The 57671-nt window shown below is 32.8% G+C and carries 55 protein-coding genes (2 of these 55 cut by a window edge); 11 read left to right on the top strand and 44 right to left on the bottom strand.

Features of this window, described 5'->3' with window-relative positions; genetic code table 11:
• The 4 genes from HNP99_RS07500 to idi form a co-directional block, all read right to left on the bottom strand.
• On the bottom strand, positions 1-742 hold the 5' portion of the coding sequence (locus HNP99_RS07500; protein WP_173852760.1) for a type I phosphomannose isomerase catalytic subunit. 227 nt of this gene lie to the left of the window's left edge; only the first 742 of its 969 coding nucleotides appear in the window; the start codon lies at positions 740-742; its stop codon lies off the left edge, out of view.
• A gap of 40 nt (positions 743-782) precedes the next feature.
• Entirely contained in the window at positions 783-1241 is a 459-nt protein-coding gene (locus tag HNP99_RS07495) for a peroxiredoxin (protein ID WP_173852759.1), read from the bottom strand.
• Positions 1241-1651, bottom strand: a complete 411-nt coding sequence (locus HNP99_RS07490) for a 6-pyruvoyl trahydropterin synthase family protein (RefSeq protein WP_173852758.1) — start codon at positions 1649-1651, stop codon at positions 1241-1243. Before HNP99_RS07490 ends, HNP99_RS07495 begins: the two co-directional genes overlap by 1 nt.
• A gap of 82 nt (positions 1652-1733) precedes the next feature.
• Positions 1734-2261, bottom strand: coding sequence for an isopentenyl-diphosphate Delta-isomerase (gene idi, locus HNP99_RS07485; protein ID WP_173852757.1), 528 nt, complete (start codon positions 2259-2261; stop codon positions 1734-1736).
• 167 nt (positions 2262-2428) lie between these two features.
• Here idi and HNP99_RS07480 point away from each other — a divergent pair, with 167 nt between their 5' ends.
• Positions 2429-2890: a GNAT family N-acetyltransferase gene (locus HNP99_RS07480; protein WP_173852756.1), complete on the top strand. Its 462-nt coding sequence runs from the start codon at positions 2429-2431 to the stop codon at positions 2888-2890.
• Positions 2891-2992: 102 nt separating this feature from the next.
• Complete coding sequence (locus HNP99_RS07475) at positions 2993-3949, top strand: quinone oxidoreductase family protein (protein ID WP_173852755.1); 957 nt, start codon at positions 2993-2995, stop codon at positions 3947-3949.
• 33 nt (positions 3950-3982) lie between these two features.
• Here the strand turns inward: HNP99_RS07475 and HNP99_RS07470 are convergent, their stop codons facing one another.
• On the bottom strand, positions 3983-5560 hold the full coding sequence (locus HNP99_RS07470) for an NAD(P)/FAD-dependent oxidoreductase (RefSeq protein WP_173852754.1): 1578 nt from the start codon (positions 5558-5560) through the stop codon (positions 3983-3985).
• 177 nt (positions 5561-5737) lie between these two features.
• Here HNP99_RS07470 and HNP99_RS07465 point away from each other — a divergent pair, with 177 nt between their 5' ends.
• Positions 5738-5986, top strand: coding sequence for a hypothetical protein (locus tag HNP99_RS07465; RefSeq protein WP_173852753.1), 249 nt, complete (start codon positions 5738-5740; stop codon positions 5984-5986).
• A gap of 583 nt (positions 5987-6569) precedes the next feature.
• Here HNP99_RS07465 and HNP99_RS07460 read toward each other — a convergent pair.
• Positions 6570-8765, bottom strand: a complete 2196-nt coding sequence (locus tag HNP99_RS07460; RefSeq protein ID WP_173852752.1) for an ATP-dependent DNA helicase RecQ — start codon at positions 8763-8765, stop codon at positions 6570-6572.
• Between the two features lie 83 nt (positions 8766-8848).
• On the opposite strand from HNP99_RS07460, the gene HNP99_RS07455 reads away from it, so the two are divergent.
• From HNP99_RS07455 to HNP99_RS07435, 5 genes are all read left to right on the top strand, one after another.
• Positions 8849-9814 carry a KpsF/GutQ family sugar-phosphate isomerase gene (locus tag HNP99_RS07455; RefSeq protein ID WP_173852751.1) on the top strand — a complete coding sequence of 322 codons (966 nt, stop codon included), beginning with the start codon at positions 8849-8851 and terminating at the stop codon, positions 9812-9814.
• Positions 9814-10620 (top strand): twin-arginine translocase subunit TatC, encoded by an 807-nt coding sequence (tatC, locus tag HNP99_RS07450; RefSeq protein WP_173852750.1) that lies wholly within the window; start codon positions 9814-9816, stop codon positions 10618-10620. Before HNP99_RS07455 ends, tatC begins: the two co-directional genes overlap by 1 nt.
• Before the next feature lie 2 nt (positions 10621-10622).
• The gene (locus HNP99_RS07445) at positions 10623-10976 is read left to right on the top strand and encodes a carboxymuconolactone decarboxylase family protein (RefSeq protein ID WP_173852749.1); all 354 of its coding nucleotides are present in this window, start codon (positions 10623-10625) and stop codon (positions 10974-10976) included.
• 175 nt (positions 10977-11151) lie between these two features.
• Positions 11152-11892, top strand: coding sequence for an LPS export ABC transporter ATP-binding protein (gene lptB, locus HNP99_RS07440; RefSeq protein WP_173852748.1), 741 nt, complete (start codon positions 11152-11154; stop codon positions 11890-11892).
• A gap of 10 nt (positions 11893-11902) precedes the next feature.
• Positions 11903-12127, top strand: coding sequence for a DUF5808 domain-containing protein (locus HNP99_RS07435; protein ID WP_173852747.1), 225 nt, complete (start codon positions 11903-11905; stop codon positions 12125-12127).
• 6 nt (positions 12128-12133) lie between these two features.
• Here HNP99_RS07435 and HNP99_RS07430 read toward each other — a convergent pair whose 3' ends face one another.
• Together HNP99_RS07430 and HNP99_RS07425 are read right to left on the bottom strand one after the other, a co-directional pair.
• On the bottom strand, positions 12134-12991 hold the full coding sequence (locus HNP99_RS07430; RefSeq protein ID WP_173852746.1) for a glycoside hydrolase family 25 protein: 858 nt from the start codon (positions 12989-12991) through the stop codon (positions 12134-12136).
• The gene (locus HNP99_RS07425; protein WP_173852745.1) at positions 12992-13711 is read right to left on the bottom strand and encodes a CDP-alcohol phosphatidyltransferase family protein; all 720 of its coding nucleotides are present in this window, start codon (positions 13709-13711) and stop codon (positions 12992-12994) included. It lies immediately after the preceding gene.
• A gap of 190 nt (positions 13712-13901) precedes the next feature.
• Between HNP99_RS07425 and HNP99_RS07420 the strand changes: the two genes are divergently transcribed.
• Positions 13902-14972, top strand: a complete 1071-nt coding sequence (locus tag HNP99_RS07420; protein ID WP_458008618.1) for a putative type IX sorting system protein PorV2 — start codon at positions 13902-13904, stop codon at positions 14970-14972.
• A gap of 24 nt (positions 14973-14996) precedes the next feature.
• Positions 14997-16136 (top strand): lipoprotein N-acyltransferase Lnb domain-containing protein, encoded by a 1140-nt coding sequence (locus HNP99_RS07415; RefSeq protein WP_173852744.1) that lies wholly within the window; start codon positions 14997-14999, stop codon positions 16134-16136.
• A gap of 6 nt (positions 16137-16142) precedes the next feature.
• Here the strand turns inward: HNP99_RS07415 and HNP99_RS07410 are convergent, their stop codons facing one another.
• From HNP99_RS07410 to HNP99_RS07270, 29 genes are all read right to left on the bottom strand, one after another.
• A complete protein-coding gene (locus tag HNP99_RS07410; protein WP_173852743.1) occupies positions 16143-17534 on the bottom strand; it encodes an exopolysaccharide biosynthesis polyprenyl glycosylphosphotransferase in 1392 nt (463 codons plus the stop codon).
• Positions 17535-17671: 137 nt separating this feature from the next.
• Positions 17672-19012 carry an O-antigen ligase family protein gene (locus HNP99_RS07405; protein ID WP_173852742.1) on the bottom strand — a complete coding sequence of 447 codons (1341 nt, stop codon included), beginning with the start codon at positions 19010-19012 and terminating at the stop codon, positions 17672-17674.
• Positions 19005-20081: a glycosyltransferase gene (locus HNP99_RS07400; protein ID WP_173852741.1), complete on the bottom strand. Its 1077-nt coding sequence runs from the start codon at positions 20079-20081 to the stop codon at positions 19005-19007. The genes HNP99_RS07405 and HNP99_RS07400 overlap by 8 nt, the downstream gene beginning before the upstream one ends.
• Entirely contained in the window at positions 20081-21196 is a 1116-nt protein-coding gene (locus HNP99_RS07395) for a glycosyltransferase family 4 protein (protein ID WP_173852740.1), read from the bottom strand. The genes HNP99_RS07400 and HNP99_RS07395 overlap by 1 nt, the downstream gene beginning before the upstream one ends.
• 2 nt (positions 21197-21198) lie before the next feature.
• Complete coding sequence (locus tag HNP99_RS07390; RefSeq protein ID WP_173852739.1) at positions 21199-22194, bottom strand: glycosyltransferase family 2 protein; 996 nt, start codon at positions 22192-22194, stop codon at positions 21199-21201.
• A complete protein-coding gene (locus HNP99_RS07385) occupies positions 22191-23732 on the bottom strand; it encodes a glycosyltransferase family 2 protein (protein ID WP_217424401.1) in 1542 nt (513 codons plus the stop codon). Before HNP99_RS07385 ends, HNP99_RS07390 begins: the two co-directional genes overlap by 4 nt.
• A gap of 3 nt (positions 23733-23735) precedes the next feature.
• Positions 23736-24881 carry a glycosyltransferase family 4 protein gene (locus HNP99_RS07380; RefSeq protein WP_173852738.1) on the bottom strand — a complete coding sequence of 382 codons (1146 nt, stop codon included), beginning with the start codon at positions 24879-24881 and terminating at the stop codon, positions 23736-23738.
• Positions 24878-25765, bottom strand: a complete 888-nt coding sequence (locus tag HNP99_RS07375) for a hypothetical protein (RefSeq protein ID WP_173852737.1) — start codon at positions 25763-25765, stop codon at positions 24878-24880. The genes HNP99_RS07380 and HNP99_RS07375 overlap by 4 nt, the downstream gene beginning before the upstream one ends.
• A gap of 18 nt (positions 25766-25783) precedes the next feature.
• A complete protein-coding gene (locus HNP99_RS07370; RefSeq protein ID WP_173852736.1) occupies positions 25784-27217 on the bottom strand; it encodes an MBOAT family O-acyltransferase in 1434 nt (477 codons plus the stop codon).
• A 41-nt stretch (positions 27218-27258) separates the two neighbouring features.
• Positions 27259-27822 (bottom strand): serine O-acetyltransferase, encoded by a 564-nt coding sequence (locus HNP99_RS07365; RefSeq protein WP_173852735.1) that lies wholly within the window; start codon positions 27820-27822, stop codon positions 27259-27261.
• Between the two features lie 2 nt (positions 27823-27824).
• Positions 27825-29225 (bottom strand): UDP-glycosyltransferase, encoded by a 1401-nt coding sequence (locus tag HNP99_RS07360; protein ID WP_173852734.1) that lies wholly within the window; start codon positions 29223-29225, stop codon positions 27825-27827.
• Positions 29215-30348, bottom strand: a complete 1134-nt coding sequence (gene neuC, locus HNP99_RS07355) for a UDP-N-acetylglucosamine 2-epimerase (RefSeq protein WP_173852733.1) — start codon at positions 30346-30348, stop codon at positions 29215-29217. Before neuC ends, HNP99_RS07360 begins: the two co-directional genes overlap by 11 nt.
• Before the next feature lie 417 nt (positions 30349-30765).
• The gene (locus HNP99_RS07350; protein WP_173852732.1) at positions 30766-31107 is read right to left on the bottom strand and encodes a GIY-YIG nuclease family protein; all 342 of its coding nucleotides are present in this window, start codon (positions 31105-31107) and stop codon (positions 30766-30768) included.
• A gap of 402 nt (positions 31108-31509) precedes the next feature.
• Positions 31510-32550, bottom strand: coding sequence for an N-acetylneuraminate synthase family protein (locus HNP99_RS07345; RefSeq protein ID WP_173852731.1), 1041 nt, complete (start codon positions 32548-32550; stop codon positions 31510-31512).
• A 59-nt stretch (positions 32551-32609) separates the two neighbouring features.
• A complete protein-coding gene (locus HNP99_RS07340) occupies positions 32610-33287 on the bottom strand; it encodes an acylneuraminate cytidylyltransferase family protein (RefSeq protein WP_173852730.1) in 678 nt (225 codons plus the stop codon).
• Positions 33288-33299: 12 nt separating this feature from the next.
• Positions 33300-34217 (bottom strand): glycosyltransferase family 2 protein, encoded by a 918-nt coding sequence (locus HNP99_RS07335; protein ID WP_173852729.1) that lies wholly within the window; start codon positions 34215-34217, stop codon positions 33300-33302.
• Positions 34218-34235: 18 nt separating this feature from the next.
• A complete protein-coding gene (locus HNP99_RS07330; protein ID WP_173852728.1) occupies positions 34236-35465 on the bottom strand; it encodes a UDP-glycosyltransferase in 1230 nt (409 codons plus the stop codon).
• A gap of 197 nt (positions 35466-35662) precedes the next feature.
• Positions 35663-36769, bottom strand: coding sequence for a non-hydrolyzing UDP-N-acetylglucosamine 2-epimerase (gene wecB / locus HNP99_RS07325; RefSeq protein WP_173852727.1), 1107 nt, complete (start codon positions 36767-36769; stop codon positions 35663-35665).
• Between the two features lie 2 nt (positions 36770-36771).
• Complete coding sequence (locus tag HNP99_RS07320) at positions 36772-37758, bottom strand: glycosyltransferase family A protein (protein ID WP_173852726.1); 987 nt, start codon at positions 37756-37758, stop codon at positions 36772-36774.
• Entirely contained in the window at positions 37755-38702 is a 948-nt protein-coding gene (locus HNP99_RS07315) for a glycosyltransferase family 2 protein (RefSeq protein WP_173852725.1), read from the bottom strand. The genes HNP99_RS07320 and HNP99_RS07315 overlap by 4 nt, the downstream gene beginning before the upstream one ends.
• On the bottom strand, positions 38702-39538 hold the full coding sequence (locus tag HNP99_RS07310) for a glycosyltransferase (protein WP_217424400.1): 837 nt from the start codon (positions 39536-39538) through the stop codon (positions 38702-38704). Before HNP99_RS07310 ends, HNP99_RS07315 begins: the two co-directional genes overlap by 1 nt.
• Before the next feature lie 10 nt (positions 39539-39548).
• On the bottom strand, positions 39549-40676 hold the full coding sequence (locus HNP99_RS07305) for a glycosyltransferase WbsX family protein (RefSeq protein ID WP_173852724.1): 1128 nt from the start codon (positions 40674-40676) through the stop codon (positions 39549-39551).
• 26 nt (positions 40677-40702) lie between these two features.
• Complete coding sequence (locus HNP99_RS07300; RefSeq protein WP_173852723.1) at positions 40703-41551, bottom strand: glycosyltransferase family 2 protein; 849 nt, start codon at positions 41549-41551, stop codon at positions 40703-40705.
• The gene (locus HNP99_RS07295) at positions 41541-42452 is read right to left on the bottom strand and encodes a glycosyltransferase family A protein (protein WP_173852722.1); all 912 of its coding nucleotides are present in this window, start codon (positions 42450-42452) and stop codon (positions 41541-41543) included. The genes HNP99_RS07300 and HNP99_RS07295 overlap by 11 nt, the downstream gene beginning before the upstream one ends.
• Positions 42453-43400, bottom strand: a complete 948-nt coding sequence (locus HNP99_RS07290) for a glycosyltransferase family 2 protein (RefSeq protein WP_173852721.1) — start codon at positions 43398-43400, stop codon at positions 42453-42455.
• Positions 43376-44233, bottom strand: a complete 858-nt coding sequence (locus HNP99_RS07285; RefSeq protein ID WP_173852720.1) for a class I SAM-dependent methyltransferase — start codon at positions 44231-44233, stop codon at positions 43376-43378. Before HNP99_RS07285 ends, HNP99_RS07290 begins: the two co-directional genes overlap by 25 nt.
• A 47-nt stretch (positions 44234-44280) precedes the next feature.
• Positions 44281-44841 carry a CmcI family methyltransferase gene (locus HNP99_RS07280; RefSeq protein WP_173852719.1) on the bottom strand — a complete coding sequence of 187 codons (561 nt, stop codon included), beginning with the start codon at positions 44839-44841 and terminating at the stop codon, positions 44281-44283.
• An 81-nt stretch (positions 44842-44922) separates the two neighbouring features.
• The gene (locus HNP99_RS07275; RefSeq protein ID WP_173852718.1) at positions 44923-46221 is read right to left on the bottom strand and encodes an ABC transporter ATP-binding protein; all 1299 of its coding nucleotides are present in this window, start codon (positions 46219-46221) and stop codon (positions 44923-44925) included.
• A 249-nt stretch (positions 46222-46470) separates the two neighbouring features.
• A complete protein-coding gene (locus HNP99_RS07270; protein WP_173852717.1) occupies positions 46471-47340 on the bottom strand; it encodes an ABC transporter permease in 870 nt (289 codons plus the stop codon).
• Positions 47341-47768: 428 nt separating this feature from the next.
• On the opposite strand from HNP99_RS07270, the gene HNP99_RS07265 reads away from it, so the two are divergent.
• Entirely contained in the window at positions 47769-48509 is a 741-nt protein-coding gene (locus tag HNP99_RS07265; protein ID WP_173852716.1) for a tyrosine-protein phosphatase, read from the top strand.
• Positions 48510-49047: 538 nt separating this feature from the next.
• On the opposite strand, the gene HNP99_RS07260 is transcribed toward HNP99_RS07265, so the two are convergent.
• The 7 genes from HNP99_RS07260 to HNP99_RS07230 all read right to left on the bottom strand — a co-directional run.
• On the bottom strand, positions 49048-51018 hold the full coding sequence (locus HNP99_RS07260) for a polysaccharide biosynthesis protein (RefSeq protein WP_371810458.1): 1971 nt from the start codon (positions 51016-51018) through the stop codon (positions 49048-49050).
• A 230-nt stretch (positions 51019-51248) separates the two neighbouring features.
• Positions 51249-52118 (bottom strand): glucose-1-phosphate thymidylyltransferase RfbA, encoded by an 870-nt coding sequence (gene rfbA, locus HNP99_RS07255; protein WP_173852715.1) that lies wholly within the window; start codon positions 52116-52118, stop codon positions 51249-51251.
• A 35-nt stretch (positions 52119-52153) separates the two neighbouring features.
• Positions 52154-52537, bottom strand: a complete 384-nt coding sequence (locus HNP99_RS07250; protein ID WP_173852714.1) for a GxxExxY protein — start codon at positions 52535-52537, stop codon at positions 52154-52156.
• A 35-nt stretch (positions 52538-52572) separates the two neighbouring features.
• The gene (gene rfbB / locus HNP99_RS07245) at positions 52573-53622 is read right to left on the bottom strand and encodes a dTDP-glucose 4,6-dehydratase (protein WP_173852713.1); all 1050 of its coding nucleotides are present in this window, start codon (positions 53620-53622) and stop codon (positions 52573-52575) included.
• A gap of 177 nt (positions 53623-53799) precedes the next feature.
• Positions 53800-54657 carry a dTDP-4-dehydrorhamnose reductase gene (gene rfbD / locus HNP99_RS07240; protein WP_173852712.1) on the bottom strand — a complete coding sequence of 286 codons (858 nt, stop codon included), beginning with the start codon at positions 54655-54657 and terminating at the stop codon, positions 53800-53802.
• Between the two features lie 92 nt (positions 54658-54749).
• Positions 54750-55298 carry a dTDP-4-dehydrorhamnose 3,5-epimerase gene (gene rfbC, locus HNP99_RS07235; protein WP_173852711.1) on the bottom strand — a complete coding sequence of 183 codons (549 nt, stop codon included), beginning with the start codon at positions 55296-55298 and terminating at the stop codon, positions 54750-54752.
• A 223-nt stretch (positions 55299-55521) separates the two neighbouring features.
• Positions 55522-57671: the 3' portion of a GumC family protein gene (locus tag HNP99_RS07230; protein WP_173852710.1), read on the bottom strand. 199 nt of this gene lie beyond the right edge of the window; 2150 of the gene's 2349 nt are visible here — the last part of the coding sequence; its start codon lies off the right edge, out of view; it ends in the stop codon at positions 55522-55524.

The raw sequence follows: 57671 nt of genomic DNA, 5'->3' as shown, positions 1-57671 counted from the left end.
TAACAATAGGGTTCGCCTGATTCTCTTCTTCTAAATATTCTTTTCTAGTATCTACTTTATTATAATTTATTGCTTCTAGAGCTAAGTCAACATGCAATTCTCTAGTGTTTCCCTGAGCATCTACACGGTCAAAATCATAAATACGGTAGGTAATGTCAGATGTTTGCTGAATCTCTGCAATTAACAAACCAGCACCTATAGCGTGAACCGTACCTGTTTCAAGAAAAAACACATCTCCTTCACTTACTGTTATAGCATCTAAAATAGACAATAAGCTTTTATCTTTTAAATGGCTCAAATACTCCGCAGGATTTGAATCATCTTTAAAACCTACAATTATTTTAGCATCTGGATCTGCTTGCATTACATACCACATTTCTGTTTTTCCAAAAGAATTGTGACGTTTTCTAGCTAATTCATCGTTAGGATGTACCTGTATAGACAAGTCTTGACGAGCATCTAAATATTTAAATAATAAAGGAAATTGATCTCCAAAACGGGCATGAACTTCGGTACCTAAAACTTCTTTAGGCATTTCAGCAATAACAGCCATTAATGATTTCCCTTTCAAAGAGCCATTAGCAACTACACTTACATCTCCTTTAACAGTTGATAACTCCCAACTTTCCCCAGTAATACTAGAAATAATTGGTTTCCCTAGCATTGTTTTTAATTTCTCACCTCCCCAGATTCTTTCTTTTAGAATAGGGTCAAATTGCAAAGGATATATTTTATCATTCATGTTTATATTTTTTAGTCTGCTTTAGCTATTATTCCGTAAACTAAGATACTATTTTTTTTAATGCTATTAACGCTTCAGAGATATGCTTACCTCCTAACATACTGTTAAAAATCAGCACTATAATTCCGTTTTTATCAACTACATAAGTCACTCTTCCTGGCAATAAACCAAATAAAGCTGGCGGAATACCAAAAAGCGTTTTGATTTTTTTATCCTCATCAGATAAAAGAATAAAAGGCAGCGCATGCTCTTTAGCAAATTCTTGATGAGAAGCTACGCTATCACTACTAACTCCAATTACCTCAGCACCCAAATCTTTAAAATCTTGGTATTGATCTCTAAAACTACAAGCTTGTGCCGTACATATAGAGGTATTGTCTTTTGGATAAAAATAAATAACTGCAGGTTTTTTACCTATAATCTCTTGGCTATCAAAATGCGCTCCTTTAGTATCTTTGGATTCAAAAACCGGAACCTTATCTCCTACTTTTAATGCCATTATATTCCTTTATAAGTTACAAAATTGCGTGCTGTTTCATAAAGAACAACTTCCAATTCAAACTCATCCTTTATTCTTTTTCTGATTTTATTCCAGATCACTACTACAATATTTTCAGCGGTAGGATTCAAATCTTTGAATTCAGGAACATCAAGATTTAAATTTTTATGATCAAATTGGTTTTCTACTTCTTCCTTAATAATAGCAGCTAAGAACTTAACATCCATTACAAAACCAGTCTCAGGATCTATAGAGCCAGTAACACTAACGGTTAAATCATAATTATGACCATGAAAATTAGGGTTATTACATTTCCCGAACACCGAATCATTTTTTTCTACAGACCAATCTTTACGATACAATCTATGTGCAGCATTAAAATGTGCTTTTCTGCTTATGGTAACTTTCATAAATATTAGCTTTTCAAATTTTAGATTTTTGCTTTTACAAAATCCTTTTTAGATATCGCTTTATTAACTAGCAATAACCTGATTATAACTTATGATCTTCTAAATAATGATAGAATTCATCAAATATAATTTTAAACCAAACCGTATAAAGTGCTGGATTGTTGCGCATATCCTCTTGAACTGCCTCAATACTCATCCATTTCCAAGCTTCGACCTCATCAGGATTAATTACTGGACTATCATTATAATACCCTATCATTACATGATCTAATTCATGCTCAGTCAACCCGTTATCAAATGGTGCTTTGTAAATAAAATGAAAAAGCTCTTTAAGTTCCGCTTTAAATCCCATTTCTTCGTACAACCTTCTTGTTCCAGCTGCTATATTGGTTTCTCCTTCTCGTTGATGACTACAACAAGTATTTGTCCACAATAATGGAGAATGGTATTTGTGATGCGCGCGTTGTTGCAACATCATTTCATTTTTACTATTTAAAATAAAAACAGAAAATGCACGGTGCAAAACTGCTTTTTCATGAGCTTCTAATTTAGGCATTAACCCTATTTGCTCGTCTTTTTCGTTTACTAGTATTACGTTTTCTTCTGTCATAATTATTTTTAGCCAAACAAAAATACAAAAAGATATAGAATAAAAGGAGGCTTTAACGTTCTGTTTCGAATTGTTAAACACAATTTATTCGTATTAATTCTGTTAATTAAAAAACAACGCTCTTTACAATCACCCACTCCCTTTTAAGCTAACGGTTAACAATTAGTATGGACAGTATAAAAATAAGAAAAGCAATTCTAGCCGACTTGAACACATTACTAGCGTTTGAGCAAGGAGTTATTGCTGCCGAAAGACCTTTTGATCCTACTTTAAAAGAGGAGAAAATAAGTTATTATGATATTCGAAAAATGATTCCTGCAACTGATGTTGAAATCATTGTTGCAGTAGTTGACAACCAAATAATCGCTTCAGGATACGCCCGATTAGAAGTTGCAAAACCCTATTTAAAACATAAGAACTATGGCCATTTAGGATTTATGTACACCATTCCTGAATACCGAGGTCAAGGTGTGAATGCTAAAATAATTGCCGCTTTAAAAGAGTGGTGCAATTCCCAAGACGCAACCGAAATACGCTTGGATGTATATAGCGACAATGAAAATGCAATTAAGGCTTATACCAAATTTGGATTCAAAAAACACCTTACAAACATGCGTTTAAACCCATAGCAAAACCAGTTTTATTTTTACAATAAATTGGCAACAGCAAGCAAACACTTAACATTTTTATTCCCTTACTTTACATCCAAAAATTAATACCCTTCACAAAAAATGAAAGCACTTACCTTTTCTGAATTTGGCACTTCAGATGTGTTACAATACATCAAAATAAAAGATCCTATTTTAAAGGAAAATGAAGTTTTAGTTGAAATGAAAGCCATCGGATTGAACTTTGCAGATGTTTATAGACGAAAAGGTGATTACCATTTAGTAGGTACACCGCCATTTATAGCAGGTTACGAAGGAGCTGGAGTAGTCATCAATAGCAATAATACTAGTTTTAATGTGGGTGACCGAATCGCTTTCGCAGATGTTCCACTTGCTAACGCACAACTCGTTGCCGTTAACATTGAAAATGCGATTCCGTTACCTGACGCCATCAGTTTTGAAACTGCAGCCACCATATTATTACAAGGATTAACAGCACATTATTTAGCCACAGACAGCCACAAAACACAACAAGGAGACACCATACTTATTCATGCTGCAGCAGGTGGTGTGGGACAGTTTTTAACTAAAATAAGTAAATTATTAGGAGCTACTGTTATTGGACTTACCTCATCAAACGATAAAGTAAAAGCAGCGCTGTTAAACGGTGCTGATAAAGTATTTTTATATTCTAATGATTGGAAAAATCAAGTTTTAAACTTCGTCCCCAACGGAGTAGATGTTACTTACGATAGCGTAGGTAATACATTAAGCGATAGTTTTGAAGTAACAAAAAACCGCGGCCAAGTTGTCTTTTTTGGAATGGCTGGTGGAGATCCTGATTTTATAAATCCAAGAATGTTAATGGATAGCTCTAAAACATTAACGGGTGGAGATTTATGGAATTACCTAGTTTCAAAAGAAGAACGTCTTAAACGAGCAAATCAATTATTTGACTGGATAATTTCTGGAGAAATAACAATCCCTGAGCCTACAATTTTTAAACTTTCGAAAGGTAAAAAAGCACACGATTTTTTAGAAAGTAGAGAAAGTACTGGTAAAATAATTTTGATCCCGTAAAACAAAATGCCGTCTAACACAACCCTCTTTCCGTTATAGATTTGAGGATTTTTTACGCAAGCTTTCGCCAATCATCAATGCACATTTTTCACCATCAATAGCTGCAGATATAATTCCACCTGCATAACCCGCACCTTCACCACAAGGATACAATCCTTTTATTTGGAGGTGTTCATAAGTAATCCCATCTCTAGGAATGCGCACGGGTGATGACGTTCTAGATTCTGGTGCATGTAAAACTGCTTCGTTTGTAAGATACCCTTTCATTGATTTTCCGAATTCAGAAAATCCTTCTCTTAAGATTTGAGTTAAAAACCCTGGAAAAACCTGCCCTAATTCTACTGAAGTAGTTCCTGGAACATAGGATGTTTTCGGAATCTCTGATGATAGTCTACTTTGTGTAAAGTCAATCATTTTTTGCGCAGGCACTTTTTGGCTTTCATCTGCAAGATGCCACGCTTTTTGTTCGATACTTTTTTGAAATTCCATTCCAGCCAAAGCACCAAACTTAGCAAACGGTTTAAAATCCTCTAACTTCAATTCAATTACAATTCCTGAATTTGCTGTTGCTTGATCACGTTTAGACGGAGACCAACCATTAGTAACTACTTCGCCTGGACTAGTTGCACAGGGAGCAATCACACCACCAGGACACATACAAAAAGAGTACATTCCTCTACCTCCTACTTGCTTAACAATACTATAAGGAGCCGGTGGCAACAACTCACCACGGTAATCACAACTGTATTGAATACTGTCAATTAAAGATTGTGGATGTTCTGCTCGTACACCAAGTGCAAAAGGTTTTGCCTCGATAAATATCTTTTTCTTATCTAATAACTCATAAATATCTCGAGCCGAATGTCCTGTAGCAAGAATCAATTTATTCGCTAAAATAGTCTCCCCTTTATGCGTAACAATTCCTTGCACTTCATTTTGTTTTACTAAAATATCAGTAACTCGAGTTTCAAACAAAACTTGTCCTCCACATTCAATTATTTTTTCACGAATGTCCTGAATAATTTGCGGCAATTTATTTGTACCTATATGTGGGTGTGCTTCTACTAAAATATCTGGAGTGGCACCATAAGCAACTAATAATTCTAAAATTCGGGTTACGTCACCACGCTTTTTAGAACGCGTGTACAGCTTTCCATCAGAATAAGTTCCCGCTCCTCCTTCACCAAAACAGTAATTTGAATTTTCATTAACTACATGATCCACATTAATTGCTTTCAAATCACGACGGCGTCCGCGTACATCTTTACCACGTTCTACAACTATTGGCTTTAAGCCTAACTCAATTAATTGTAAAGCTGCAAAAAGTCCTGCTGGACCAGCGCCTACAACGATTACCTCCTGCGCATGAGTCACATTAGGATAATCCGGTAATTCAAATTTTGTTTCAGGAACGACATCTCCTTGCAAGTAAACAGCAACTTTTAAATTGATTTTAATTGCCTTTTGACGCGCATCAATAGAACGCTTTAAAATGGTGACTTGCTTAATTACTTTAGGACCTACTTTTAATAGTTTCCCTAAGTATTCTTTAAGCAACAATTCATTTGCAGCAATTTCTGGCGATACTTGTAATAGATGTTCTTGAGGCATTTTTTTTAGCTATAATATTTATTCCAACAAATAAAATCAATGTCAGATTGCAAAAGTAGCATTTTGAAGTGAATTCTGCTTACGCAAAAGAGAAACCGTTTGAAATAATGAAAAATACTTTAATTTCTAAATTCAGTCTTTGTAACTTTGAAACCTACAATTATTGAAAACAATACAATGTCTAGACAAATAAAATTACTATGGGATTTTAAAGGTCCCGCTGCGGCTAAAACTGCTGAACACCACGAAATCCATCTAAAAGAATACATCGTGATTGAAAAACTACCCTTAAACATTACTGGTTTCGAAATTCGCTCAGAGATGCACGCCGTTGCTTTTATGGTGGTTACTGACGAAAACATGATTCAAGTACGCGATAGTTTAAAACCACATCGTGGCGAAGTTTATATTGAGAAAGAGCCTTAATTTAAACCAATGCTGCTTAAAAAAGCAACAAATAAGGTTTTAAAATAAAAACAGAAATACCATTACATTTATAACTTATCTTACCAATACGTCTTTGAGAAAAAGAACCAGTTGAATATAAGAATCATAACGCTTTTTTCAAGTCGGAACAATTTATTCTCGCTAAAAATAAGCTTAACTTAGTCGTCATTAAGCATGATTTTTTAAGAAGATCAAGTAGTAAACTAAGTTTAATAAAATTGCATAAATTGTTCCCATCTAAATAGGAACGTAAATTTCGTGTTGCCAATTTATACTAGTTCATTCACTTTGCCCTAAACTGTGGCGCAAAAAGCTGCCTTTCTATTTAATTTGAAGCTTAAATTCCAGTGATGAAATTAATAGAAAAAATGCAATTAGTATTTATAAAGAAAAACCCTTTCTACTCCAATTACACACTAACTGTAAACCTAATGCAGTAACTGAATAAAATAATTATACGAACCTACAAATAAAAAAACACCTGCAAGAATGTTCTTGCAAGTGTTTTTTTAATTACTTTTATCTAATAAGCGCTATCGATTATTCTGGCCAGCACATACTACTAATTTGCTACTTCACTAATAAATTTTATTCGCATTAAGCGCAGCTCATCCATATCATAATCGCCTTCAAATTCCTTGAGAGCACCTTCAATTTTATCTGATTCTGATTCCATGAAATAATCATAGATTTCCTCTTGCTGCTCTTCGTCGAGCATATCGTCAACCCAGTATTTTATATTTAGTTTGGTTCCAGAGTAAACAATTTGTTCCATTTCTTTAATTAGCAAATCCATCGTTAACCCTTTTGCTTTAGCGATATCGTCAAGAGATAATTTTCTATCAATATTTTGAATAATATACAACTTATTAGCCGAATTAGTCCCCGTTGATTTAACCACTAAATCTTCTGATCGAATAATATCGTTCTCATTAACATAACGATTAATTAATTCAACAAAATCAGCGCCGTATTTCTTAGCTTTTCCTTCTCCCACACCATGAATATTAATTAATTCATGCAATGAAATAGGATATTTTAAAGCCATATCTTCTAGTGAAGGGTCTTGAAAAACCACAAACGGTGGCACTCCAATTTTTTTAGCTACTTTTTTACGAAGGTCTTTTAACATATTCATTAAAACAGCATCTATTGCTACCGTCACTTTTGAGGCACTTACAATGGCTTCATCTACGATTCCGTTGTATTCATGATCCTCAGACATCAAGAAGGAGGAAGGTTTTTTTATAAAGTCTAACCCTTTGTCGGTTATTTTTACAATACCATAAGTTTCAATATCTTTTGTAAGGTAACCCGCAACAAGAACTTGGCGCAATAATGCCATCCAATATTTTTCGTCGAAAGAAATACCAGAACCAAAAAAGGGCTGAACATCTGTACGGTGTGCTTTTATAACTGCATTAACTCTTCCTATTAAGGTAAAGACAATTTCTTTAGATTTATATAAATGCTTTGTATCCCTAACTACTTCAAGAAGTTTCACTACTTGCTCTAAGGCTTCTACCTTCGTTTTTGGATTTCTTATGTTGTCATCCATATCAGCACCATCACCTGTTACATCATCAAATTCTTCACCAAAATAATGGAGTAAAAATTTCCTTCTTGACATTGACGTTTCTGCGTAAGCAACAACCTCTTGCAATAAGGCAAAACCTATTTCTTGTTCAGCCACAGGTTTACCTGACATGAACTTCTCTAGTTTTTCTACATCTTTATACGAGTAATACGCAAGGCAATGCCCTTCACCACCATCCCGACCAGCACGACCGGTTTCTTGATAATAACTTTCTAGCGATTTTGGAATATCGTGATGAATTACAAAACGCACATCCGGCTTATCAATCCCCATCCCAAATGCAATAGTTGCTACAACAACATCTACATCTTCCATCAGGAACATGTCTTGGTGTTTGGCTCTAGTTTTAGCATCTAATCCTGCATGGTAAGGAACAGCACTAATTCCGTTCACTTGTAAAACTTCGGCAACAGCCTCCACCTTTTTACGACTTAGACAATATATAATCCCCGACTTTCCTTTATGCTGTCTTATAAAACGAATAATATCCGACTCGATATTTTTAGTCTTAGTCCGTACCTCATAGTATAAATTAGGTCTATTAAATGACGCCTTAAAAGTAGTTGCACCAGACATATCTAAGTTTTTTAGAATATCCTCTTGCACTTTTGGCGTAGCAGTAGCAGTAAGTCCTATAATAGGTACATCCCCTAATTGCTTAATAATATTTTTTAGATTTCGATATTCAGGCCTAAAGTCATGCCCCCACTCTGAGATACAGTGAGCCTCATCAATAGCGACAAAAGAAATAGTGACACCTTTTAAAAAATTAACATTCTCCTCCTTAGTCAAGGATTCTGGCGCCACATAAAGTAACTTAGTTAAACCAGAGGTAATGTCTTTTTTTACTTGCGTAATTTCCGTCTTAGTTAGTGAAGAATTTAAAACATGAGCAATACCATTTTCTGAAGACAAACTTCGAATAGCATCTACTTGGTTTTTCATTAAAGCAATCAAAGGAGAAACAACAATCGCCGTTCCTTCTTGCATTAAAGCGGGCAGTTGATAACAAAGAGATTTACCTCCTCCAGTAGGCATAATAACAAAGGTATTTTGTTTATTAAGCAAACTTTTTATCACAGCTTCTTGCAGCCCTTTAAATTGGCTAAAGCCAAAATATTTCTTTAATTCCCTATGGATATCAATTTCGTTTGAATTCATTCTTTATTATATGGTATTTTGTATAAATTTGCATTATAAAGATACTAATTTCTTTTACACTTACAAATTTTAAACATTCTGTTTTGATATCAAAAGAAAATATATTGGCTACAGCCAAAAAAACCATCTTAGCTGAAAGTGAGGCGATTATAAACCTCAGCGCGTTTTTAGATGAAAATTTTTCAAATGCAGCCCAAGCAATTTACAATTCTAAAGGAAGATTAGTGATTACTGGGATAGGAAAAAGCGCAATAATTGCGCAGAAAATGGTCGCTACTTTTAACTCCACTGGTACTCCATCACTGTTTTTACATGCTGCCGAAGCCATTCATGGAGATTTAGGAATGGTTCAAAATGACGACATTATTATTTGTATTTCAAAAAGCGGAAATAGCCCTGAAATAAAAGTATTGGTTCCGTTATTAAAACGTTTCGGAAACACCCTTATTGCGATAACAGGAAACATGACTTCCTTTTTAGCAAAAGGATCAGACTACATCCTAAACACTACCGTAGAAAAAGAAGCTTGCCCAATTAATCTTGCACCTACAAGCAGCACAACAGCTCAATTAGTAATGGGAGATGCACTAGCAGTTTGCCTTATGGAAATGAGAGATTTTAAACCCGAAGATTTTGCGGTATACCACCCAGGAGGTGCTTTAGGCAAAAAATTATTATTGCGTGTAAAAGACATGCTAGAGCACACGCTAAAACCAATGGTTGCTCCTGATGCTTCGATAAAACAAGTGATTTTTGAAATATCAGAAAAAAGACTTGGGGTTACTGCAGTGGTAGAAAACGAAAAAGTGATTGGTATTATTACCGATGGAGATATTCGTAGAATGCTTAACGAAAGAGATAGTTTTGCTGATTTATCTGCTAAAGACATCATGACTAAAAATCCAAAGCTAATCCAGTCAAATGACATGGTCACGGATGCTTTAAATATTTTAGAAGATTTTTCTATAACACAATTGATTGTTGTAGAAAACGATGCATACCAAGGTGTTTTACACTTACACGATATTTTAAAAGAAGGAATAGTATAATGGCAAAGAAAAACCAAAACGAGATGTCGTTTTTAGATCATCTTGAAGACTTGAGATGGTTATTAGTAAGAAGTACAATTGCAATAATTATTATGGCATGTGTTACTTATTTCATTAGTGATTATTTATTTGACACTATTATATTTGGCCCTACAAGACCAACTTTTTTTACTTATGTGTATTTTTGTGAGCTATCCCATTCACTAGGTTTTGCAGATAGTATTTGCATCACCGAAATGCCTTTTATTATACAGAATACTGAGATGGAGGGACAAGTAAATGTCTTTATCTGGATTTGTATTCTCGCTGGATTTATCTTGAGTTTTCCTTATATTCTCTGGGAAGTTTGGAAATTCATTAGTCCTGCCTTATATAAAAACGAAAAGAAGAACGCAAAAGTCTTTATCTTTTTCTCTTCTTTACTTTTCTTTATAGGAGTATTATTTGGCTATTTTGTAGTAATCCCTATGTCGGTTAATTTCGTGGCTACTTTTACGGTCAGTCCTGTTGTTTTAAACCAGTTCACCTTAGATTCCTATATCGGAATGGTAAAAACATCGGTTTTAGCTAGTGGATTGTTTTTTGAATTACCAATAATCATTTTTTTTCTAACTAAACTAGGGCTTGTAACGCCCTCTTTTTTAAGAAAATATAGAAAATATGCAATTGTATTAGTCCTTATTATTGCCGCTATCGTAACACCTCCAGATGTGGTAAGCCAGACTATTGTTGCAATACCAATGTTATTAATCTATGAAGCAAGTATTTTTATATCAGTATTTGTTCATAAAAAAGAAAAAGAATAAAGATGGCAGCTATTATTGAAGAATTTAATGAGTACCGTTCTAAAATGAACGAAAAGTTGTTAGCCGATAACAACAAAATTGTAAAACGAATATTCAATCTTGACACTAATGCTTATGCAGCAGGTGCGCTTGATGTAAAAACTAAAGAGCTATTAGGATTAGTAGCTTCGGCAGTTTTACGCTGTGATGATTGCGTAAAATACCACTTAGAAACAAGCCACAAAGAAGGGGTAACTAAAGAAGAAATGATGGAAGCTATGGGAATCGCTACGTTAGTAGGAGGAACAATTGTAGTCCCTCATTTAAGAAGAGCGTACGAATTTTGGGAAGCGTTAGAAGAAGAGGCAACAAAATAATAATTCCCTTTTTGTCAAAAAGCACTTTGTGTTCTATCAAGAACAATAAAGATACTTTGGTAAAAATAAAATAGTGTTAACACTTTAAATTGTTGATTTGTTTATTCGTTAATTTGTAGCGATTAAACAAATCAATGTTTAAATAATTAAACGCAGAACGTTTAAAACAAAGAAAATGATTTTAAGAGCTGATAATTTAGTTAAAACGTACAAAGGAAGAAGTGTCGTAAAAGGGATTTCTGTAGAAGTAAATCAAGGAGAAATTGTTGGATTACTAGGGCCAAATGGTGCTGGAAAAACCACTTCTTTCTACATGATTGTAGGATTGGTAAAACCCAATTCAGGAAACATTTATCTTGATGATTTAAACATCACTGATTACCCAATGTACAAAAGAGCACAACAAGGTATTGGGTATTTAGCACAGGAAGCTTCGGTTTTCAGAAAGCTAAGTATCGAAGACAACATCTTGAGTGTACTGCAACTAACAAAGCTTTCAAAAGAGGAACAAGTTGCTAAAATGGAAAGTTTGATAGCCGAATTCAGTTTGGAACACATTAGAACCAACCGCGGTGATTTACTTTCGGGTGGAGAACGTCGTCGTACTGAAATTGCGCGTTGTTTAGCTACTGATCCTAAATTTATTTTATTAGACGAACCTTTTGCAGGGGTTGACCCCGTTGCTGTTGAAGACATTCAACGCATTGTAGCACAGTTAAAAAATAAAAACATCGGTATTTTAATTACCGATCACAATGTACAAGAAACATTAGCAATCACAGATAAAACCTACCTGATGTTTGAAGGAGGAATCTTAAAAGCTGGAGTTCCTGAGGAATTAGTAGAAGACGAAATGGTACGTAGAGTGTACTTAGGTCAAAACTTTGAACTACGTAAAAAGAAAATTGAATTTTAATTTATTGGGCATGAACCAAGAAAAACCTTCAAAAGAAACCTTAGAAAAATGGCACCAAGATCCTAATAATTGGGTTTTGGGGATTTTTTATTTCAATAAAGAAGATACTCGAATTTTCCCTCCAAAAAGGTTGGCATGGGCAGGATGGACTGTCAACTTTGCAAATCCATACTCAGTATCTATTTTTCTTGCGTTAGTGACTATATTCATACTTGTAGCATTCTTTAAAAAATAAAATTCGCTATTCTATAGTAATGAACTGCAGCTGCTGTAAATCACCGTTAAAAATATTAACATCTACATTCCCTTCAATACCTGGCACGCTGGCTTTTTCCGTAAACTGCCAAAAGAGCCAATCGTCTTGAATTTTTTCTCTATAAAAATTATAATTAGCAATCCAAAAAAGGTAATCGCTAAATTCTTCTTTTAAAAAATCATCATAATAACTTTCACCGGTATAAATAATAGGCTTGACTTTATAATGTGCCTCTACTTTTTCTAACCAGCGTCTCAAACCTACTTTAAGTCGAGCGATAGATTGATTTTTAGGTAACCGTTCTATATCTAATATTGGAGGTAAATCCCCTTTTTGCAAGCTTACTGTATTGATAAACAGCTCAGCTTGGTCTATAGAATTCTCATTAGGACGGTAATAATGGTACGCCCCTCGAATCATTTTATTTTCTTTGGCACCAAGCCAGTTTTTCTTAAATTTTCTATCCAAGCGATCATTACCCACCGTAGCGCGAATAATAACAAAATTTATAGGATATATTTCTTCTAAAGTATCCACCTCAAGCCATTCAATAGCGTCTTGATATTCACTAACATCAATCCCAATAGCTTTTCCTTTATGTTTAACAAGAACCTGAAAATTACGCACATCAGAGAGGCGTTTTTCTTCTTCTTGTTCTTTAGAAAGTACCGTTGATTTGAAACCGAGATAATACAAAATACCTTGTCTATAGTGGTAGCAACCAGCTACAAATACAGCAATTAGCGCAAAACCAACAAGAAATTTAACAACAGCTCCCGATAAAAAGCCACTTTTCTTTTTAACTCTTCTGGTAGTTGTTCTTCTAACTGTTTTTTTTCTCATTTAAGCAGTTACTTTTTTGCCCACTTTATTGTTAATTACAGACAACAATACATACATAATAATAACAAGCGCCACTCCTAAATACTGAAACAGCCCTAAAAGAACTAAGGAAACAGTTAAAAAACCTATTTGAAGTGCATTATCTTTAAGATTAAACTTTTTTATTTTTAACGAAAATAACGGAATCTCAGCATTCAAAATATAAGCGCTACACAAAGTAATCACTAATAAAACCCATTGATTGGTTAGCACTTCTAACACTATTAAAGAATCAGAATATTGTAAAATTAACGGCAAACTCAATATAAACAAAGTATTTGCTGGCGTTGGCAACCCAATAAACGATTCGGTTTGACGCGTATCGATATTAAAATTAGCCAATCTATAGCAAGATCCCATAGTGACAATAAATCCTAAATAATTCCAAATTTCGTGTGTTCCAATTTCATGTTGACTATTTTTCATCATAAAAAACATAACAAAACCGGGTACTACACCACTAGTCACCATATCAGCAAGAGAATCTAATTGCAGCCCTAACGGACTAGCAACTTTGAATAAACGAGCAAAAAATCCATCAAAAAAGTCAAGAAAAATTCCTAAGCAAACAAAATAAAAAGCAGCAAAATAATCCCCGTGAGAAGCAAAAACTAACGCGATACACCCACATAATAGATTTAGGAGTGTAATTAGATTCGGAATGTGTTTCTTAATATTCATAACAATGTTTTAATGGTATAAGAGCGCAAATTTAATATAATAACTCATTTAGAACGGTATTTTTTAAAAGAGATTGTCAATACAATTTGTCTTGACACTATTTATTTCTAAAAGGAAGAGTTAAGCTCATTAAAAAATTATATTTTTGATAAATATTAAACAGCCATCAAGGCTTATAAAAACAGTTCGATTGAAAAAGATGCATTTTTTTATATTCCTTTTGGTTTTCAGCACAAATTACAGCCAAACTGTTCGTAAATATTCTAATGAATTTATGAACATTGGTGTAGATGCTGCGGCGCTAGGAATGTCGAATACTGCAGTTGCAGCAACAGCTGATGTGAATTCAGGCTATTGGAACCCTGCAGGATTGACCCAGTTAGAAGATTCGCAAATAGCATTGATGCACGCCAGTTATTTTGCTAATATTGCGCAATACGACTACATCGCCTACGCCAGCCCTATTGATGATAGGAGTGCATACGGAATCTCATTGATCCGTTTTGGAGTAGATGATATTTTAAACACCACTGAACTAATCGACAGTCAAGGGAATATTGATTACAACAGAATCAGTCTTTTTTCGACTGCTGACTATGCTTTTACCTTTTCTTATGCTCGAAAACTACCTGTTCCCGGTTTTCAATACGGCATAAATGCAAAAGTAATTCGAAGAATCATTGGAAAATTTGCCGATTCCTGGGGATTTGGTTTTGATGCTGGAATACAATTCCAAAGAAACAATTGGAATTTTGGTTTGATGGTTCGCGACATTACTACTACGTATAACGTATGGAATATTAATGAAAAAGAATACCAGAAAATTGCCGATGCAGCACCAGGTCAAAATCAAGAACTTCCTGAAAATTCTGAAATCACAATCCCGAAACTTCAAATCGGAATGGCTAAAAAATTTCTATTTCATTATGATTATAGTCTTTTGGCTGCAGCCAATGCCAATATGCGATTTACAAGAACTAACGATATTATTTCATCAAAAGCAGTAAGTATTGATCCTGCATTGGGTTTAGAATTTGGATATACTAACTTGGTTTTTCTTAGAGCAGGAGTTGGTAACTTTCAAAATGTGGTGCAACTAGACAGTTCTGAAAAAACTACTTTTCAACCCAATATAGGCTTAGGATTCAAATACAAAGGAATCCAAGTAGACTACGCCCTAACAGATTTAGGAAACCAAAGCACCGCTTTATACTCTAATATTTTTTCTTTAAAAGTAGATTTATCCCTTTTTAGAAACTGATTTTACGCTTAAAAAAACAGACTAATGAAAACTTCATTCTTACAAATAGCTTCTCTTTATATCTTTCTTATCTGTTCGATAAGTAATTTATCTGCACAAAAATTAACTTTATCAAACGAAACAAAGGTTAGCGTATTAACCTGCGGAACCGGTAATGAATCCTATTCCCTTTTTGGACACACCGCAATTAGAATCGCAGATCCAAAAAACTTCATTGACATTGTTTACAACTATGGTGCTTTTGACTTTAATACGCCCAACTTTGTTTTGAAATTCGTAAAAGGCGACTTACAATATTTTGCTGTAGCACATCCCTATACTGACTTTATTAATGAGTACACCTATGAAAAAAGAGCGGTTTACGAACAAGAGTTAAACGTATCGCAACAATTAAAGCAAGATTTATTTGACAACTTAAAAACCTCATTATCGTCAGGAGAAAGCTACTACACCTATAAATTTATAGACAAGAATTGCACCTCAATGGTAGTAGACATCCTCAACAAAACCTTAAAAACAAAGGCAATTGTAAAAAATGCAGATACGAACCTAACCTACAGAACAATCTTATTTCCTTATTTTGACCATCATTTTTACGAGAAATTAGGAACGAGTATTATTTTTGGAGAGAAAGTAGACCGTATGGGAACACAAATTTTCCTTCCGTTTGAATTAATGAAAAGCTTAGAAAAAACATCTTTTGAGAATCATTTACTAGCTAATAAAACACATACAATACTATCCTACGAAACCGAAAGTCCGTTTTCATGGTGGAATAATGCCTACACTTATTTGTTGCTACTTGCTATAGTAGTATTGATAAACAGTAAAAGCGTAAATCAATTTTACCTTTTAATAATGGCATTACTGGGAGCGTTTTTTGTTTTTGCGGGATTTTATTCTTTCCATCAAGAGTTAGCATGGAATTATAATATTTTATTATTCAACCCGCTATTATTTATACTGCTGTATTTTATAATAACTAAAAACAGTGGCTTAATTTATAAGTTGACTGTTGCCAACCTACTTTGTTTAGCAATCTATGTAGTGCTTTTAATCAACAAAGCGCATGTGTTAATTGTACTACCTATGGTGTTTACTAGTGCTACAATTCTGGTACGATTAGCGATTAAGAATAAAAAGAAGATTCCTATAATTATCTAGTAATAACTATTGACCGCGATACAAAACTATTGTCGTAATCGTTTTAATTGCAATATTCAAATCCAAATAAAAGCTTCTGTGCTTAATGTAATATAAGTCATATTGCAGCTTAATCAAACTGTCTTCAATAGTTTCACCATAAGTATAATTCACCTGTGCCCAACCTGTAAGCCCTGGCTTAATAATATGCCTTGTGGTGTAAAATGGCATTCTATCAGCAATTTCTTTAACAAAATAAGGTCTTTCAGGACGCGGACCAATAATTGCCATCTCTCCTTTTAGTACATTTACAAACTGTGGAAATTCGTCTATACGTGTTTTTCTTAGAAATTTCCCAAATTTCGTTACCCTTTCATCATTATAAGTTGCAAAAACAGCTTTATCAGTTTCTGCATTTTTAATCATAGTACGAAACTTAAGGATCTTAAAAAGAACACCATCCCTACCTACACGTTCTTGCGTGTAAAATAACTTACCGTTATTCCCTAAGAAATTACCCAACAAGATAAACGGAACTAGTACAGCGCCGATGGCTATGCCTACAATGGAAAAACCAACTTCTAACAACCTAATTACCGAAAGATATAACTTGTTTTGATTGCTTCTGCTAAAAGGGAAGAAACGATAAAAATCCCTATCAAGAAATTGTACTGGAATGCGTTGTGTTTTACTTTCATAAACCTGTACATATTCTCTAATCATATTACCAGACTCCAATAAATGCAATAACTGCAAATAAAGATCACTAGTAATTCCTTCGGTTTTTTGGGAAGCGATTACTATTTCAGAAACCTTATTTTCTTTTACATACGAATACAAATCTTCTTTTTTAATATGCGGAACATAATGTGTTCTAGCAATTGCGTCTTCAATACTATCAGCACTTACATAACCTACAATTTTATAATGGGGATCAATATTCTCCAAACCTAAAATTAATTCTTCGACTTGATCGTTATCACATATTAAAATAGCATTTTGATAGAAACGATGTGATGCCAATAACCGTACATAAAAAATCCTCCATAAAAAAAGAGCAATTAATACAACAAGGTAAAAAGTGATTATTTGCAAACGATTTTTTGGTAATAGTGGAGAAAAAATTGGTGTTAAGAGGTACACCAAAACAGTAGTGGAAACGGTTAGCAACGTACTTTTCAAAACCTGAAATTCATTACTAGCTACCTGTAAATTGTACATTTCGAAGATAGCTCCAAAAACATTGATGTAAACAGCCAATACAATAGCCCAATGATAATTAGTTACCGAAACACGTAAGTAGTCCAGTTCAAAAAGAGTCCCTACAAAATACAATACAAATAAAACTACGAATACATCGATAGAATGAAGCAGCATTTTCCTTTCAGAAATTTCGAAGTGAATTTTATTTTTAAACATTATTGTATCGTGGTTTGGGCTGCAATTTAGCATTTTCGAATTAGAAAACACCTCCAAATAGAATTTCAATTACTAATTAATCCTTTTAAATTACAGCCAAAATGAGTAATGCAACTTACAATTACAAACGGACTAAGTCACTCTTTATTCTTCTGATTTTGAAAAATTTGCACATTAAGCAAAGACAACGAATATACAAAAGCGGGTACAGCAGTTCTCATTGCAGCGTGGTTAATGGTTAAAAACCAGAATGCAACAAAACACAACAAATACATATTGAATTTATTTTCAAAATATAAAAACAAAGGAGTTAAAAAAAGTATTGCTAGCGCTAGTATCCCTAGCATACCATGCTCAGCAAGCATCCTAGTAATTTCATCGTGTGACAACACTTTCATCCCTGTCTCTCTTTCTCGCAATTCGGCTGCAACACCAGTCCCTACTCCCAATAGCGGGTTTTTATAAAACGTATTGATTTCGTTTTGAGCAATATCCTCTCGACCAGTAAACTGACTTTCCTTTGCCCTACCCGCTGCATCTTGATTAGCATAGCGTTTATTAATTAAACCATCTGTTTGAAAAGAAGTATAACTCCAAGCCGAAAGTAATGCAACTGTAATTAAAACCATTATAGAGCCTAATTTCACCTTACCTCCACCATTTGTTTTAAAGTACAGAAAAACAAGCAACAACAGTATCATCAAAAAACCAGTAATCATTCCACCACGAGAAAAGGTAACCATTCCTCTATAAGTGATATTAAGTGCAAGAATTAGATTGATCGCTACCATAATTTTGGTTTTAGACTCTAGTATAATCCTCGAAAAAAAGATAAACATCCCTAATCCTAAAAAGGTCGCCACTTGGTTGGGGCCAAAACCTCCAGAGGTTTCAAAATTAGACTGTGTACTGGTAATTACATCTCTAACATTAGGCGTATAAAACGTTAAATACACCATACAAGAAACAATAGGTAATCCCATACTTAATAGGATATCATTCATTTTCTCCAATGCTATTTTTCTTCTAAAGGTATAGAGTGAAGCAATTCCGAGACAAACAGGACCCGAAATATTAAAAGCAATTGTTTTTCTAATATCTGAATCATAGTTTAAGGAATAAGTCGCCATAATCACCCCCGGAATGAGTAGCAATAAAAAAATCCAATACGGAAAAGCCCCTTTTGAAAAACCACTGTAATACATCCCTATTAAAATATAAAAAACCACGCCATACTTAGTAATCTCATACAAAGGATTTCCTCCTGTCATCCGCAGAAATACCTCACTACCCACGAGGTAAGCCGCAACAATAAGCACTTCATTATTGCTGTTTTGACTTTTTATAACGTAATAAGTCCCAAAAATAAAAATGGAATACCCATATATTTTAGACGTAAACGGAAATAGATAAATAAGAAATCCAATTCCTACGTGAAAAAGTATTAATTTGAGATAGTTAATTTCTTCTTTAGTCATTTTTAATTTCTTCGTATTTAGCAATTAATTGCTTTAAAATAATACTTTTTGAATATTTTCTAAGTACTGATTGCTGCAAATATAGCCCAAAACGATCTCTGAGTGGCTTATCTGAAATGATTTTATACAGTTGGTTTTTTAATTCGTCTTCGTTATTAGGGTCGAAAAGTAAACCACTTAAATTGTCTGCAACAACCTCTGAACAAGAGCCTACATTTGTAGATAGGGTAGGAAGTCCAGCCAATCCATATTCTAACAAACAAACAGGAAAACCTTCAGCAGTAGAGGATAAAACACCTATAGTAGCTTGTGACAAAATATTTTCAATATCCCTTTTTGCGCCATATAGAAACACAAATTCTTCTAAGTTTTCTAATTTGATATAATCCCGAATCGCTTTGGAGTAATCATCATCATACTCTTCACCTATTAAATGCAATGTCCAGTTAGGTACATTTAAGTCTTTAAAAGCACGTAGTAAAGCCAAGTGATTTTTAGGATGTTTTAAATTAGCTACACAAACAATTCGTTGTCCATCATTCCCTTGTAAAATGGTCGTTCCCTTTTTTTGTATATCAAAGGCAGTGAAGTTGGGAATATAATACGCATTTTTACAAAATGTTTTTTGTTTTACCCAAGTCAACAACTGCTTATTGACAACAAAAATAGCATTAAAAAACAAAGAACATAAAATCAAAACCGCATTAGCACTTGCGGTTTGATTCACCCTGGCACCATAGTGTTCATGCCAAATGACTTTAATTTTAGGGTAACTAATTTTTAACAAAACAGCTATAAAAAAGGAGGTTCCGTGAGCATGAACAATAGCTACCTTATGTGTCACGATATACTGTCTTAATTCAAAAACAGCCTGAACATCAATAGTTTGTTTTTTATTCAAAAACAGATAAGAACATTTAGAATTTATTTCATTCAACAATGCTCCTTCATTTCTAGTAACTACTAATCCCGAAAACGAAATTTCTTGCGCCAAAGCATTGGCATAATTTACCGCCATGCGCTCTGCACCACCCGCTTCAAGAGAATCTATGATTTGAACAATACGCATTAGACTAATAATTTTTTAATTTCAGTTTCAAAAACATCAAGTGTGTAGTTTTGTGACCAAGTAAAAGCGGCTTTTTGTTGAATTAAGTATTCCTCTTTATTATTTAAAAGCGATGCAATTTTAGTCACATCTTCTTTAATTTTTATATCTAATAAAACCCCTCTTTTTCCGTAGTCCAGCATATAAGGAACACAGGAAACAGCGGTAGCAATAGGAACACAACCCCAAAACATTCCTTCGGCAAGGGCTTTCGGCCAGCCTTCACTAGCGGATGGAAGCAAAACAAAATGACTTTCTTGGTATGCCGCTTTCAAGGCTTCCCGATCTTGATTTCCTTTTAGAGTTACAACCTCAGCTAAATTATTTTTTAAAATATAATTTTCTAAAACGATACGTTCAACTCCTTCCCCATATAAATCTAAAGAAACGTCAAAACCTTTTAGATACAATTGCTCGATTAAATGAATAGCATACAACGGATTTTTGCCAATAACTAAAGCTCCTACGAAAACAAAAACAATTTTCTTGTCTAGATTTTTAGTGATCAAAGGTTTTTTCTCATTTTCAAAATAGCTTGCTGTAAAAAAAGATTTGCAGTTCTTAGTTTGCTCTTCCCATTCTCCATAAATTAAAACCTGCATGTTTCTGGTCAAGAAAGTGTTGCTCAGTATTTTTTGTTGCAATTTATAAGTCCAAGGTTTTCTTGATTTTGGGTCCCAATTTCCGGCATACTTTGCTGTCTTTATTTTATTAGGAAATAAAATTTGCACAAAACAGCCCAATAAACCAACATTACCTGGACAACGCAAATGAATATGATCTGCATTTTGCATGGCTCTGTACATTTTCCAACAGATTTTTGGGAATTTAGAAATAGCAAGCAGACTATTTTTTGGACTTAAAACATCAAAATCTTTGACACTTACAAATTCAATATTATTATGTTCATAAGCCGAATCAATGGCCGTTTTAAATTGGGTTGATTCTGGAGCTACAATAGCTAAATCATCAACATGCTTTGTCCAAATATTCATTTCATTTACATAAGGAGCATAAGCAAAAATATGTTTTTTTTCTATGATATGTGGAACGTTTGTGATAATGAGGAATTTCATTTTTAATTTTTTGGCTCATTGAATAATAAACTCCACCAACCCACAGTTCTACCAATTGCTTCAGTAAAAGCCTCTTTTTTTGCCCTTGTAGTTACCACATTACTATACCTAATTAATGTCAATACGATGGTAATGGCATGCCATTTGAATTGGTCTTTCCTCTTAGGATTTGGATTTTTAACACGCCAAACGTACCAGCCATTCCTAACGACCATTTTACCATAATGATATTGATTAGGCCTTCCAGAGGCATCGTGATAATGATTTAACTGGGCCGCTGTGTTCAGGTACATCTTCCCCAATTTAGAAACACGAAGTGTAAAATCAGCATCCTCATAGAGTCCGTATCCTTCAAAATAAGTAGAGAACTTAATCGTGTCAAACACTATTTTTTTAAACGAAGAAACCCCACCCATCAGCATTTCTACTTCGTATGTTTTACCAGTTGGAGGTAAAAACCCTACACTGCGTCCATGTGAATATAACGAGGAATATCCTGGAGGACAATCACTATCCAATCCTAACTTTTTTCTAAGAACAAATCTACTTCCTTCATGCTGTTTCCAGCCATCATAATAAAATTCATTTATCGTGGGGGTATAATTGTCACCTACATATTCCCATTCATTCCCCTCTTTGATAAAACCACCTACCGCTAAGGCTTCTGGAAAAACCTGATATGTTTTGAGCAATTGCTCAAAGTAATCTTTTTCTAAAACAATATCATCATCTAAAAAACAAACAATTTCAATCTCACTTCCTAGTTTAGCTATACCAAAATTTCTTTGTTTGGTCAATCCGCGATCGGCATCACTAACTTTAAAATAGTTTAAATTTTGAAATGGATTCCCGTTTAACACTATTGCAGTTGCCTCGTTATTGGATCCATCTATAATTAAAATTTCATCGGGATATAGAGTTTGACTTTGAACTGATTGCAATAATTTCAGCAAAGGTTCAGGTCGCATATACGTACAGACAATTAGAGAAAACTTCATTCTTTACAATTTAATTCATTAGCCCAAAAAACACTACTATTCCACTGTTTCTTAAAATTGATATAATAGGAAAAAGGACTTTTAAGCGCTTGATTTTGATAATATTTGAAAAACAATATTGTCTTATAGCCTAAAAATTGCGCTCTAGTAGCATTACTTAATAAATACAACATCACCGTTGGGGAAGGTTTGGGTTGGATCTTATCATTACCCCATTTCAAAATGGGCTTTATCCTAAAACCGCCTATGGGTGCTTTTAAATGGAGAATAGAGGGTTCAGGAAAATACAAAATATCATGACCCTGATTCCGTAATTGCATTCCAAAATCACTATCTTCTCCGTAACCAAATTCATAGCCCATACCAAAACTACATGTATTTAAATTTCGAGAAGCTACTATACTGCAACCTGAACCAAAACTAATCCATTGTACTACGGTATTTAAACTTGTTTTCTCTCCTTTTCGTAAACAACGAAACGATACCGCCCCGGCACCAAATTGTTCGATAAAATAAAAAGCCTCTTTAAAAAAATTTGATTCAAAAACAATATCATCATCCGCAAGAAAAACCCATTCACTCTTCACTTCTTTTAAAGCTACATTACGAGCATTGCAAGCTCCAGCCTGATGGGTGAAAATATGTTTTATTTCAAAGGGCCAACGCTCATTTACTAAATAATCCAATTCAGATATACTATTTGCAATTGGGTTTTGCTCCACAATAATTACTTTTTCAGGAAGGAGCGTTTGCTTCGCTAAATCGTGCAAAACAGCATACAAATAGGCCTTCCTTCCTATTGTTGGAATAATAACATCAATACTTTTATCGCGAACTACTTTTCGGGAAGATGCTACGGGTATTTTATCCAGATTAATGTTGGTATTGTTTCTTTTTTTATAGAAAAAGGAAGCTAGAAAAGGAAATACTAGTAATTTCTTTTCGAAAAAAAACAGATTAAATAACAATATAAAAATCCAACGTGTTTTATAATGTTGCTTAACAAAACGGAAAAGAATGAAGTTTGAGTGTCCTGTAATTTCTTTGCTATCGCAATTTTTAAAAAGTTGCGGTTCTGAATAGCAGAGCAATCCTTTAGGCATCAATAATTTTGCTAAAGAATTCAGATAATAATCAAAATCCGAGTTAAATGGAATTTCTTTACCAACTGCTAATACTACCGATGCATGAATCATTCCTACTGCACTACTCATTTGCCACGTAGGGAAACATACTTTTTTATTTACTTTTACAAACAACGACTCATCAACATAACCAATCATATTTCCTAAATAATTAGCAGTATTGGGGTCATACGAGAGCAGTAATTTATCATGATGGAACAGTTTGCTTAACTCCCCAACGTTTAAATTATCTTGGCAGGCAACCGCACACCAAACAATACAACTATTAGGATATCGAACTGCAAGCTGAAACAATCCTTCTGCAATTGAAAGCCCAAAATCTAAAGCTATTGGTTGTCCTAAATGATCTTCAATTGTAGCAATTTTTTTAAGGGAGTGATAAATAAAAATCAATGGCTATTTTATTAACGATTTATAATAAGACAAACTCTCTTTTGCCACGACATCAATACTAAATTGCTGCATCACTTTTTGTCTTGCTGCCAAACCAAATTCCTGTTGCATTGAGTTATTCTTAAGCAAGCTATTTATTTTGTTCGCATATAGCGCGTGTTTTTTTGGATTAACCAAAAAACCACTCAAGCCATCTTCTACAACAGCTGTAGCCCAACCAATGTTAGACGTTACTACCGCTTTTTCCATTGCCATCGCTTCAATCCAAGAAACTGGTAATGCTTCTGCAAAAGAAGGAAAAACACAAACACTGGCTTGATTAATATGCGTTTGTATCGCATCATAAGGTACAGCTCCAATATAGCTTACATTAAGCAAGGCGTCTTGAGTAAATAAACCGCGCATCATTTCCCATGTAGAAGTGGATCCTGAAATAATATCAGGCACATCCTTACCTACTAAAAGTAATTGAGCAGTAGGATTGTTTATAAGGACTTCATTGAAGATGAATGGTAGTTCAAGCAATCCCTTTTTACGGATCAAACTTCCAAAATACAAAATGGTATTGGGTACTACTTCTATTTCCTGATTTCTCTTAAAAGTAGCTGTATCAATAGCATTGGGGATAATATAAAATTGTTCCTTTAAACCAAAAACTTTATTTGTGGTATCAGCAGTAAACTGACTTACAGCAAGCAATCCAGTTGCTTTTTGCAAGGCTCTTTTTTCATGAAATTTATTTTTCCATTTTACGGGACGCTGATCAAGATGACAAAAATAAGTATCGGAGCCATTCAATCGAATAACAACCGGACACTTTTTAGGGGAAATAAAAGAAGTGATTCCGGTCCAATCTGGTGCTTCTACAAGATCAATTTTTTGATCATCATGCAGTTTATCAATTATTCTTTGCAGTTTTTTTCGAGTAAAAAACCAAGACAACCCCTTTATTTTAACATTTTTAATCTGTTGGATTGTAATCCCATTATCTTCAAAAACACTGTCTTTCTTTTGACCATAAACAAGTACGCGAACAACACAGCCCTCAGCCACAAGTCCCAGTGCTAGGTTTTTAATACTAGTTCCAATCCCGCCAGAAGCACCCGTAAGTACGTGTGGATATTCAGGAGTTAAAAAAGCTATCTTCATTTATTGGATTTAAAAAAATCATTAATTACTACAGTCGTAAAAATACGAGCACCTGCATCGTTCATGTGTCCGCAAGATGAAAAATACTTATTTTCCTTTACTACATTTTCATAATTATGAATTTCAGGGTAAGCCTTATGTACTTTATCAAAATAATTCATTCCCACAACATTCTCACACATGGGCGTCATGATAGCAATGAAATGAATATTATTGGCTTTACAAACCGCTTTAATCTCTTCATAATATTTATTATGTGGTAAAGGATTTAAGTTGACAATATTATTTTTCATATTTCCTTTAGTTGTATTGCCTAAAGGATAATAGCCTTTATTATCCAAAATTCTAGTAGGTTCCTTTATAGCGGTTTTAAACATATCTCTAAAACCTATTCTTGTTTCAAACTTGAGGTACCTGTAAAACGGAATATAATAGAGCTCGTTAAAATCGTCTTGCTTATCAAAATGTTTTTTCACAGTTTCAGAACGGTGTAAATAAGGTAAAAACTTAGCCGAAATCCCTTCTGCTTCGTGATCATTGGATAAATTTAAGTCGGCTTCTAGAATCACATTTTTAATTACATAGTTGCGTTCAATCATCAATTTAAGTAACAATGAAGCTTCGTACAAATGGCCTCCACTCATCCCGAAATTAAAAGCTTTCAGTCCCTTCTTTTCGAATAATTCGGTCACAAAATGATTGTTAGCCCTAGAAGAACCTAAAACTACTACATCATAATCACCTGCAGTTGAATTAAATACAGAATCAATTTTTCCTCTATTTTTTGATTGTAAATAAACAGAAGTGTACCCAAAATCTAATACTATCGCTAGGATTGCGGTTAGCACTATTATTTTTAAAATTAAAAGTAGAAACTTTTTCATGGTCTATTCAATAGGTTTTTAAAACTGGAAGTAGATGAATTCTTTGTAATCCGAAAAAGTTCCGAAAGCTAAAATAGCAACAACGGCAAGACTTAGTCGCAACCAACTGTTTTTTCCAGAAATAGGTTCTTCTTTGAATCGATTGTTCCATTCTACAATTACAAACAGCCCAATCATAAGTAATAATTCATAATTATAGCGTTCGTTTGAAAGGTATTGTGAAGTAAAACTTCCTTCGGTAAAAACCCTTTTAATATAAAGAACCGCATCTGTGATGGATTTCGCTCTAAAAAACACCCACGCCAAGCAAGCTAATGCAAAAGTGTATACGATATGCAGGATCTCTTTTGCGGAAGCAAAATTCCATTCCAATTGTACCATTTCGATATTTGAACGATTTTTATTTCGTAGTAAAAGAGGCAAGAAATACAACGCATTGATAAATCCCCAAGCAAGATACGTCCAGTTGGCGCCATGCCAAAAACCACTAACTACAAATATGATAAACGTATTGCGTATTTGTTGTGACTTCCCTCCTTTACTCCCTCCAAGCGGAATATATAAATAATCCTTGAACCACGATGACAACGAAATGTGCCAACGGCGCCAGAACTCGGCGATATCCCTAGAAAAATAAGGGTAATTGAAGTTACGTAGTAAATCAATTCCGAATAATTTTGACATTCCCAATGCCATATCCGAATAGCCTGAGAAATCACCATAAATTTGAAAAGCAAAATAAACAGCTCCTAAAATTAAGGACCACGAATTCATGTGGGTATAATTATCAAAGATAGCATTGGCATAAGTTGCGCAAGTGTCTGCTATGACTACTTTTTTAACCAATCCCCAAATAAACTGAAACAAACCTTGTTTGGCTTTTTCAAAATCAAAGCTGCGTTTTACTTTGACTTGTGGTAATAAGTGTGTAGCTCGCTCAATTGGACCAGCAACCAATAAAGGAAAATAGGATACAAAAAGCGAATAATCCACAAAATTATATTCGGCTTTGATTCTCTTTTTATAAATATCAATTACATACGATAAGCCATGGAAAGTATAAAACGAAATCCCCACTGGCAAAACTACATCTAGTAAAAAAGGAGTGGATTTTAATCCAAAATCACTCAAAAGTGTAGCAAATGAGCTAGCGAAAAAATTATAATATTTAAAAACCCCTAGAAAACCCAAGTTAATCCCAATACTCAACCAAAACCAAAACTTCCTTGTTTTGTCATTGTTGCTTTTTTCAATTTGGATGCCCGTATAATAATCTAAAAATGTAGAGAAAACCAATAAAAACAAAAAACGCCAATCCCAACAAGAATAGAAATAATAGCTCGATAAAATGAGTAGTAAATTTTGGCTGCTTTTGGTTTTATTAAAAACAAACCAGTATAACAGAAAAACGATTGGCAAAAAAACCGCGAAGCTTAGGGAATTAAAAAACATATTGAGGAGCTAAATTGAAGGCGCAAAAATAAACCTTTTAATTACACATTTGTATTATGAATATAAAATGGCGAAAGATCTTTTTCTATTACTATTGCTTCTGGAGAAATTACTGAAAAATGACTTGAAACACTTTTAGTAACTACTGCATTCGCACCTATTGTAACATGATCTCCTATGGTAATGTTTCCAAAAACGCAGGCACCGGGCCCTACAAAAACATTATTACCTAAGGTAGGAACGCCTTTATTTTTGCCATAATTACTAACTCCAAAAGTTATTCCTTGTGAAATATTACAATTATCGCCAATAATCGTATCTCCGTGAATCACAATACCGCCAAAGTGACCAATATAAAATCCTTCCCCTATTTTTGTTCTGTACGAAATATCAAAACCATATCTAACTTTTAGTCTTTGCAACCATATAAAAAAGAAATAAAACAACAATCTGTTACGCCTTCTATAGTATTGAGTTAAACGAAAAATTGTCATGAATTTCAAACCCGGATTAGGCATGATGACAAAGGTTTTAAGTATTGTTTTAAATCCAAGTTGAGTAATACCGCACCTCTTATAATCAGATAAAATAGTTTCTTTTAGCATTTTTATTTATTACAAATTTCAGCTATTGCTTGCCAGATTCTTTTTGAAGCTTCATTCGCAGGATGTTGGTTTACAATTTCAAACCAATGTTGTGCTTCAGACTTAATTAATGTTGATGGATTATCTAAAACCTCTTTAATTTTATATTCAATTTCATTAGCATTATCTAACCAAAAAACAGCCTCTTTACTAGGCATTGATCTAAAATGAATGAATTCATAGATGTTTTTTACAAACCAATCTTTTTTCACTTTATCATTAACATCGTAATTAATAAAACCGCAGGCTTTTTTATTAGTAGCAAAATCAAATACCATTGAAGACCCTAAGTTAATTACCATTTCTGTATGTGTAATCGTATTTATTTGTAAATCTAAATCTTGCTTAGTTGGTAAAATACTTCCCCAATCGGCACCTATTTTTTTCCATAGAGGCGCTAAAGGAACGATAACATCACTGTATTTTTCAAGTATAGTATCATACCGTTTAGAAAAATCTACAGGACATCTTCGAAAGATTATTCCTAAATTATAACCTTTACTATTCAATTTTTTTACCGCAGCTGCCACATCTGCTAAATAGTGATGATCATCTGGACAAGTAGTTACATCATCACCTGAATAGCAAATGTATTTTTTATTAAGATCTAGTTTATTTTCTTTGAAAAAGACTTCTTTAGACAACTTCTTATTCTCATCAAAATGTGGTTCAAATTGAGGAGATCCAGTGATGAAGATTTGCGCTTCTTTTATATATGGATAATAGAATAAGAGTTCTTTTTTCATATTTTCACTCCATACGCAATAATAGTCTGTTTCTATGACCATTGTCGCCTTTGGTAAATTATCCCATGAAAAAATAAATGCTACAGTAGGAATCCCTAAAGATTGAGCAGCTAGTATTGGCGCTATAGAAACTGTATGTCTTTGATTTGTACAAAAAACTAAATCTGGTTTTTCTTTTTTTAATGTCTCTAAACACTCCTTATAAAAATCAGTTTGCTTTTCTTTTTCAAGAATTTTATTTCTAACCTTTATTAGTCCTTTTTCTGAAGAATTATTTTTTATAATTGAATTTAAAAGTATTTTCTTTAGTTTGTTTTTGATCCCGTTATTATTTTGCACAAAACGATAAGCATTGTACGTTTTATCACTAGTTTTTTTACAATTTAAATCAAGTTCTATTTGTTGACGTGCATTTTTATAAATTGTCGTAAAAGGATGTGGTTTGGCGTTCTCAATTTTAATTTCGTTATATCCCATTGTAGACAACTCAAAAGGAGTTCCGTTCCAATAAACAACTTCAAACTCTTTATCACAACCTAACTTATGAAAGTTCGTATAGGCAAAATTGCGCAAACCTATTCCGTCAGGAAGAAGAATGAAAATCTTTTTATTGTTCATTATATAACTCTCTAAATTGTTTTTGATGATTGATAGCCCATAGTTTTCCATTCTTCATGGAATCTAAAAACAGTTGTGTGCTATTTCCTGTTCCAAAATTAGCTGTAGTATGATCTGATTTATAATTATCAATTGTTTTTAATGCGCTATTGATGCTCGCTTCACTATAGTCAATATTAACAATATCAGCATGTACTGCTCTATTTTGCTGACGCGTACCTACATTAATTATTGGAATATTGTAGTAAGGTGCTTCTCTAATTCCTGCACTACTATTACCAATTATAAATTGTGAATTTTTAAGTAAAGTCAAGAAATATTCAAAACGCAACGATGGAAAAACTCTAAAGCGTTTATGCTCTTTTAGTCTTTCATACTGTTCCATAATAAAACGACTCCCTAAATCATTGTTGGGGTAAATCACGATATAATTATGATCATCCGCTAGTAAACTACTAACAAAGTTAGTAGCATATTCTTTCATTTGTTGTGACTCCGTTGTTACAGGATGAAACATCACAATAGCAAATTTTTCAAAATCAATTTGGTAATATTCTTTTGCAACACTCAAATTCGGAAGCTTATCTGAGAACATAATATCAATATCCGGAGAACCAATAGTAAAAATAGAAGATTCGGTTTCACCCATTTGCAATAAACGCTTCGCCGCTTCATCATTCGAAACAAAATGAATATGGCTCAATTTACTTACACTGTGTCTGATTAATTCATCGACAGTTCCTGATAGTTCGCCACCTTCAATGTGTGCCACTAAAATATTATTTAAAGAACCCACTATTGCACCTGCTAATGTCTCCACACGATCACCATGCACTACAATTAAATCAGGCACCACTTTTTTAGTATAACTTGAAAGGCCCTCGATGGTTTTTGCCAAAGTCAAATCCATGGTAGTTTCATGGGTATGATTATCAAAAGTATGAATGTTCTTAAAATTGCAACGTTCAATTTCTAACAAAGTATACCCATATTCCATTTGCAAATGCATCCCCGTTACGAAAACAAAAACCTCAAAGCTAGGGTGCACATCCAAAATGGAAATTAGTGATTTTATTTTACCAAAATCAGCTCGAGTACCTGTTAAGAATATTATTTTTTTCATTAATTTATTTTTTCAATCACGATTGTCAGTGGAAAGGAGTCGAAGCGCTTTCGTGTAATTACGTTTTTCATTTAGCTAGATTCTCGACTCCGCTCGAATTGACAATTGTTTTTTCATTTACTAATGTCAGGCTGAGCGGAGTCGAAGCCCTTTTATCAAATTACGTTTCATCTAAACTAGATTCTCGACTCCGCTCGAATTGACAAATGTTATTTCATACCCTACTGTCAGGTTGAGCGGAGTCGAAGCCTTTTTATCAAATTCACTTTTCGATTAACCCGATTCTCGACTCCGCTCGAATTGACAAACGTTATTTCAACCTCGCTGTCAGGTTGAGCGGAGTCGAAGCCATTATTCATCAATTCATATCTCAATTAAATAATATTCTCGACTACGCTCGAATTGACAAACATTATTTCATACCTCACTGTCTGGTTGAGCGGAGTCTAAACCCTTGTTTTTGGAATGTGATTCGTTTTTACATTGTGACAACAAAGGCAACAGATTAAAATCATCATTTATCAGTGCCTCCTTCTTTGCCCTGCTCCATTTTTTTATTTTCTTTTCAAAAACAATTGCTTGACTAGGATCTGTAAAATCCTGAAACCAAACTAAATTTACTGGTCTGCGTTTATAAGTATATGCATCACGATATTTCCCTGCATTGTGTTCTACAACTCTTTTTTCAAGATTTGAAGAAAATCCAACATAATAAGAATCATCTTTGCATTTCAATAAGTAAACGTAGTATAATTTCATTTGAGTATTTATTAAATTAATAATATTCTCAACTCGAATCGACATTAAGTTCCTAATTGGCAACCCCATTGTTAGACTGAGCGGAGTCGAAGCCCTTGTTTAACAAATCACGTTTCAATTAACCCGATTCTCGACTCCGCTCGAATTGACAAACGTTGTTTCATACCCAACTGTTAGGCAAAGCGAAGTCGAAGCCCCTTTATCAAATTACGTTTCATCTAAACTAGATTCTCGACTGCGCTCGAATTGACAATCGTTTTTTCATACCCAACTGTCAGGTTGAGCGGAGTCGAAGCCCCTTTTTCAAATCACGTTTCATCTAAACAACATTCTCGACTCCGCTCGAATTGACAAACGTTGTTTCATACCCTACTGTCAGGCTGAGCGGAGTCGAAGCCCCTTTTATTCGAAATCTTCAAATTTTAACTGCTCATCATTATTAATATCCCTCAAAGCAATTTTACCTAACAACTCATTAAAATGAATTGCTAAAATTTCACCAGTTCCAGGGCGTTTTACCCAAATATTTTCCATACTCAGTACTTCTCCTTTTTTTATTGGCTTAATTGTACATACCGTAGCAAAAGCAAAATCAATCGTAACCTGCTCCTCTTTAGCTGGTTCTTTACTACCACCACGCATTTGCCAAATTTCGTTAGAACTAATAATTAAATCTGCACAAGCATTTTCGTCCATGCTACACACAATATCTGGACCTGTGCGTTGCATCATATCCGTAAAATGACGTTCTAAAACACTTGCTCCTAAGGCTACTGCACCCAAACACGCATTGTTATTTAAGGTATGATCTGACAATCCAAAAACTTTGTCTGGAAAGGCGTCATGTAGTTGCGTCATAGCACCAAAACGAACCAAATGTATGGGTGTTGGATATAAATTAGTAGTATGCAACAGCGCTACAGGAACATTCTGTTTATCAAAAATCGCTACTGCTTTTGCGACACTTTCAATGGTATTCATTCCAGTACTTAAAATCACTGGTTTCCCAAACGAAGCGATGTGCTCTAGCAAAGGATAATTATTACACTCTCCCGAACCAATTTTATAAGCTTGCACACCAAACTTTTCTAATCGATCAGCGGCAGCTCTAGAAAATGGAGTCGAAATAAATAGCATACCTTTGCTTTCGACATAATTTTTCAATTCGAGTTCGTCACTTTCGTTTAGAGAACAGCGTTCCATAATTTCATAAATAGATACGGTGGCATTCCCTGGAATGACTTTCTTTGCGGCACCACTCATTTCATCGGCAACGATATGGGTTTGGTGTTTGACCACCTCAACTCCTGCGCGTTTTGCAGCATCAACCATTTCTTTGGCTACTGCCAAGGAACCCTCATGATTAATACCAATCTCGGCAATAACCAAAGGTGGAAAATCGGGTCCTATTTTTCTTCCTGCAATTTCTATATAGGGGTTCATAAAATACGTTATAAGTTATGCCGCTCGATTGCGCTCGAGCTGACAACTGTTTTACTTTGTCATGTCGAGCGCAGTCGAGACACTTTTTTTATTAAATATTCCGCATACTCTAAATCCTCCAGAGTATCTATATCAACATTTGCAAAAATATGATTTACTTCTAACGGAAAGGCATTTTCAGAAATAATTATACCTTTAGCAATTAGCGCCGCTTTTGTAATATATAGCAAACCATTTTCATAAAATAAAGGGGCTAAATCTTGACTCCTTTGTCCTATTTCATAATTAAACGGAACAAACTTTTCATCTATTATTTTTCCCAATTTATCTTGATTTCTAGTTACCGTAAACAAACTATCACACTGTTTTGATTCAAAAGTAGTAAAAGCATCTTCTAATAAATTTTCAGTTCGAAGCGGATTTGTTGGTTGTAATAAAATAACATTTTCAACTTTGTGCTCTATTGTTGCAAGCGCATGTTTTAATGCCGATACTGTAGGTTCATGATCACCTGACAAACTTTCTGGTCTATCAATGACTTTAACTCCATAATGAATTGCAGTTTTTTTGACAGCTTCATCATTTGTAGTAACATAGATCGCGTCAATGAATTTTAAATTATTTTGGGCATATAAAATACTGTGCGCTAATAAGGGAATCCCTCCTAGCAACAGATTGTTTTTATTTGTGAGTCTTTTAGAACCACCACGCGCAGGGATTATCACGATTGTTTTCATTAAACTTTGCCTTTAAGTAGTTTGAATTTCTGGTACCCAATATATTTTTGCTGGCGCTAGACTTTGATAAGCAACATACTCCGTTGCAGTTAGTTTATTCCTGTTTTTTAATATCTTAAAACCATTTTTTAATACATCAATTAGCACGATCCCTATTATTTTAAAAACCCTCCAATCCCCTTTTAGAACTTTTGTAGTAAATTGAATCCAAATTGAATACGCAATCTTTCTAGGAATAACTGCTGCAGGATAAAACAATAAAAATAAAAACCATCCAGAGCGTAATGAGCTCCTTAAACGAATATGATAGTCATCATTTTTCTTTCGTAGCTTCATATCCACCCTATGATTTACGAGTACATCAGGCAAATAACTAATTTCCCAATTCTTTTTAAACAATTGATACGAAGCAAAATCCTCTTCACCATAAAAAACAAACCATTCAGGATAATTAGGTATAGCACGCCAAGCCTGCATATTCCATACATGGGCGCATCCTACAAAACTTTGGACTCGGCAACTAACATCCTTAGAAATTAAATTATCAGGAATCGTTGTTCCCCAGTAAATCCTGAAAGCTATCAAACCACATTGGGGATTCGATTTAAAATAATTTTCAATTAAAAACAAAGGATTTTCAGTCAAAAAATGAGCATCATCGTCAAGTGATATCGCATAATCAGTTTTATTTTCATTCAGCATCTTATTCCTGCAATATAAATACCCTTTAGAAATTTCATTTCTATAAAGAATAACATCCGGAAAATTATTTTTAACAAAGAGAAAGGTACCATCAGTAGAACCATCATCATAAACAACACAATTTACGTTATCCAGCAAGAATAAATGTTGGATTTTACTTAGTGTTAATCGTAAATCTTCTTTTCTGTTTTTAGTAGTAATGAGGATTGAAAATATTGAATTTAACATAAATCTTTAATTATTTAGCTATCCACAAATTATTTTCTGCAAATTAGCTACAGACAAATACTCAACTAAATCCTTTCTATTTAAAAGAAGTTGGTCTGGATTTTGTTTCCATAATTGATACATTACACTAAAAATACCTGCAATTTTATTGACATCATCTACTTCAGCCCAATACGGATAATCATTCCCTAATAAGCGCTTTGTTTCGCTATAATACGGTGCTAATGAAAGTATGGCTTTATTCGCTTCAACACAATGCGGAAACTTTGCAGGAAGAAAGGGACTAATTTCTGATTTTGATTCCAAAATAACATTAACAGTAACCTTTTGCTGCAAGGTATAAACGGTGTCAAATGGTATATTTCTATCATAAATATACATCTCTGAATTGTCTTTGTCGTACGATGCAAGCATGTCAGAATGATAAAATGCATTTCCTAATAAAATCAATTTTGAGTCTTGAATAGCTGCTGGATTTTGTTTCAAAAACAACTTAAATCCTTCAAGTAAACCTAGCGGAGAACGCTGTTTCATCAAATTCCCCGCATGCAAAACAGTAAATTTCCTTAAGTCAAAATATTCTGGAAGTATTATATCTTGTATTTCTTGTTTCGCATTTTGATGTGGAATCAACACACCTGTTTTTAAAAAGTTGGGATAATAACTCCCCATCCATTCCTTTAATAACAAACTTGGAAAAGCACTATATTGAGCTTTTTCAGAAACTTTTGTAAAGAATTTTTCTTTTTTTTTGTAACTAGTTTCTATCCAATTATAAGGGCGCGGATAGAAATGAAAGGGATACGGATCATGAACATAAGCCATCCATTTACCATGAAATTGAGGTAATTGTAAAACTGCATAATGTGGTCTAAAGCTGGCTCCTTTACTTAATGTAAGTATTAAGTCTGGAATGAAATCACATTTTTTCAAAGCCTTAACAATACTCTTAGTATCATTAAAGAAAGTGAAGGAAAAACCGAATAATCCTTCTAAAAAAGGAGCCATATTAACCTTAAAATTTCGTTGTATAACGCGTTGCATTCGGCTTAAAAAATATAAAGGACTGTATTTTATTTCTGGTATAGCATAAGTGGCAATAGATGGTAATTGGATGTTTTTTAGAGTGTAGTGATAAACCAAGACCTCAAAACCTCCAGCAATTAAGTTCTGAATAAATGCAACATTAGCTTTAGAACCACTACTGTCTTCAATATTTATTGAATCAACTACGACTAGTATTCTCATTATTTTTATTATTAGACACTAAATTAGTATATATATTATAAAACCTTATTCTAATTAAATACTTCAACAATTTATACGTATGATTGGGTAAAATAATTACAATTATAGCTAATCCATGTGGTTCTTAGTTTTATTGAAGGGAATATTTACTGAAATCAAACACTTCCATTAAACGAGACTTTTCAATAAATACACTATTACTGCTGCTTAAGTAAGTAATCGACAATTTGTACTGATGCTTTGCCTACTCCATAGGGGTTGTCTTGGTTGTCAAAACCATTAAAGTTATCCAAAATAGTATTTATTGCCTTTACAATTTTAATACGATTGGTACCAACTAAAGTCGAAAAACCTGCAATTACTCCTTCTGGTCGCTCTGAAACTGATCGTGTTACAACTACTGGTTTCCCTAAAGTGGGAGCTTCTTCTTGAATACCACCTGAATCGGTAACAATCAAAAAAGATTGTTGCATCAACCAAACAAAAGTAGGATACGATACAGGAGGAATTAATAGTATATTTTGCTGTTGTGATAACAACTCATGAACAACCACTTTTACATTAGGATTCAAATGTACGGGATAAACAACAATAACATCTTCACGCTGGGCAATTTCTAGTAATGCTGCGCAAAGGTTCTTTATTCCTTCACCAAAGTTCTCTCTACGGTGTCCTGTGACTAATACTATTTTTTTATTACTATTTAGTTTTAATCGTAACGCTTCAATTTCATCTAGCACATATTTCTTATCTTGAATTTTATTTATAGTCCATAACAATGCATCAATAACAGTATTACCCGTTTCAACAATTGATATTGAAGCAATTCCTTCCATTAATAAGTTTTGAGTAGCTGCGCTTGTTGGTGTAAAATGAAGATCAGCAATTTTACTCGTAATTTGACGATTGATTTCTTCTGGAAAAGGTGCTTGTTTGTTGTAGGTTCGTAAACCCGCTTCAATATGCCCTATTTTAATTCCCAAATGAAACGCTGCCAAAGCTATCATTGCCGAAGAGGTAGTATCACCATGCACCAAAACTAAATCTGGTTTTTCTAAGCTCAAAACAATATCCATTTCCGAAAGGATTCGAGAGCTCAACCCATTTAATGTTTGATTTGGTTGCATTAAATCAAGGTCATAATCTGGTGAAATATTAAAGAAATCCAAAACCTGATCTAACATTTGACGATGTTGAGCTGTCACACATACTTTAACCTCAAAATTATTTTGCAGTAATTCGTGGTAAAGTGGTGCCATTTTGATAGCTTCCGGTCGTGTACCAAAACAGATAAGGATTTTCATGACTATAGTTTTACTATTTTTTTCACTACTCTAAAAACGATTGATCTAAACCAATAAGGAGTGTATCTTTTTTTTATAGCTAATTCAAGTCCTTCAAAATCTTTATGTTCAATATAATCTCCTTCATTTTTTTTTAAACTAGTTATATTATTATCTAGTCGATTCCCCATATGATAGGCAAATGTTTTAGATAAAGACAGTCTATAATACCCTTTCTCATCAGCTTTATTATCTATAAATTTATCCTCATATCCATTGAAGAATTTAAATTCTGGATAATCATTTATTTTATTAATCAATGCTGTTCTATATGTTGCTACAAAATGCCCTGCACCTAATATAGCTATTGTATTTGTATTTTTAATATAATATTGATGCGTTCTCCAATTAAAACTTCTATTATTTCTACTTAAAAGAGATGTATTACCTAATCCCTCTAAATAAAGATCACAATCCAAATCTGTTACTATTTTACTTTTGTTTATCGATAATGATAAAGTTTTGTCAAAAAAAACAGAGCTATTATGATTAAGCGCTAGATTAGAACAAGGCAATGGAGCAACTACACCAGCCATATCAAAGTTTTTATAAACATTGAATACCGCTTTCTCCCAACCTTTTATGAATAAAATATCACCATCTGAAATAGTTACGAATGGCTCATAAATCCCCTTTAATTCATTCATGATCGCATATACTTTCCCTTTATTTTCGGAATAAAGAACGTACTTATCAATTAGCTTTTTATTGATATACTTATTTATTGTTAGTTCGACTTCAATAGTAGAATTATTATTGATGAGCGTAATACAAGTTGTATCAAAATTAATTGTTTTAGTTAGTGATTCTAAACAATGATTTAAAACAATAATGCTTTGCTCGTAATATTCATCCGTGCTATTAGGTATATAAAAAACTACAATTACCCGATGTAGCTTCTTACTATTTCTTTCTCCTTTGCTTTTTTCTGGATTTACGCCTACCCTCACCTTAATATAGTTTTGTTAATTATTTTTATATATATACCGTGAACAAAAAATAAAAATTGCATTTTTTTTTTAAATAAAAACCCAATTTGAAAATTTAATTTCAAATAACTTTTAATTTTGTTCAAATAAGAATAATCATAATGATAAAACAAAAAATATTTCACAAAAAAAATAATTGACTTTTGATTTAATATTTTTTTTTCAGCTAAAAAATCCCATAATTTTTGATACATTCTTACAATTGACCCAATTTTATGTAGACTATTATCTTTGCTTGCCGTAATACTATTACCATGATGACGATAGAAAAACAAAAACTCATTTACCGCAAAATATTTTGGTTTTTTTAAAAAAAATAATCTTAAATAAAGTTCTTCTTCTTCCGCATAATAATTTAGCTCAGCATCAAATCGAATTCCTTCAAATAAATTAAATTTAAAAATAGGACCTATGGAATGAATTCTAATTTTGCGTAATAAAAAATCTTCCGATAAATTTTCGCTATTTACATTCATCTCTCCCACGTAAACATGACTAGATAATTCAAAATCCCCTTGAAATCCTTGATACTTACAGTTTACAATTTCAATCTCTGTATTGCTAACAAATATATCCATTTGCTTTTTTAACTTTTCTGGATGCATTATATCGTCGTCGTCAAAAAATTGTATGTATTTAGCATTGCGATACTCTGCTATATCTAATCCAAAATTCCTAGTTTCAGGAAGTCCCTGCTTATATTCTTTAGACTTCAAATAATAAAAGAACCTCCCGTCTTTCTTTATGAAACAATCAATAATCTCTTTTGTAGAATCAGTTGAAAAATCATCAACAATTATACATTCCCAATTAGAATAAGTCTGAGCTAATATTGATTCTAAAGTTTGGCTTATAAGGTGCTGACGATTATGTGTTGCTAAAAGTATTGTAACTAAAGGTTCCATTAATTAAAAATTGATTTAATAATCCGAAAAGGCTTCAAAACGGCAGTTCCGATTCTAAATTCTAATCGTTGCGTATTTTTAATCTTTTCTTTTTCTTCTCTTTCTATGTTAAACAATAGATGAGTTACGAAGGTTTCAAAATTTTTCTTGTATAGTTCTTGATGCTTATTATAAATATATTTCAATAGGTCATATTTTTTAAAGTTTGCTATAGTTGATGTAGAATTAGACCTTCTTCTATAATTATATAATGGTTCTTGAATTATGTAAGCTCTCCCTCTGTCTTTTAAAATTCTAATAAAAAATTCCCAATCTTCAAATCCATTTCGCATTTCTTCATCATATCCACCACACAATAACCAATCTTTTTTTGTAAACATTGAGGTTCCTAACGCCTGATTTTCTTGTAAAAAATTAACTATTGTACCTCCAGAGGGTGAAAAAATATTTCTATCACCATTGTCATACAAACGATTTGCCATACAGCTAACAATTTTAATATCATCATTTGCGAAAAATAATGGTATCGCTTTTTCACAAAAACTGGTTTCAAAAAAATCATCACTATCTAAAACTAAAATATACTCCCCTTTTGACACTTGAATCCCTTGGTTTCTAGCAGTGCTTTGCCCCAGGTTTTCTTGCGTAATTAACTTTGTAACTCGAGACGCGACTTTTTTTAGGACTTCTTTTGTTTTAGTATTTGATCCATCATCTACAACAATGACCTCTATGTTAGAATAAGTTTGATCTAAAGCTGAATTAACAGCTTGCTCAACATACTGCCAGTCATTATAGCAAGGGATTATTATAGAAACAAGAGGTGTTTTTATCAAAATTTAGATTTTAATTCAGTTTTTCTTTTACTTTTTTCACAGCCTCAAGCCATTCTAAACCATATTTCACATCTGGTTCTAGGTAATTGCCTTCCGCCCATTCGTTCCACGACTTAATCATGATAAACTGAGGATTATTATTGTTTTTTATAAGTTGATTAACGGCTACTTGTAAATGTTCCTGCCAAGTAGTAGGATTTGCATTTTTAAAAATTAAAGATTTTTTTCCACTCCTTGCAGAGTTATCCCAATTAGGAAAAACACAGGAAATATACTTTGTATTGGGGAAATTTATATTAAAGTTTGAAACTCCTTTTTTATAATCAAAAATTAATGGTTTTTTTCTAACCCCTATTTTATAAGATGCAGTTAATTTTTGTTTTAATTTATTTCCAACTTTACCTAAAAAACTGCGTGGTTTAAACAAAGATTTTTTTTCATAACGCATTTTACGAAAAACATCCATCCCAATTTGCCCATATATTGAAGTGTTATTAAGCACGACATCTACTGAAGAAACTACTGTAGAAATAAAATAAACACCTCCAAATCCCTCATTAATAGCTAAAGTATTAAATAATTTAAGGAATAAATCTAAATCAGGAATATCTTCTATCCTATATATATGAAACATGGGTTTGTTAGCAACCTTAATATAACGCTCATCTTTAAAAAAAGGGAGTAAGTAATCAAAATAAGCACGGTACCCTTTTTCACCCTCATAGAGTTGCTCTATTAAAACATCTGGATTATCTAAACCATGCCAGATCCCTTTCCAGGTTTCATTTGCCCAACAGAAACAAAATGGCAACTTTATATTTTCATTGCTTAGCATTGCTTCAGCTGGCTTTTCTAGTAGCATTTTTCCGTCTCCAAACCAATATTGATAATAAACAAAACCATCAACACCAAACTGTGCAGCAAGTTGTGCTTGCTTTTCCTGAGTATCAGGGACACGTAAATCATAGAAACCCAATTCACCTGGTAAAATAGGTTGGTAATGTCCTTTGAATAAAGGTTTTGCTTTAGTAACGTTTGTCCATTCTGTAAATCCTTTTCCCCACCACAAATCATTCTCAGGAATGGGATGATATTGAGGAAGATAATAGGTTAGAAATTTAATTTTGTTTCCGGACATTATTTGGCTTGATTTATACTAAGAAATTATAGTTTAGACTTTTTATATTTTCCAAAAATAGAAAAACCAAAGAAAACAGAACAAAAAACATCTATAGCAAATTTTTCGCTTTTTAATTTATACTCATATTCATTTCGGTTTTGTTCTAATTCTTGTTGCATCTTCTTAAAAGACCCATAATGTTCAACAAAAAAATCAGCATGTTTAACACTTAAATAATTTGATAAATAATCTGATTTTAATCCTTTCGTTTTATCGAGCATTGAATTAGACTTCACTCTATAATAAAATCCTACTTCTTCTAGTTTTTTTACTCCACCACCATTCTTGAGCATTGCAATCCAAAACTCCCAATCTTCCCAACCATATATCATTTTTTCGTCATAACCTCCAATTATTTCCCATTCTTGCTTTCTAAATATTGCTGAACAAAAGATAAGATTATTTTGACTTAAATTATACAAACTAAAATTAGGCAAAACCCAATTTCCATATTCATCCCCAAACTTCTCTGCCTTACAATAAACTAATTTTAAATTGGGATCTCTTTCAAACTCTGGTACCGCTAGTTCCAAATATTTAGTACTAATTCTATCATCAGCATCTAATGGCAAAATGAATTCACCATCAGCTATCGCAATTCCTGAATTTCTTGCAGCACTTAATCCCCCATTTTCTTTTTCTAAATACTTAAAACGAGAATCTTTTATTATCCATGTATTTGCAATTGTTGCTGTATCATCTGGGCTACCATCATTTACTATAATACATTCCCAATTAGTATAGGTTTGCTTTAACACCGATTGCAACGCTTCGGATAAATACTGAGCTTGATTGTAACAAGGTACTATTATTGAAACTTTTTTAGTAATCATAGTTTTTAAAAATCGTCTTTAAAAATCGCCTAGTAATTTTTTCAAACTCTTTAAAATTAAAAAAGCGTAAGTGATAATAAAATAAATTTTTCCATTCTGACAAAGTCAATTTCCTAGTTTTAAGAATTTCGTTTTCATATTTTCTTAAAAGTGACGTTCGTTCTTTTTTTTTATAATATAGAAGCTTATCATATATTATTTTTTTATAAAATAAAACTTGTGACTTATTTTTAAGGAAACAATTATCCGTTTTACCTGAAATATTTAATTGAGATAAACGTACAAAAACAATGCTTTCATTAATACTGTAAATTGGTTTATTCCAAGAAAAATCAAGCCAAGCCTGATCATCACTATTCCAAGCTAGAGGATAGTCATAAAAATGATGTTTAATATATGTTTTTCTAGAAAAAATATACTCTGATAAAGAACTTCTGGTATGGTGATTGAATTTTCTTAAATAGGAATCAGTTGCAGACTCCCAAACTGGATGTTCGAATTTTTCAGAAACTTCATTATTCTCTTGAATAATCATTTTAGTAGCAAAACGAATTACTTCAGCTTTTTTATAAAATTGATTATAATTTTCATACCAGGATGCAACAACATAAGCATCTAAATAATCATCGTCCCCCAAAATCATTATCCACTCCTCCTTTTGACTCAGAGCAATGCAACGATCCCATTGTTTTACTAATGAAGTTCCTCCGACATTTTCTTCAAATCTGTGATAAAAAAGTTCAAATTTACCTTGGTATTTTTGTATCAGGCTTAATGGGTTTTCTGGACTTGCATCATCACCAATGTAGACTTTAAACCTTTTGTCCGTTTGGTTAGCTAACGATTGTAAGGTTTCTTCAAAGAAGGTAAGTTTATAAAATGGGATAATAATTGCTAGCATTTATTTATCCTGAAATTTAGAGATTACTTTTTTTAAAATTTTTTGAGGGTTTTTATAGTTATTTTTCAAGTAGATTACTTTTTTAATTAAAGTAGAATTGAAAACAAATTTCACCAAAGGATTATACTTTTTTAAAAGAAACCATTTTGACTTATTGTGAATTTTCCAAAACATTTTATCATAACAAAACCTATGTAACAAATCCATTTCGTTTACTTCTTTAAAATGATTTATTTGTGAAGCCTGTTTATTATGTAATCTAAAATAAATTAAAGATTTATCTATAAAACCCGTATCAAAATAACACAAAACTCTCCACCAAAATTCTATATCTAAAGCTTGAATTAAATCCTTGTCAAAGTAACCTATTTTTTCAAAAATTCGTTTATTTAATAATACAGCGGTTGGTTCTCCAAATTTATTTTCAGGAGAGTGCATGAAATATTCGTCTTCTAAACAATTCTTTCCTTTAACAACTCCATTATTAACATTTATAGCTTTCCACTTATCATGTAAATTTTCAAAATTTCTAATCCATGTAGTAATGAACAAATCTCTTTTTTCGAATATAAAATCTCTTTTACAATAAACTAAATCAACTTTATTAGCTTCTGCAAACGTTACCATTTCTTCAATACAAGTTCTTTTCAAAACATCATCTTGAAACAAAAACTTAATGTATTTCCCTTTTGATTTCTTAACGCAGTTGTTCCAATTTTCACCAATACCATTAGGATCATGATGAAAAATCCGAATGGGTATTTTTGTTTTTCCTTTAAACGCTTCAATTAACTTTAAACTTGTATCATTTGACGCATCATCCGAAACCACTATTTCCAAATTAGCATAAGTTTGTATAATTGCAGAATCCATAGCTTCAACAATAAATTGTTCTCCATTATAAGTTGGAATACAAATTGAAACTAAAGGAATCGATGCTTTAACCATTTTTTAAACTTATTATTTAGTAAATAGAAAATTGGATAACATATTATTTTTCCTACTTTAAAAGTAAAACTGTTATGTATCGCAAATGAATTCATTTTCACAATCTGCTTAGTTTCCAAATTTTTAATATTAGATCCTTCAAAAACAGAAGTTTTTAACATATGAAATCTATTCTCCGAAGCAATAACAATATTATATAAAGGCTCGATTTTATTTTTAGATATACCTAGATTATCTCCAGAAAAAATTTCTATCTGATTATAATTATTTTCATCTGAAATAACAGAATTAAAATTATATGATTTTTGAAAATAATATGATGTTTGTTGAAAATGACTATTAATTAACTTTTTAAAATCTGAAAAATATAATTCTTTAATATGAAAAATATTATTTTGCCCAGTTTTATCGGTATAAAATTCTTTGTCTGGAGAAGACATAATTAAAATACCATCAGACTTCAAAACTCTTTTTATTTCAAGTATCATTTCTTCATGCTTATCGTGATGCTCTATTGTTTCAAAACTCACAACAACGTCTATAGTATTTGAGTCAACAGGTATTTTATCAGCTGATCCAACCGTAAAACTCAAATTTGCATTGTTATACTTATTTTGGGCATCAAAAACTGCCTCTGCATCTATATCAACTCCAATCACCTTTGATGCATTCTTTGATAAAATATAAGATCCGTAACCTTCACCAGATGCAATATCTAAAACTACTTTATTTTTAATAAAATCATTTGCAATTGCATATCGATGTAAATGTTCGACAGTAACATCTGAAAAATTATAAAATTCTAATCTTTCTCCGGTAGATTTTTTTTTCATTAACTTTATTAAACTTTTACAATGTTTTGAAATCCTACTACAGTTCTCTAAATCATTTTTTTTAAATATCCATTAACATTGAAAGTAGCATTTTTACCGAACATATCGCACCATTTTCTATCAACTGTATATTCCGGATGATTAGGCAAAAATTCACGCAGTGCTTTCAATGGTCCCCCATCATATTCTTTTTCCAATCCTAGTTCGTTAATAATTCCATCTTCAATAATGAAATAAGAATCTACTGAAACTACTTCATGAAACTTGTTTAATATCCCAATAGAATCTTTATAAGAATGTGATGCGTCTTCTATAATCAGTATTCTTTCAAACCCTTTAGTTAATGTCAAATCATAATCTTCCCATCCTTTTGTAAAAAATTTGATTCGATTATGCTCTTTAACTTTTGGATCAATCATGTCTACGATATCTATTGTATGCAAAACACCTTTCCCGTTACTATCCAATAAATCAGCTATATAAAGTGCTCCGCCTCCAATGTTGGTTCCTATCTCGATTACTAAGTCCGGTTTAACTTCATTGATAATCATTTGATAAATTACATAATCAAATGGGCATCTTATTGCTTTAATTCCTTTATAAGTCACTTGATGATGACCTAAATAAATAGATTGAACCGTAATTTTAATCTGTTCGTCTTTTGGTACTTTTATTTTTTTAAACATCCTTTAAATTTTATAATTTGACTCCCATTTCATTAACGGCCTAATAATTCCTGGTAAACTCCCTACATACTCGCCTCTTGTTAGGCTATTAATTTGATCATCAATCATATTAAATGCAATGCAATCTCTTTCATGAAAATGGACTTGAAATGGATCATGAGTTACAATTGCAACTCCTACTAAAATAATACCTTCAGCAAGTAAATTTTCTGGGATCCAAACAGTAGTTTCATATAAACCAAGTTTTTTTCTTTCATAATAATTATTCGTGTTGTTTTCATGTGCATCGAAAATATTGATACCATTTCGATCATAAAAATTAAAAGCTGCATGAAATTTATTTTCTTCTTGTATCACTTCATATTTAACAGTTATACCAACAGCTTCTTTGATTTTAAAATTATCTCTAACATCAAATTGTCTATTATGTGCTTTAACATCAATTACTTTTACTAGACTATTTCCAGCATTTTGACCTTCCCAACTTTTTATTGAAGTAGTACCATATTCATATTTCAAATAATTATCAATAACTGTTGCCGTTATATCATAATCTACAATACGTCCATTTTTCATCAAAATAGATTTGCTACAAAGTCTCATTATAGAGTCCATATTATGACTCACAAACAATACCGTTCTTCCGCCTTGCTTTGAAATATCTTGCATTTTACCAATGGCTTTTTTCTGGAACTCGGCATCTCCTACAGCCAGCACCTCATCGATAATTAAAATTTCAGGTTCTAAGAAAGCCGCAACAGCAAATGCCAATCGCACGGTCATTCCAGAGCTGTATCTCTTAACGGGTGTATCTATGTAACGCTCACAACCGGAAAATTCGATAATTTCAGCAATTTTTGAGGCAATTTCTTTTTTTGTCATACCCAGAATAGCACCGTTCAAAAAAATATTTTCTCTACCGGTCATTTCTCCGTTAAAACCCGTTCCTACTTCGAGTAGAGAAGCAACACGCCCACCAAACTTGATACTACCTGTTGTAGGTGCAGTAACACGTGATAAAATTTTTAGTAAAGTAGATTTTCCAGCGCCGTTTTTCCCTATTATGCCTAATACTTCTCCGCGCTCTACTTCAAAATTAATATCTTGTAAAGCCCATACATAGTCGCTTTCGCCTTTGGTACTGCGATCATTAGTATCTCCTATTTTTAGATATGGATTTTCTTTACCGCGCACTTGATGCCACCAGCGGTTAAGGTCGTGACTCAATGTACCTGTACCTACTTGTCCTAAGCGGTATTGCTTAGAAATATTTTCGGCTTTTAGGATAATATCTTTACTCATTTTATTATTTTCACTCTTAAATAAAGCATTAGGAGTCAATTTATTTTTATTTTTATAAAACTCAGGTTTAACTTCACAATTATGTTGGCTATCTAAGTTCTTTCCACAGCTTCGCATCCTGAGTCCCAATAAATTGGATTTCTCAGCAATTAACGTGATTATTTTACACCTACAACTACTCTAATTTTAAATCTTAATAGTAACTAAAAGTTCTTTTAAAATTACGATTAATTAATAAAGAATCACCAACTAAACCGTATCGATAAAACTTTTTTCTGTTTTGTTAAAAAACAATACACCTACTAAAAACAATACTATTGTTACCACAAAGGTATAAACCAAACCTAGCACAGTCATCTCACCTACATTTAACAACATATAACGGGTGGTCTCTATTATATAAGCAAGCGGATTGTACTTTATTAACCAAACGTAATCAGGCATTTTTTGTTGTACTAAAGCCATAGGATAAACCACCGCCGAAACATACATTAACAACTGCACTCCAAAACCTAGGAGATAGCTAAAGTCCCTATATTTAGTAACCAGTGACGAAATAATCATTCCCAAACCCAAACCCAATACGCCCATTAAAACAATCAAAACTGGAAATAATAAACACCACCCATTCAAACTAATTGCTGCTCCTTGAAAGTAATAATAGATATAGAAAGCAATGAAAATAAAGAATTGGATTCCGAATTTTAATAAATTAGAAACTACGATAGAAATAGGCACGATGATTCTAGGGAAATACACTTTTCCAAAAATCCCAGCGTTAGCACCAAATGTATTTGAGGTCCCAGTAAGACAGGCAGTGAAGTAATTCCAAATCGTGATTCCAGCAAGGTTGAATAAAAACGGAGGAACCGTTCCTGTAGAAATACCGGCAAGATTATTAAAGATTATAGTAAAAGTAATTGACGTAAATAAAGGCTGAATCAAATACCATAGCGGACCTAAAACAGTTTGCTTATACACCGTAACTACATCTCTCTTTACAAAAAGGAACAACAAATCTCTATATTGCCATACTTCCTTAAGATTAAGGGAGAAGAACTTATTTTTAGGTGTTATTTCAAACAACCAATCGTTATCTGTGCTTTTTTGGTAATTCATGTGGTATAACTAAGGTTATTCCTAAGATAAATATTTGTTTTACAACTATTTTTATCCATCGTGGTATTGATAGGCAACAAATATAACATTTTGCCTGAAATAATGTGCTTTATTTTAGATTAGCAATAACTAATTACTGACATAATCTCCTTAAAAGCAACAGCGCTTTGCGGTTGTTAAAATCATTTTTTTCTAATAAAAAAATCAATATTAAAAGAAGAATAGCTTTAATTTAAAATCCTATTAGAGACAATCAAATTATAGATACTAATTATTGAAACGATAACTAGCCCCACTTAAACAAATTAATTACTACTTCAAGGATTACTTTTATTTACTATTAATTTTTTATTTACTTATCCAAACTATTTATAGTGACGAACACCTAAAATTTTGTTCCTTTGTTATATCATTATAAAATAATAACAATGTTTTTCTTTTCTAAAAATAAGCCCACATTAAAGGACCTCATTCCGCAGGGTCATATCGATATTCATTCTCATTTATTACCTGGAATTGATGATGGAGCACAAACTTTTGAGGATACCCTCCGACTTACCAAAGCACTTCAAGGTTTTGGGGTGACGCAATTTATTACAACGCCACACATCATACAGCATGTTTGGGAAAATACACATGAAGGTATTGTATCTAAAAAAACAGAAACCATACAGCAACTTGCAAAAAACGACATAACAGTTCCTTTTAACGCTGCCGCAGAATACCTTATGGACGATCAATTTGTACGTCTATTTAAAAATCAAGAATTACTGACGTTGAAGGACAATTACATCTTGGTTGAAATGTCATACATTAATGCGCCTATTCAGCTTTATTCGATACTATTCGATTTGCAAGTAGCGGGTTACATTCCTATACTAGCCCATCCTGAACGCTATTTATTTTACCATAACAACTTTAATGAATATACTAAGTTAAAGCGAGCGGGCTGTTTATTTCAGCTTAATTTATTATCGGTTGTGGGGTATTATGGCTCTCAAATTGCTAAAATTGCAGAGGAGCTTCTCGCAAAAGGAATGTATACTTATGTAGGTACAGATGTACATCATGATAATCACATTAAAGCTTTCGATCAAAAATTAAAACTAAAAGACATACAACCTCTAAAGGAAGCGATAGCGAACAATCAATTTTTTAAAATCGATTAATTCAATACTTTTATAAAACAATCTGCTAGTCAGTTTGAGCAGCGTCGCCAACCATTATTGCATCCCAACTACGATCGATAGACATAAAACAGATTAAACGATGTGCTCATACGCTACTTAATTTCTACTTATAAATAGCCACAGATAGCACCGATTCTCGTGGAATAATCATAACTGATCTACTAAAATTTTCAAAAATTTGCATGCTATTTCTTAGTACTCAAAGCGGAAAGTCATATCAAACAATGCTAAAATTGTTATTGAAATACTGTTTCATTGCGATTTAAACAGCCTTCTGTTAGGTTTATTTCACTTAAATCCAATAAACTACTTTTCTATTATTGCAAAAATAGTGTCTTGTAGTGTTTGGCTTTTGCCAAAAAAAAAAGTTCACAGAGAATAACTTCTTTGTGAACTTTTTTTTGGGTACTAATTAAATTAGACCAATGCTATTTATAAAACAATCCATTATCAGTTCTCGAATACACTCTATCTGAGTAAAACTAGGCTTGACTATTGTGTGTTTTAATGATACTACTTATTTTACATCTAATAATTCAAAAGTTGAATTCATACTTTTAAATTCCGGAACAATCTTTTTCATTTTCCTTACAATTTCATCGTTGCCTAAATAGTTCGCATTATTAATTAATTCCTCAATATCCGAATGTAAGGTTTCAAATTCATCTTGAATCTCTTCTGCAATCATTATTTTCTCATGGTGTGTAGGAATTGTTTTTGAAGTATCGTTCAGAAGCTCTTCATACAATTTTTCACCAGGTCTTAAACCTACGATCTGAATTTTGATATCTTTATCAGGTAAATATCCTGCTAACTTAATCATCTTTTTAGCTAAATCAATAATTTTAACTGGTTTCCCCATATCAAAAATATAAATCTCACCTCCTTTCCCCATGGCTCCAGCTTCTAAAACCAACTGACAAGCCTCTGGAATAGTCATGAAATACCTTATAATATCTGGGTGTGTGATAGTAATAGGCCCACCTTGCGCAATTTGTTTTGTAAACAAAGGAACTACAGAACCATTAGAACCTAAAACATTACCAAAACGGGTAGTTATAAATTTAGTTGGTTTTTCTCCTTCTACGCGCTTTGTTTTTAATGATAACGATTGCACATATTTCTCTGAGATACGTTTACTAGCTCCCATTACATTACTTGGGTTAACCGCCTTATCTGTGGATATCATTACAAACTTTTTAACCTTATGTAAGCAAGCTAAATCAGCAAGGTTTTTTGTCCCTCCTATGTTTGTTAAAATTGCTTGAGAAGGATTTTCCTCCATCAAAGGAACGTGTTTATAAGCTGCAGCATGAAAAACTACCTGAGGTTTGTATAAACTAAAAACCTTTTCCATAGCCTCTTTGTTTCTAATATCACCTACAACAGTTGTGATTTTAGAATTGGTAGGCTGTGTATCTATCTCTAAGTTTAAGTGATGCAGTGGCGTTTCAGCTTGATCTAAGATAATAACCTTTTTAGGATTATAGATTAATACTTGTCGTACAATTTCACTACCTATTGAACCTGCAGCACCTGTAATTAAAATGGTGTTGTCTTTTATTTGCTTGGAAATTGATTTATTGTCTAAAACAATTGGCTTTCTTTCTAAAAGATCTTCAATTTGAATTGTTTTTACTTTTTGAGATATTTCTTTTTGATTCTCCCAGTCTGTGATTAATGGCACTATGTATACCTTATAATTAAACTCTAGACATTGGTCTACAATAATTAATCGTTCTTCCTTTGTCAAACTTTTATCAGCAATAATCACTCCTTCAGCACCAATGGAACGCATTAAAGTAGGTAGCTTTTTCTTTAAAATCAATATTGGTAAATCCAACATTCGTTTAGATGAATTTTGATTATTTCTATCTACAAATGCTACTATTTTAAAACGGGGAGGCGATTCTAACTTCAAGGCTTTGGCAACTGAAATTGCATTAGCATCAGTTCCGTAAATTATTGTTCTCGCCAGTTTCACATCTTTCTTCTCTGAAAAATAATGCTCGAATGTTTGTTTTACAATAACACGGTATAAAAATAATCCACAAAATGAAAGTACCATGTTAATAAAAAGCGCTGTATTTAAGAAAGCTTTGTAGCCATAGTAAAGCTCAAAGGCAAAGTTCAACACTAACAGCACCATTAAAACCGCAATTTGTGAAAAAAGCAATTTAACCGCATCAATATAAGAGGAGTGTCTTATTATTCCTGAATACGTTCTAAACATCCAAAAAAAGAATATATTGACTCCAAACAGAAAACTAATAAAAAGCACTGTATGTTCTGTTACAATATAATTTAACCCTGTCCCTCTAAACAGTAGATAGGTAAAGAAAAATGCCATCAATAGCACTGCAAAATCCATCATAATTATAATCCACCTAGGCAAATAACTTAAATTATGGATATTAAATCTCAAATTCTCCTTAGAAAAAAGATTTCTAACGGATGATTCTGTATCGGGATCTATATGCTTACTCAAAATAAATATTTTTAGACAATGTTAATTTACTACTAAATGTAGTGAAATAGTTTTTTTTTACTGCTTTTATTTGCAATTCCTTATATAAGTACAAACAACCTTACAATTACTTAAGTAACTACAAAACAATTACTTGAGCGACTTAATTATATTCTAAAAAAAATATTGCAACATACGGTTACTTAATTATAAGCACTTGAATAGTTTTAAGTCACGTTTCTTGATTTAAGCTACTCCTTCTGTTTTAACAAACCCAAAAGATATTCGCCATAACCTGATTTTTTTAAAGGCTCAGCCAAGTCTTTCAACTGCTGCTCTGATATAAAGCCTTGTCTCCAAGCAATTTCTTCAATACAGCCTATTTTTAATCCTTGGCGCTCTTCAATCACTTGAACAAACTGACCCGCTTGCATTAAACTATTAAACGTACCTGTATCTAACCAAGCCGTTCCTCTACTTAAAATACCCACTTGTAATGCGCCTTTTTCTAAATAAACTTTGTTAACATCAGTAATTTCATACTCTCCACGTGCACTTGGTTGGATATTCTTGGCAATTTCCACAACTGAATTATCGTAAAAATACAAACCTGGCACTGCGTAATTAGATTTTGGTACTAAAGGCTTTTCTTCAATCGAAAGTGCTTTTAGATTTTCATCAAATGCTACTACACCATAGCGTTCTGGATCAGAAACATGGTAAGCAAATACAACGCCACCTTCCGGATTTTTATTGGATTGCAACAACTCATCCATATTAGATCCAAAAAAAATATTATCTCCTAAAACTAAAGCAACACTGTCCTTACCAATGAATTCTTCCCCAATAACAAAAGCTTGAGCCAAACCATTTGGAATTGCTTGTTCAGCATAACTGAATTTACAACCTATAGCGGTACCATCACCTAACAGTTTTTTAAAATTAGGCAAATCATGTGGTGTTGAAATAATTAAAATTTCATTAATCCCTGCTGTCATCAATGTAGACAGTGGGTAATAAATCATTGGTTTATCATAAACCGGCATCATTTGCTTACTCATCGCAAGTGTTAATGGATGTAAACGAGTACCTGAACCTCCTGCTAGTATAATTCCTTTCATAGTAGTGCTAATTTGACGAATTACTTCGAATTTCTCTAATTAATTACTCTTTTATAAGTTAATGAAGCTGTTCCAAAGTTAACTAAAATACCTAATTCCAATTTTGTGCATTTTAGATAATTTTTCAACTGCGAGTGAAATATAATTGGCATTTGTGCTACTGCTTTAATCTCTACAATAATTCTATCATAGCAAACAAAGTCAGCTCTATACTGCTTCTTTAATTTCTGACCATCATAATATAAATTTAATTTTAACTGCCTTTTAAAGGGGATTTTCAAAATATGAAATTCCCTTCCTAATGCCTCTTCATATACCGCTTCCAAAAACCCAACTCCTAGTATCCGATGTACTTTCATACACGCTCCAATAATGGCATAACTTTCTTCTTTGTAAATTATTTTGTCGGTTGTATCCATTATTGAAATTCGGATTAATTCGAACTAAATTTGTTTTATTTCGCGTATTGTTTCTCATAATAAGTCGCATATTCACCAGAGGTAATATTGTTCAACCAAGTTTGATTATCTAAGTACCAATTCACTGTTTTCTCTAATCCTTCTTCAAATGTAACCGACGGTTTCCAACCAAGTTCTTTATTGATCTTGTTTGCATCAATAGCATAACGTAAATCATGTCCTGGACGGTCCTTTACATACGAAATCAATTGCTCTGAAGTTCCTGCCTCACGACCCAATTTTTCATCCATGATTTTGCAAAGTAGTTTTACTAAATCAATATTTTGCCATTCGTTAAAACCACCAATATTATACGTATCGTGATTTACACCTTCATGAAAAACCAAATCAATTGCCACAGCATGATCCTCAACAAATAACCAATCTCGGGTATATTTTCCATCACCATAAACGGGCAACGGCTTATTTTGAATTATATTATTAATAAACAACGGAATTAATTTTTCAGGAAAATGAAAAGGCCCGTAATTATTAGAACAGTTTGTTAGCACATAAGGCAAACCATAAGTTTCTCCATAAGCTCTTACAAAATGATCCGAACTTGCTTTTGAAGCTGAATAGGGCGAATTAGGATCATAAGCTGTTGTTTCAGTAAACAAACCCTCAGCACCTAAACTTCCATAAACCTCATCAGTGCTAATATGATAGAAACGCTTTCCTTCCATATTATCTTTCCAAATTGTCTTAGCGGCGTTTAATAAGTTCATTGTACCAATTACGTTTGTTTTTACAAATGACAACGGATCAGTGATAGAACGATCAACATGCGATTCGGCAGCTAGGTGTAAAACTCCATCAAACTGATGTTCCTTAAACAAAGCGTCAATAAAATCGCCATCTACAATATCTCCTTTTATGAAGGTGTAGTTTTTAGCATTCTCAATATCAGTAATATTTTCTAAATTACCTGCATACGTCAAGGCATCTAAATTAAATATTTGGTAATCAGGATAATTATTCACAAAACGCCTTACTACATGCGAACCAATAAATCCAGCGCCACCAGTAATTACTATTTTTTTCATTGTTTTAATTTTATTTCTACATTACAATCCAAAAAGGAACTAAATGCAAAAAATTATATTGTTAAGAATCTATACCGCTAAGAGCTATAAAAATGTTTTTTTACTAGGTTCCTAATTGTAGCTTAAAATTTTGAGAAGTCAAAAACATCATTCCCAATTATTCCTATTCTCTTTATTCTATTCTCTCATCAACTCCATACATTTCCTCAAACTCTCCTTATAATGAGGTACTTCGACATCAAATATAGCTGCAATTTTACTTTTATCCAATAATGAATATGCAGGTCGTTTCGCTGGTGTAGGATAAGCCGATGATGGAATACCACTTACTTCACAATCAAATCCGCCTATTTCTTGAATAGCTAGAGCAAATTCAAACCAACTTATTTCTCCTTCATTAGAAAAATTATACACTCCTGACTTCCAGTTTTCATGCTTGATAATTACGACGATTGCCTTAGCCAAATCCCCTGCATAAGTAGGAGAACCTATTTGGTCCTCAACAACATTCAAACGTTCCCTTTCTTGCATCAATCGAGACATCGTTTTTACAAAATTATTGCCGAAGCTAGAATACACCCAAGAGGTTCTAATAATTATAGCTTCGGGATTATTTTCTAAGCAGCTTTGCTCTCCTGATAACTTTGTCTTACCATATACATTAATTGGGTTAGTTACTGCATTTTCATCTAAAGCTGTAGCTGAGTTTCCATCAAAAACATAATCTGTAGAGATATGAATTAGTTTCACATTGTTTGCTGCAGACCATCTTGCCAAAACCCCTACCGCTAAATTGTTGATTGTATTGGCTAAAACTGTTTCAGACTCTGCTTTATCAACAGCAGTATAAGCTCCACAATTTAGTATTACATCTGGATTAATTAAAGCTAATTGCTTTTCTAATAGAGACAAATCATCTAAAGTAACTGTACTTCTATCCGCAAAAAACCACTCATATTCAGCATAGCCACCAGACAATACTCGTAATTCTGAACCTAGTTGCCCATTTGCCCCCGTAACTAAAATTTTTACCATTTGTATTTTTAAGCTAATGCCAATGAAAATTAAATCCAATTTAAAAATTGAAACCCTAAAATATCAAAACGCAGTACATTACATTTTTATTATTAAAATCCCCAATCAACATCTTTAAAACCTGGCAATATTAAATCCTTCTCTGATACAATAATCTCCTCAGGACGTAATTGCCAATCAATATTTAACGTTGCATCATCATAGCGAATTCCTTTTTCACTTTCTTTATCATATACCTGATCTACTTTGTACATTACTGAAGCCGTAGCACTCAAAACTGAAAAACCGTGAGCAAAACCAGGAGGAACCATCAATTGTTTTTTATTATCTGCACTCAAAACCACAGAAAAATGCTGCCCATAAGTAGCCGAATCCTTTCGTAAATCTACTGCTACATCTAGAATTTCTCCTTCTAATACGCGAACCAACTTAGCCTGTGCATACGGATTTGCTTGTAAGTGCAACCCTCTTATTACTCCTCTTTTAGAAAAGGATTGATTGTCTTGGATAAATGCATACATAATCCCATTGTCATTAAACTTTGCTTTATTGTAAGCTTCAAAAAAATAACCTCTTTCGTCATTAAAAACATTCGCTGTTATAATTACTAAATCTTCAATAGGTGTTTTTTCAATAGTCATAGTATACTCATTTTTAGTTATTATGTAGTTTGTTTTTTATTGCAATCCTATTTAGTTACGACTGTATTTTCATTAAAATCATAATGCGCTTTACCATTGCTAAAAAAATTTAGACAACATCACATCAATATTACTTTCTACAAAATTATTTTTCTTCTTTTTCAAAAAAAGTTCATATAGAGTATTTCTATATGAACTTTTATAACCGTTTATATTAACCTGCTTATTTTTTCCATAATTTTTTATACCATGGCTCTACAATCACTTCAACTCCGTAGCCATAACCATAACCATAACCTTTAGTAGAATCAGTATCATTTAGTAGCATACACATATTAGGTAATTTACCGTCTTTATATAATGCACTAGGAATACTTAACATCCTTTTTTCTAAATAGTTAGCACGAGCTACATAAATAAAGCAATCAGCATGCTTCGCTATTAATAGCGTATCAGTCACTAAACTCACTGGAGCCGTATCTACGATAATATAATCGTATTTATCTTTCAGTTCGTTAAATAAGGTATCCACCTTTTTACCCATTAATAATTCCGCTGGATTTGGCGGTATCACACCTGCAGGTAAAATATAGAAGTCCTCATACCCTGGATATTTTACTATTAAATCCTCAATATTTAAGTCATTAGACGATAAATAATTGGTTACTCCACGATCTGGTACCGTCAAATACTCATCTAATTTTGGATTTCTAATGTCCATCCCTATCAATAATACTCTTTTTCCTGACAAAGCAAAAGTTGCAGCAAGATTTACCGATACAAACGTTTTTCCTTCTTTAGGAAAAGTAGACGTCAAGAAAATAGTTTTAGCCCTACCTTCAGGAACTTTTGTCAACATAAATTCTAGATTCGTCCTAATAATACGTAATGCCTCCGCTGAACTGGTTCTACTCTCTGTTGCAATAATTTCATTAGCACTTTCTGAGGATGGAACATCTCCTATAAATGGTATTTTTGTCTTTGTTTCAATATCAAAACGACTTTTAATTTTAGTATCTAAAAAGTCTAACAAAAAGATAATCCCAAAAGGAATCAACAACCCGATCAATAAAGCACCTAAGTAATATGCTTTCCTATTAGGAGATACTGGCGATTTTGAGGCTAGTGCAGCATCAATCACCTTCACTGTTGGCTCTGTTGAGGACAATAAAATAGCCGTTTCTTCACGCTTTTGCAAAAGATACAAATACAAGCCTTCTTTTACTTTTTGTTGGCGATCAAGAATTCTAAATTGTCTTTCTTGTGTAGGTGCTTTTCCTATTTTTTTATTAAAAAGACCTTCACTCTCTTCTAAATTCTTTTTTTGAATAGTAAGGGTGTTTTTCTCTCTATTTAAACTCGTATTAATAGTCGATTTTAATGAAGTCAATTGTTGATTTAATTTAACAACTGTAGGATTTGTTTCTGTAGCCGATTTTAAAATCCTATTTCTATCTAGCACTAACTTATTGTATTCATCTATAGCGCTTGAAGCGGCAGTAGTTCCTGAAAAAATATTAGTTGGTAATAAGTCTGATGGCTTACTCTTACTTAAAAAGTCTGCCATTGAAGACATGATACTAAGCTGTGTTTCGGCTTCAACTACTTTCTTACTAAATTCATCAGCTCCATTAACGTAGAGTCCAGACTCCGTAACTAAATCAATAAGTTTATTATTTCTCTTAAAACTCTCTACATTTTGCTCAACACCATCTAATTCATTATTAATTAAAGCCAGTCTATTGGCTATAAATTTTGAGGTGTTTTGAGATATATAGCTTTTATCTAAAATCCCATTATCATTATAATTCTGAACCAACGCATTTAAAAAAGATTCTGCTCGTTGTGGTATTGCATCAGTAAAACTCAAAGCAACAATTGCATTTCCTCCAGATAGCGGAGCGACCTCTAATATGTTTTTATAATTTTCTACAACATTTTCTAATGGAGTAACAACTATAGTCAAATCTGACAAAACATTGTTATTTCTTCTTTCGTTTTTAGAGATCATTAAATCGCCAAATTCAGTAGCAATGGGTTTATCATAAAAAAAAGCCTTTTGATTTTTATTTACTAACCCAAAATCCCCTGACAACATAAATTTACCTCCTGCTAATTCTTGGTAATTAAAAGCCATAGCCTTTTCATAAAAACCAACAGATGGATTTAAAAATTGCACTTGTATAGGAGCGCCTAAATAGAGTTCACTATCAATAACATTTCCTTTAGCAACTAAATTCACATTTAACCCTAGCTTCTTAACCGTGCTTTCAATTAAGGTTCTGGATTTTAATATTTGGATTTCGTTGTCAATATTTTTAGAACTACTACCTCCAGCCAAATCAGAAAAAGCTGCTAGTTCTGACAAGCCTC

The organism is Flavobacterium gelidicaeli (assembly GCF_013294005.1).
GTDB lineage: Bacteria > Bacteroidota > Bacteroidia > Flavobacteriales > Flavobacteriaceae > Flavobacterium.
This window is presented reverse-complemented; position numbering and strand designations above follow the sequence as displayed.

Coding starts and splice junctions, on each gene's coding strand:
- HNP99_RS07495 (WP_173852759.1), bottom strand. CDS start 1,241: ATGGCATTAAAAGTAGGAGATAAGGTTCCGGTTTTTGAATCCAAAGAT.
- HNP99_RS07490 (WP_173852758.1), bottom strand. CDS start 1,651: ATGAAAGTTACCATAAGCAGAAAAGCACATTTTAATGCTGCACATAGA.
- idi (WP_173852757.1), bottom strand. CDS start 2,261: ATGACAGAAGAAAACGTAATACTAGTAAACGAAAAAGACGAGCAAATA.
- HNP99_RS07480 (WP_173852756.1), top strand. CDS start 2,429: ATGGACAGTATAAAAATAAGAAAAGCAATTCTAGCCGACTTGAACACA.
- HNP99_RS07475 (WP_173852755.1), top strand. CDS start 2,993: ATGAAAGCACTTACCTTTTCTGAATTTGGCACTTCAGATGTGTTACAA.
- HNP99_RS07470 (WP_173852754.1), bottom strand. CDS start 5,560: ATGCCTCAAGAACATCTATTACAAGTATCGCCAGAAATTGCTGCAAAT.
- HNP99_RS07465 (WP_173852753.1), top strand. CDS start 5,738: ATGTCTAGACAAATAAAATTACTATGGGATTTTAAAGGTCCCGCTGCG.
- HNP99_RS07460 (WP_173852752.1), bottom strand. CDS start 8,765: ATGAATTCAAACGAAATTGATATCCATAGGGAATTAAAGAAATATTTT.
- tatC (WP_173852750.1), top strand. CDS start 9,814: ATGGCAAAGAAAAACCAAAACGAGATGTCGTTTTTAGATCATCTTGAA.
- HNP99_RS07445 (WP_173852749.1), top strand. CDS start 10,623: ATGGCAGCTATTATTGAAGAATTTAATGAGTACCGTTCTAAAATGAAC.
- lptB (WP_173852748.1), top strand. CDS start 11,152: ATGATTTTAAGAGCTGATAATTTAGTTAAAACGTACAAAGGAAGAAGT.
- HNP99_RS07435 (WP_173852747.1), top strand. CDS start 11,903: ATGAACCAAGAAAAACCTTCAAAAGAAACCTTAGAAAAATGGCACCAA.
- HNP99_RS07430 (WP_173852746.1), bottom strand. CDS start 12,991: ATGAGAAAAAAAACAGTTAGAAGAACAACTACCAGAAGAGTTAAAAAG.
- HNP99_RS07425 (WP_173852745.1), bottom strand. CDS start 13,711: ATGAATATTAAGAAACACATTCCGAATCTAATTACACTCCTAAATCTA.
- HNP99_RS07415 (WP_173852744.1), top strand. CDS start 14,997: ATGAAAACTTCATTCTTACAAATAGCTTCTCTTTATATCTTTCTTATC.
- HNP99_RS07410 (WP_173852743.1), bottom strand. CDS start 17,534: ATGTTTAAAAATAAAATTCACTTCGAAATTTCTGAAAGGAAAATGCTG.
- HNP99_RS07405 (WP_173852742.1), bottom strand. CDS start 19,012: ATGACTAAAGAAGAAATTAACTATCTCAAATTAATACTTTTTCACGTA.
- HNP99_RS07400 (WP_173852741.1), bottom strand. CDS start 20,081: ATGCGTATTGTTCAAATCATAGATTCTCTTGAAGCGGGTGGTGCAGAG.
- HNP99_RS07395 (WP_173852740.1), bottom strand. CDS start 21,196: ATGAAATTCCTCATTATCACAAACGTTCCACATATCATAGAAAAAAAA.
- HNP99_RS07390 (WP_173852739.1), bottom strand. CDS start 22,194: ATGAAGTTTTCTCTAATTGTCTGTACGTATATGCGACCTGAACCTTTG.
- HNP99_RS07380 (WP_173852738.1), bottom strand. CDS start 24,881: ATGAAGATAGCTTTTTTAACTCCTGAATATCCACACGTACTTACGGGT.
- HNP99_RS07375 (WP_173852737.1), bottom strand. CDS start 25,765: ATGAAAAAGTTTCTACTTTTAATTTTAAAAATAATAGTGCTAACCGCA.
- HNP99_RS07370 (WP_173852736.1), bottom strand. CDS start 27,217: ATGTTTTTTAATTCCCTAAGCTTCGCGGTTTTTTTGCCAATCGTTTTT.
- HNP99_RS07365 (WP_173852735.1), bottom strand. CDS start 27,822: ATGCTAAAAGAAACTATTTTATCTGATTATAAGAGGTGCGGTATTACT.
- HNP99_RS07360 (WP_173852734.1), bottom strand. CDS start 29,225: ATGAACAATAAAAAGATTTTCATTCTTCTTCCTGACGGAATAGGTTTG.
- neuC (WP_173852733.1), bottom strand. CDS start 30,348: ATGAAAAAAATAATATTCTTAACAGGTACTCGAGCTGATTTTGGTAAA.
- HNP99_RS07350 (WP_173852732.1), bottom strand. CDS start 31,107: ATGAAATTATACTACGTTTACTTATTGAAATGCAAAGATGATTCTTAT.
- HNP99_RS07345 (WP_173852731.1), bottom strand. CDS start 32,550: ATGAACCCCTATATAGAAATTGCAGGAAGAAAAATAGGACCCGATTTT.
- HNP99_RS07340 (WP_173852730.1), bottom strand. CDS start 33,287: ATGAAAACAATCGTGATAATCCCTGCGCGTGGTGGTTCTAAAAGACTC.
- HNP99_RS07335 (WP_173852729.1), bottom strand. CDS start 34,217: ATGTTAAATTCAATATTTTCAATCCTCATTACTACTAAAAACAGAAAA.
- HNP99_RS07330 (WP_173852728.1), bottom strand. CDS start 35,465: ATGAGAATACTAGTCGTAGTTGATTCAATAAATATTGAAGACAGTAGT.
- wecB (WP_173852727.1), bottom strand. CDS start 36,769: ATGAAAATCCTTATCTGTTTTGGTACACGACCGGAAGCTATCAAAATG.
- HNP99_RS07315 (WP_173852725.1), bottom strand. CDS start 38,702: ATGGAACCTTTAGTTACAATACTTTTAGCAACACATAATCGTCAGCAC.
- HNP99_RS07305 (WP_173852724.1), bottom strand. CDS start 40,676: ATGTCCGGAAACAAAATTAAATTTCTAACCTATTATCTTCCTCAATAT.
- HNP99_RS07300 (WP_173852723.1), bottom strand. CDS start 41,551: ATGATTACTAAAAAAGTTTCAATAATAGTACCTTGTTACAATCAAGCT.
- HNP99_RS07295 (WP_173852722.1), bottom strand. CDS start 42,452: ATGCTAGCAATTATTATCCCATTTTATAAACTTACCTTCTTTGAAGAA.
- HNP99_RS07290 (WP_173852721.1), bottom strand. CDS start 43,400: ATGGTTAAAGCATCGATTCCTTTAGTTTCAATTTGTATTCCAACTTAT.
- HNP99_RS07285 (WP_173852720.1), bottom strand. CDS start 44,233: ATGAAAAAAAAATCTACCGGAGAAAGATTAGAATTTTATAATTTTTCA.
- HNP99_RS07275 (WP_173852718.1), bottom strand. CDS start 46,221: ATGAGTAAAGATATTATCCTAAAAGCCGAAAATATTTCTAAGCAATAC.
- HNP99_RS07270 (WP_173852717.1), bottom strand. CDS start 47,340: ATGAATTACCAAAAAAGCACAGATAACGATTGGTTGTTTGAAATAACA.
- HNP99_RS07265 (WP_173852716.1), top strand. CDS start 47,769: ATGTTTTTCTTTTCTAAAAATAAGCCCACATTAAAGGACCTCATTCCG.
- rfbA (WP_173852715.1), bottom strand. CDS start 52,118: ATGAAAGGAATTATACTAGCAGGAGGTTCAGGTACTCGTTTACATCCA.
- HNP99_RS07250 (WP_173852714.1), bottom strand. CDS start 52,537: ATGGATACAACCGACAAAATAATTTACAAAGAAGAAAGTTATGCCATT.
- rfbB (WP_173852713.1), bottom strand. CDS start 53,622: ATGAAAAAAATAGTAATTACTGGTGGCGCTGGATTTATTGGTTCGCAT.
- rfbD (WP_173852712.1), bottom strand. CDS start 54,657: ATGGTAAAAATTTTAGTTACGGGGGCAAATGGGCAACTAGGTTCAGAA.
- rfbC (WP_173852711.1), bottom strand. CDS start 55,298: ATGACTATTGAAAAAACACCTATTGAAGATTTAGTAATTATAACAGCG.